The following is a 50,816-nucleotide window of genomic DNA, read 5'->3' as shown; positions in this document are numbered from 1 at the left end:
ATACGACCTGCAGGAGGATCCGATGGAGCTGAACAACCTGTACGGGCAGCCGGAATACGCCCAGCGGACGCGGGAGCTGAAAGAACGGCTGCGCGACCTGCGGACTCAATACCGGGATACGACGGGCCCTCCGGTTAATGTAAATAAAGGATCGTTGACAGAATAAGTCTGTGATTCTATAAAGGGCACCGAAAGTCCCTCGATTTCGATCTCACCGATTCTTGAACCGGATTTACTAGCAGGCGTTCGAGGAACCGGGATATCCTGTCGAAAAATCATTGCGGCTAATCTTTTTGTTCTGTCATTATTGTTCAGCGGTGTGCTAACAGTCTGTGGAGGACCAACAGTGATGCCTGTATAGGCAATGACGCAGGTAACTGACCCAAGAATTTGGGAATCCTTTCTATCAACCTGTGACAGGGTAAAATAGTGACACCGGTAAAACAGATAGCTGAAAACCTTGATAGTGGGATCGCTTTATCCAGCTGTGGAGCTGGAAAAGAACCTTTTAAAGTATGAATTCAGATTTTATATTCCGTTGATTTTTCAAACCCAGGGTCTTTTTCATTTTATTGAGTGCCTGGACGGGTTGAACAATCAGAGTTGACCGGAACTGCAGCGCCGGGGAATCCAAACACGGCGTAAAATAACATCAATTCGAAAACTGGTAAAAGGTTTTCGAGGCTCTTGCTTACAGGGAAAGGGAAGTACGAACATGAAAAAAGATTCAGATAGATGAAATCTACAGTAGACAGGCGGGATCGGATCCTCCAAAAGATCCGAAGTGAAGGTTCGGTACGCGTTGACGAACTGAGTGAGGAGTTTGAAGTGTCCAGCGTCACGATCCGGAATGACCTGGATTTTTTTGAGGAAAAGGGGCTTATTCACCGGACGTATGGGGGAGCGTTGTTGCTGAATAACGTTTATAACGATCCATCGATAGAGGAGAAGGAGAAGCTGAATATTGAAGAGAAACGCCGGATCGGGGAATACGCGGCGGGACTAATACAAGACAATGAATCGATCATCCTCGACTCCGGTTCCACTACCCGGGAGATCGCCCTCCGGATCAAAGGCAAACAGAACCTTACCGTCATGAGCAACGCCATCAATATTGCGATGGAGCTGATCGGTTCGGAGGATATGCAGGTAATGCTGACGGGGGGCGTTTTGCGGAACAAATCCTACTCGCTGGTGGGACCCGAAGCCGAGCGAACCATGCAGAACTATTACTTTGACAAGCTGTTCCTGGGGGCAGACGGACTGGACCTGGAGCACGGGCTTACCACTTCGAATCCCCTTGAAGCTCAATTAAATCGTATTATGGTGGAGCGCTCGAATACGGTAATCGCGGTTATGGATTCCACGAAGTTTGGCCGACACAGCTTTTCGTACATCTGCAATTTAGATCCTGTTGATACGGTTATTACCGATGTTAATATTTCGGAGGAGTTTGAGGACAAACTCAAAAAACAGGATCTGCTGGTAGTTAAAGTATAGCACAGTTGCTCCAGGCAATGAACTGCTCTTACAATCGATACCACCGCAGGGCGTTTGATCGATAAATTTTTTCAAGAACCGGTTGGGGCAGTGCCAATCCATTAAACGGTTCTTCAATTTGAGAAGAACGGAGCTGTTGGTCCGTTGCCAAGAATTTCCAGTGCATCTCCCATCGGTCTTTCAGCTCCCGGAGAATGGCCTCAGCATCCTGATCGGGGTCATCAATAATATCGGTCCCGTAGATGATGCGGTCCTGGTATTCCCGGAAAAAGCGAACGACCTGTTCGTGGTCACGGGCAGCGTGGTAGTAGAGATGTGAAAACCGTTCGGCCAGATCCACAGCCAAATTTGGGAAAGTGTCGAGCCGCCGGGCAACCTCATCAAGACTCCATTCCAGGCTGGCCAGGTGCAGGCCTACAAACCGGAGCTCGGGGTGCCGTTCCAGCAGGTGATCCCGAGATTCAATATGATCCCGGTAATCCGGGTAGTCGGGCTGCTTGTACATGTGATAGCGAGGGTGCCGGGAAAAGTAGTCGCGATCGCTTTTTACCGTCATCTCCTCAACCGGCAGCCAGCAGTTTTTGGGTTCGCCCTGGTGACCCAGTACCGGTATGTGTTGCTCCTCCAGAAATTCAAAAACCGGTACCAGTTCGGCGTCATCAGGCATAAGGAACGAACCATCAGGGCGTTGAATAGACATACCGATATTTTTCCAGAATTTGATTCCGCAGGCTCCCTCGCTCATTTTTTTTGTAATGCTGGAAATGGCCTGGTCTGCCCATTTCTTTTCAAATACCTCTTCTGTAGAAACCGTCGCGGCGTGCCAGAGGTCGGTTACAGAAGATGGACCGTACTTCAGGGCCAGTTGCCGCTGCTGCTCTATGGGGGGGAACTCGGGCACTTCGGTGTTGATGGTCAGCACCGAAAAATCGTACTCCCCGGCAAGTGCGAGCAGGTCTCCGCGGTCGGCGTTAAAGTGAATATGGGCGTCAATTTTTGGAAATGAACGGATCGACAGCATGAGGTGAGGGTTTATGCCTGGTTTAACATCTCAATTTTATTTTTTAACAGCTGCTCTACGTGAGCGATTGCCGGGGGAAAAACCTTGCGGAGATCGATCTCATCCGACTTTGGAAGCTCTTCCCGGAGCGTGTTCATAAAGCCGTTTTTTACTTCGGTGGCAAGGTTGATCTTGCGAATACCATTTTGCACAGCCTCCTGGATCTGCTTATCCGGGATGCCGGACCCCCCGTGAAGAACAAGGGCGGCAGGCGTCGCTTTATGTATGTTAGCCAGGAGATCGATATCCAGCTCGGGCTCCCTGTCATAAAATCCGTGGGCGGAGCCGATCGCCACAGCCAGGGCATCGATGCCGGTCGCCTCGACAAAGGTTTTCGCTTCCCCGGGCTGGGTGAAGGCGACCTCCTCTTTCGACTGCCCCAGCTTGGCGATATATCCCAGTTCCGCCTCTACATTGGCCCCGTACGGCCGGGCCATCTCCACCACCTGCCGGCTGAGCTTCCTGTTTTCTTCGATCGGCTGCTCGCTGGCATCGATCATGACGGAATCGTAGCCGGCATCCAGGGCGCGCTTGATCAGATCGATATCCTGGGCGTGGTCGAGATGCAGCCAGGCCTCCACGCCATATTGCTGTGTTGCGGCCCGCGCCAGGCTGGTGGTGACCTCCAGGCCCAGGTACTCGATGGTGCGTTTGGTCGTCTGCAGGATAATGGGCTGCTGCAGGCTCGCTGCAGCTCGAAGTATGGCCGACAACGTCTCAAAATTGTAAAAATTGACAGCCAACAGCGCTCTGTTCTTCTTGTGCAGTTCCTTGAATTTATCTTGTAATTTCATCGAATTTGGTTGTTGAAAATTTTTGGTTGGCAATGTGAAGTACCTCATCGATACTGGTAATGGCGGCAGTGCCTCCGGCCTGGGTCGTGGATACCGCTCCCGCCAGGTTGGCGAACGCCACCGACTGCTCGATGGAGTCTCCTTTCAAAAAGCGGTAGATGAAACCGGCATTAAAACTGTCTCCCGCCCCGACGGCATCTACGGGATCTTCATTAATATAAGCCGGGACGGTTTCGATGGTTCCCTCCTTCAAAAATGTCGCGCCACGAGTGCCCCGTTTGACGATTACAGCTGCGTTGGTAGCCGGGCGTAATTTTTCCAGCCCATCTTCAACCGAGGATGCCTTGGTATACTGCAGGAACTCCGCCTCGTTGGGAAGAAAAAAGTCGATCTGTTTCAAAAGTTGGGAAAGGTTGAGGTCCCATTTTTCATCGGGATCCCATTGGGGATCTATAGATACGGTCATGCCGCTGGATTTAGCCCGCTGAACAATATTAATCAAATCTCGCTTGATCCCCGGCTGCAAAAAAATGGAGGAGATATGCAGGTGGCGGGCTTCGCGAAAAGCTTCATCCGGGATATCGGCATCCGAAAACTGGGACATGGCCCCCGGATAGGTAACCATCGCGCGGGAGTTGTTGAACCGGATGATCGCCGTGAGCCCGGTTTTATGGCGATCTGAAATACGTATTCGATCTGTCTCAACCCCGAAATCTTGTAGCTGGGAGATCACCTGGGTGCCAAAACTATCACTCCCGACCAGCCCGCAAAAGCGGGTGGAGATACCGAGCCGCGCGATGTTGGCGGCAAAGATGGCAGAGGAGCTGCCGAGTGTGAGGTTCATATCCCCGGCGATTTTTTCCTTCTCCAGCTCCGGAAACGATTCGAGATCATCCAGGATAAGGTCCATGTTCAGTTCACCTGCGACCAACAGCTCAATACTTTGTCTCTTTGAAGTCATAATTCAAGAATATCTATCGTTACATTCGGCAAAATTTGGTTGACGTCTTCGGCTTTAAGCAGTCCCAGTTCGGGATGTATGCAGTTGGCGCTTCCGCATGCCGTGGCGTACCGGGCCCAGTAGCAAGGATCTTCTGTAGTCACCCATGCCCTGCACAGCCCGGCAACAAGACAGTCTCCCGCCCCGACGGTACTGGTGACGGTTGATTGGTCGAGGTCGTGGCGGGCGTGGTAGAGGTGGTCTTCCACGCAAAGGTATAATCCCTCGCTTCCGGCCGTAACGGCTGCAATGGTGCAATTTGCGGCGAGCCAGCGGACTATTTCTGCTGGATCTTCCTTTCCACTGAGTTCATGTCCTTCATGCTGATTGATGTGAACAGCTCTGGGCTGCTTCTTTAAAGCGTGGTCCAGTAGCGGCCCGGAGGCATCGACAAATACGGGAATGTCGGCCCTGTCTGAAATAGATGCCAGTTCGAGGTAAAGAGTATCGTCAAAACCGCGGGCGGCCGATCCGCTCAATACCACCGCTTCGGGAGATCGTTCTTCGATACAGTTCCGGAAATCGGCGGTAAACTGCTCTGTCTGCCCGGATGTCAGCTCGGGTCCCGCCCCGAGCAGCTCGGTTTCATTCCACGAGGTGGATGAGCGGTTGGTGATACAGATACGGGTCCAGCCGGGAACGCTGGGTCCGAGGGTGGGAACCTGGTTATTTCGGCACGATTCCTGTAGCCATCGGCCCGTCTCGCCGCCCCACACTCCAAGTACGGTTACCTCTTCACCCAGCTCGCGCAGCGCAAAAGCCACGTGGATCCCCTTGCCTCCGGGGAAAAAAGATTCTCCGGACGAGCGATTCGTCGTTCCGCGGTCAATATCATTGAATGACCAAAAGGAATCTACCGAGGGATTGGCACAGACGGCAAGGATCATAACAGATCGGGTCGTTAATGAACAGCAGGTTCGCTGTATATTCTGACACCCTCCACCACCCGGGAGATAGTACCCTCGGGAGAGGGATTATCGGGGTTGAGCGAGAGCTGAATAGACTTGTAAAACCCGATTATCTGGGATGGCAGTGTGCAGAGGATGGCCCAGAAATGATTGTCAAGCTGGTTCTCATCCCCGGGCTGAATCATGAAATCGATCGCATTCAGATCGCCGAATCGCCGATCTGCCACCGCCGCGGTGATTACATCAATATCGTGCCGCGCAATTTGCTGTACCAGGTCGCGTTCATACCTGCGCGTTTGCTCGTCGTTGGAAAGCAGGTAAACCAGCAGCGTTTCGTCGTTGATAATAGCTTTGGGACCGTGCCTGAACCCGAGAAAGGAATCAAACTTGCCAACGACACGGCCATTGGTCAATTCCTGTACTTTCAGGTGAGATTCCCGCGCTATTCCCAGCAGGGGACCACTGCCCAAAAATACGATACGCGAGAAATCGGTTTCCGCGATATTGAAAAGCCGTTCGGAGAAATCCCCGATAATTCGGTTTCCGGTGCGGGCAAGTGCCTGTATCTGGCGAGTAATCTCTTCGTCGGCGGCTTCGAACAGGGAGGGAATCAGCAGCGCCGCCAGCGCCATGCTCGTGAAACTGTTCGTCATCGCCAGGCTCTGATCTTCGGCCCCCTCCGGCAGCAGAAATACAAAGCTGTTGTCCCGGCTTTTCATCTGCGCCAGCTCCCCCTCGGGATTGCAGGTGATAAGTAAATGAAAGACTTGATCACACTTGCGATTTGCAATATCCACAACCGCCCTGCTTTCGGGACTGTTGCCCGAGCGACCGAATGAAATGAGCAGCAGCGGCTGAGAGGTGAGAATAAGCTCGTCAAAATCAGTAACCAGGTCGGTGGTGGGAACGGCCCGGGCGTTTCTTGAAAAGACCCGTTGCCAGGTCGAAGCGACCGAATCGCCGATAAAAGCAGAGGATCCAGCCCCCGTCAGTACGATATTCAGATCTTCATGGGCCAGAATACCCTCAAGGAAAGAAGCGATCTCTTTTTTTTGGGCCCGAAGATCGGTCCAGGTTTTTTCCCAGGTCTCCGGCTGACGAGCGATCTCGGCGGAGGTAAACCTGCCTGTTTCATCATCAAGTGGTGCCCTTTCAGGCAAAAATAGGTTACTCATGAAAAAGCTAATTCAGTTAGTCTAAAGTCTACATTGTTTGTTAATCACAGTATAAACCAAGTTCAACGAAATAACAAAACGAAAGATAAAATGTCCCATGTCAAGGCCATATAAATAATTTGTTGCATTTTATTCAATAGATGTTAGATTTATGGAAGAAATCGAAATGTGAAAATTGTCTTTCCCTTTCATGTTGAAATAACAATCACAAAACGTGTTTTTTCGTTTTGTTTCCTGAACAGATGGCAGCCGGGACTGAGTAAGGCTGTCCCGCTGAGAGAATCCTTTGTTGGGATGTTGACAGACCGTTTGGAGGAGTGATTTCCTGATTTGCCTTTCACTGGAAGCCTGATGCTAATATTTCCTTTGAATATGGCATAAAAGAGACCTATGATATGATCAAATGGAGAATCCGGCTACGGGGCTCGCAGGGTAGCCGATTCGGGATGATGTACAGCCCACGGAATCGTGGCCTAATATAACATTCGTTATCAAAACTAAAGATTATGCAGAAGACCATAACCAGCGGGGCAGAACACCCCTCTACTTTTTCCTGGACAGTGCCGTTAATATTACTTTTTGTTTTTGTGAGCTGTACCGGCGATTCTGAAGGGGACGGGGAACCGGATACCCGAAAACCAAATATTGTCTTTATTATGGCCGATGACCTTGGGTATGGCGATCTCGGCTCGTACGGACAGCAGCAGATCAAGACGCCGTACCTGGACCAGCTGGCAGCAGGGGGTATGCGTTTCACCCAGCATTATTCTGGCAGCACCGTATGTGCACCCTCGCGCTCAGTATTGATGACAGGATTGCACACCGGTCATACACCTATTCGGGGAAACCGCGAGCATAATCCGATTGGCCAGTTTCCGATTCCCGACAGCGTGGTTACCGTGGCGGAGCTGTTACAAGAAGCGGGCTACAAAACCGGTGCATTCGGCAAATGGGGACTGGGCTATCCGGGATCGGAAGGATCGCCCGGCAAGCAGGGGTTCGACTATTTTTACGGTTACAATGGGCAGCGCCGGGCCCATTTCTTTTATCCCGAGTTCCTCTTTCGGGAAGAAGCGGGCAAGGAACCGGTGCGCGTGCCCCTGAAAGGCAATGAAGTCAGGGATACCTCCCGGCCCGGCTTTGAGCATCCCGGCTCCGGACCGCCCGTCAAGCGGGGTACCTACAGCCAGGATGCGATCATGGAAGAGGCGCTCTCTTTTGTGGAGCGGCAGGCCGTGGAAGACCAGCCTTTTTTTGCGTACCTGCCCCTCAATATTCCCCATGCCTCCCTGACGGTGCCCGAGTCGGCCCTCGAGCCGTATCTTGACGAAGAGGGGAACAGCATCTTTAAAGAGGAACCATTTGAAGGCGGACATTATGCGGCTCAGCCGATGCCTCGCGCCACCTACGCCGCCATGATAACGCTCCTGGATGATTATGTGGGGCGCCTCATCCGGAAATTGCGGGAACAGGACATTGCGGAGCAAACCCTCGTGATTTTTACCAGTGACAACGGTCCCCATTCCGAAGGAGGCCACGACCCCGCTTTTTTTGACAGCAATGGACCGCTTCGAGGTATAAAACGGGATCTCTATGAAGGTGGAATCCGGGTCCCGATGATAGCGTGGTGGCCCGGACAGATTCAGGAAGGGGCGACCAGCGATCATATCTCTGCGTTTGAGGATTTTATGCCGACCTTTGCCGAACTGGCGGGCACACAGCTACCTTCCAGGACAGATGGCGTTTCAATGGTACCCACGTTACTGGATCAGCCCGGCCAAAAAGAACGGGCCTATTTATATTGGGAGTTCCCTGCACGGGGAGGGAAACAAGCGGTCAGAATGGGAAAATGGAAGGCCGTACGTCTGAATGTCAGCCGGGACCCCGAAAGTCCGATTGAGCTCTACAACCTGGAACGGGATCTGTCGGAAAAACACAACGTAGCGGAGCAGCATCCTGAAGTGATTGAAGAGATAAAACAAATTTTTGAAGAGGCCCGGACACCTTCTGAATACTTTACGCTATTTTGATGAAACATGAGGACTGCAGAATATCTCTGTAGTTACCGCTCTTTTGTCCTGCAGGTGAAGAACAGTGGTCTGACCAAACATGAAAAATTGTGGATTGTTGAATGGGACAGAGTGTATGTATCTGGCATGAAGTTATTGAAGGGATACCCAAGCCAGGAAATTAACAACAACAGTAAGATTAAATTTTGATTGTCATGGAAAACAGAATCAACAGGAAAGATTTCTTGAAAACGTCGGCGGTGACAGGTCTGGGGTTGTCGATGGCCCCCTTTTCAGTACTCAGGGGACAGGATGACCGGACGATATCACTGGGATTTATGGGGGTGGGTTCCCGTGGCACCAGTCACCTGCGAGGCATGTTGCAGCGGGACGATGTACAGGTCAATGCCATCCTGGATCCGAACGAGGAGAATCTAAACCGGGCGCTCAAGATGGTAGAGGAGGCCGGACAGGAGCGTCCTGATGGATATTCGAATAAAGAGGAGTATAACGACCTTTGCCAGCGAGACGACCTCGACGGAGTCATTATCGCTTCCCCGTGGGTGTATCATACCCGGCAGGCGGTAGCGGCCATGAAAAATGGGAAATATGCCGGGGTAGAAGTCCCGGCCGCCCTGACAATCGAAGACTGCTGGGAGCTGGTTCACACTTCGGAGCGAACCGGCATGCCCTGCATGATGCTGGAAAATGTGTGTTACCGCCGCGATGTGATGGCCGTGCTGAATATGGTGCGGGAGGGACTATTCGGAGAGATGATTCACGCCCGGTGTGGGTACCAGCACGATTTGACCCCTTTCATCTTTAATGAAGATCTGGAATTTGGGCCGGGAACCGGCAGCGTATCCAGCTGGAGGACCAAGCATTACACAAAACGTAATGGCGACCACTATCCTACCCACGGGATCGGCCCGGTGGCCCACTGGCTCGATATCAACCGCGGAAACCGGTTCGTGAAGCTAACCTCGCATGCAACCAAGTCGCGCGGACTGGAAAGCCACATAAAATATTACGGGGGAGAGGATCATCCGAATGCCGATGTGGAGTGGAAAACCGGTGATATTATCACAACGACCATTACTACGGCAGAGGGAGAGACCATTATCGTGACGCTGGATACCACGCTTCCGCGCCCCTATTCCCTTGGATTCAGGGCACAGGGTACGAACGGCTTGTGGGAGCTCGAACGCGATGCAGTACATATCCGGGGGCGGAGCGAAGCCCACAGGTGGGAGGAATTCGATAAATACCAGGATGAGTTTGATGCCGACCTCTGGAAACGGCTGGAGCAGGAGGCGGAGGGTTCTGGACACGGCGGGATGGATTACTTTGTAAGAAATGCCTTCGTAGAATCAATAAAACGGCAGGCCTCCACCCCGCAGGATGTTTATGATGCGGCGGCCTGGAGTGTAATACTTCCGCTCTCCGAAAATTCTATCGCTGCAGGCGGATCTCCCGTTGAGTTTCCCGACTTTACCAGCGGACAGTGGATTAACAACAAACGAATATTCGATCCCAACGGGGAATATTAATATCAGATCGGGCTATCTGTGAAGTAGTTCAGGGAAGGACTCCGATCCCCCTTGTTAGTAAAAATAAAAATGTCAATGCCAGTGCCACATGCAGTTCATGTGGCCAGAATCGTCCTATAGCTTTTCAAAATGGTTGGAAATTGCTACCATCAAGCGGTATCAATATATAGGTATGATTAGTAAATATTGCGGATGTAATTTTTCAATTGAGTAGCTATAGTTTGCCATATGCTACAAACGAAGCAGGCTTGTTACAACCTGTTGGGGGAGATCCCGATACAGACATGTTCCAGAAAATAATCTCAAACAACCAATTGTCTCTATGAAGCGTAAAAAAAACGTAGAATCATTGAATCCGAATGCCGATTTTTCTTTTTACGATGAGCGGGAGAAGGTGACGTATCACGAGCAGATTCCCACCCAGATCTTTGGTGATGCCGGGGAAGCATCTAAAATGGTGGCCATGGAAATTGCCGATTTGATTCGCACTCGCAACGAAAATGACGAAACTACCGTGCTGGGACTGGCAACCGGGTCAACCCCGACACAGGTGTATGACGAACTGGTACGACTGCACCGGGAGGAGGGGTTGAGTTTTGCCAATGTTGTTACATTCAACCTCGACGAATACTATCCCATGCAGCCCAATTCTCTGCAGAGCTACGTGCGTTTTATGAATGAGCACCTGTTTAATCATATCGATATTCCGGAAGACCAGGTGCACATACCGGACGGAACGATTCCCGAAGACCAGATCACTTCATATTGCCAGCAATACGAAGAGGAGATTGTGGAAGCCGGTGGAATCGATATTCAGCTGCTGGGGATCGGGCGTACCGGTCATATTGGCTTCAATGAGCCGGGATCGCGGCCCGACTCCCGCACCCGCCTGATTACGCTTGACAAGATCACCCGGCGCGATGCCGCCAGCGACTTCTTCGGGGAGGAATATGTACCCCGCCGCGCGATCACCATGGGAATCGGTACCATCCTGGATGCAGACAGAATTTTTCTGATGGCCTGGGGAGAAGGAAAAGCTCCCATTATCCGGGAAGCGGTGGAAGGACCCGTCAAGGAAAGTGTGCCGGCTACATACCTGCAGAACCATGACAATACAACGGTGGTCCTCGACCGCGCCTCCAGTGCCGAACTGACGCGTTCGAAAACTCCCTGGCTGCTCGGGGTATGCGACTGGGACGACAAGCTGATGCGCCGCGCCGTGGTATGGTTGTGCCAGCAGGTGGATAAACCGGTGTTGAAACTGACCGATGAGGATTACAATGAGCACGGCATGGGCGACCTGATAACCCAGTACGGTCCGGCCTACAATATCAATCTGAAGGTGTTCAACGAGCTTCAGCACACCATAACCGGCTGGCCGGGAGGCAAGCCCAACGCCGACGATACCAACCGCCCGGAGCGAAAATCTCCCTTCCCCAAACGGGCGCTTATTTTCAGTCCCCACCCCGATGATGATGTCATCTCCATGGGCGGTACGCTGATTCGTCTGGCCGAGCACGGCCACGAGGTGCATGTCGCCTACCAGGTGTCCGGAAATATTGCGGTATTCGACGACGATGTGATCCGTTTTGCCGATTTTGTCTCGGAATACCAGGAGCTGTTCGGGATGGATCAGGAGCCGGCCGAGTCGATGCTCTCGGAGATCAGGAACTTCCTGAACAACAAGGAGCCGGGGCAGGTAGACTCCGAAGAGGTCCAGCAAATAAAGGGACTGATACGTCGGGGAGAGGCCAAGGCGGCCGCCCGCTACTGCGGAGTGCCCGAAGATCATCTCCACTTTTTGGATATGCCGTTCTATGAGACGGGTCGTGTAAAGAAAAAGCCGCTCTCCCAGGATGATGTTGATATCGTTGTGGAGCTGCTGAGGGAGGTAAAACCGAACCAGATCTATGCTGCGGGCGACCTTTCCGATCCGCATGGAACCCACCGGGTATGCCTGAAGGCGATATTCCAGGCGCTTGAGGCGTGCCGGGGGGATGACTGGATCGACGACTGCTACGTATGGCTGTACCGCGGAGCCTGGCAGGAGTGGGATATCAACGATATTGAGATGGCCGTACCGCTGAGTCCGCAAGAGCTGGCCAAAAAGCGAAAGGCTATTTTCAAACACCAGTCGCAAAAAGATCGCCCGCTGTTTCCCGGGGCCGATGAACGGGAGTTTTGGCAGCGTTCGGAGTCGCGAAACCGAAATACCGCCAAACTTTATGACCAGCTGGGACTGGCCGAGTATGAGGCGATAGAGGCTTTTGTGCGGTATCAGCTGTAGGCCAATTCGGTGGCAGAAGCCGGATTTATCCCAACTTCCGGCAGCGATTATTTCCGGGTAGCTGGCCTGCATTGCTCCCCGAAAATATAAAAAGCCCCATTGTAGAACCACTATTTTTGGGAGGTGGGGTACTGATCTTATTCCCCTTTTAAACGGAAGCACAACTCCCAAAAGAGGAATTGAGGGTTTGCAAAACCCTCATAAAATCATTCCTGTCAGTAAAAACTTTGCAAAACGTCGGGTTTTATCGCTTTTTGAACAAAACAAACAAATCACAGTGTAAAGTAAAACGATCGAGATGAAAAAAGTGTCCTACTTTTGGGCTTTACTGATTATAATCGCGGGATGCAGCGAATCAAGTGATAACAGGCAGCAGGAGGATCTGCCCCGTATCGCTATTGCGGGCCTGGCCATTGAATCAAGCACCTTTTCTCCCGCCGTTACCCATGAAGAGGCGTTCCACGCCCGGAGAGGAGATGACGTGTTCTCCTTTTATCCCTTTTTGGCCCCCGACTCGCTGAATCGAAAACGCGCCCACTGGATTCCGACACTCAGGGGACATGCACTGCCGGGGGGCATAGTAACGAGGGAAGCGTACGAGTCGCTGGTAACAGAGACGCTTGACAGGCTCAGGGAGAACGGCCCTTATGACGGGCTGTTCTTCGATATTCACGGGGCGATGAGTGTGGTTGGTCTCGATGACCCGGAGGGAGATTTTATCACCAGGGTCCGGGAAGTTGTAGGGGAGGAAACCATTATTTCAACCTCGATGGACCTGCATGGGAATGTCTCCAGGCGGCTGGCCAGGAATACCGACCTTATTACCTGCTACAGGATGGCTCCGCATGAAGATGCGCTGGAGTCGAAAAAACGGGCGGTGGAAAATCTGCTGGAGAGGATCGAGAGTGGAAAAGGCAAGCCCGAATATAAAGCGTGGATTCCGGTGCCGATACTGCTGCCGGGTGAAAAAACAAGTACGAGAGTGGATCCCGCAAAAAGTTTATATGCGAAAGTCGCCCCGGCAGCCAACCAGGAAGGAGTAATCGATGCAGCTATCTGGGTGGGATACGCCTGGGCGGACGAACCTCGTAATCATGCCGCGGTCATGGTTACCGGGGATGACAGGGAAAAAGTGACAAGTACCGCTGAAGAACTCGCCACCAGTTTTTGGGAGGTGCGGGATGAATTTGAATTTATCGCTCCCACGGCATCCCTCCAGAAAAGCCTGGACAAGGCTATTGCCAGTGATAAGAGCCCCTTCTTCATCAGTGATATGGGAGATAATCCAACTGCCGGGGGCGCCGGGGATGTAACGTGGACGTTGAGAAGAATTTTGGAACGACCTGAGTTCAAGTCGGCAGACGGCCCTTCCCTGATATATGCCTCCTTACCGGGACCGAAACTGGTGGAGCAAGCCGTGCAGGTGGGCGTGGGGGGCGAAGTCAGCGCATATGCCGGGGCTCAGGTAGATGACCGGTTTTCTCCCCCGATACAACTTACCGGGACCGTAACGGCGATTGAACACGGCGACCGGGATGCTGAAACGGAAGTGGTGGTAAAAATTGGCAGCGTAAATGTGATCGTAACCAAGAAGCGGAAGCCGTATCATCATGAGGATGATTTTACGCGCCTCGGACTCAATCCCCGGGAAACCGATGTTGTGGTCGTCAAAATCGGGTACCTGGTTCCGGAGTTATACGAGATGCAGGAGGGTTGGATCATGGCATTGACACCCGGCGGGGTGGATCAGGACCTGGAACGGCTGAATTATGAGAGAATTCAAAGGCCGATGTTCCCACTGGACGAAGACATGGAGGATCCCAACCTGGAAGCTCGGTTGATACCTGCTTCGGATGAATTATAGACAGAATCAGGTTCAATCCGGCTACCGGCGGCTGTTGGTGTCATTTTTATTGCGTGTGGAACTCAATCAGCCGCTGCATGGGGCGCTGTATGAATTTCCCGGGCGTCAGGTCGTACGAGGTGAGAAGCCTTGAGATCATACCGCGGTAGGCATGCCCCAGGGACCCGATGAAGTGTATCTGATAATCTTCGGGCGATTCATATTTCAGAATAATACGCTCAATAAATTCCCTGAAGCCGGACTCCAGCATCGATTGTACATATGGATGTCCGCGATTCTCACCGAGAAATGAGCTAAAAGAGGCCACGTAACGACTGGATTGCTCGTTGTGATATATCCCTTCTACAATCAATTCCAGGTCCATTTCGTACTCCTGTTCAAGCGTTGTTTTGAGATCAGCGGGCAGCTCATCCCTGTAGTAGCGATTCAGCAGTTGCTGCCCGAAGAAACCGGCACTCCCTTCATCTCCCAGGATATAGCCGAGGGAGGGGATCTGCTGCACAATGCGGGTTCCGTCGTAACGGCAGGAATTCGATCCGGTCCCCAAAATGCTGACAATACCCGGTTGGTCGAAACAGCAGGCGCGTGCGGCTCCCAGAAGATCTTCATGAACCTCGGCCCGCACGCCCGGGAAAACCTGATTCAGGGCCTTCTCCATACCGGTAATTTTTTCCGGGGAATCGCAGCCGGATCCATAAAAGAGGATGCACTCGACCGCATGCTCCCTGAGACTGGGTCTTAAGCCGCTCCGAAGTACCGACTTGATGCTTTCCGTTGAATGGAAATAGGGATTCAGTCCCTCTGTCTTGTATCGCTGAACGGTTCCTCCCGCCAGGAGGGCCCAGTCCGTTTTTGTAGAACCACTATCTGCAATTAATACACTCATTGATTATTATTCATTTTTAATTCAAACCTGCATTCAAACAGCACGATTATGAGACTCAAATATAGAGGTACGGTTTTCTGTGTCGTACTTTTCGCATTTTTAATGACCGACAGTCACGCTCAATCGACCGAAAAAAAGCCGGATTTCGGAGCATACTACTACCACAAAAAGACGCTTTTTGAGCATCTTCCCAATGCGGAGAACGAGATTATATTTCTGGGAGACAGTATCACCGACGGAAACGAGTGGGCTGAGCTGTTCGGCAGCCCTAGGCTGAAAAATCGGGGAATCTCCGGCGATGTGACGGATGGCATCCTGTATCGTCTTTCGGAGGTTACTGAATCCAGTCCCGCCCAGGTGTTTATCATGATAGGCGTAAATGATCTGGCTCGCGGAATTCCGGTTGAAACGGTTATTTCCAACTATGAGAAAATTCTTGACCGAATTCGGCGTGAAACGCCCCGCACGGAAATCTATGTCCAAAGTATTTTGCCGGTAAATGACGAGTTTTCCCAGTTTTCTTCTCATACTGATAAAACCCCGCAAATTAAAGAGGCCAATAGCCGCCTGGCGGCGCTGGCCCGGGAAAAGGAAGCCATTTTTATCAACCTTTTTGATGATTTCAGCACAGGCGAAGACAAACTTAATCCCGATTATACCGAAGATGGCCTCCATTTAAATGGTCAGGGATATGTGGTTTGGAAATCGGTTGTTGATTCGCATCTGGATCTGTGATTTCGGATTACTCAATATTGCTTGGTCAGCGCTTCGAATGTATGCCAGCACTCGTACATCGCCCGGGGTACATGAAAACACCCTTTCCACTTGCTGCCCTTTAGCGTGGTATAGCGTTCGCCCCGGCGGTTCAGGTATCCGAACCATTCGCCCTGCTCTGCGTCGGAAAAACGGGACCAGCTGTACTCGTGGACCTGGTCATACCATTCCAGGCATTCTTCCCGACCGGTCAAAAGGTATCCCCTGGAAAGGGAAATAAGGGTTTCAAGATGAACCCACCACAGCTTCTGGGTCCACTCCAGTTGCAGGGGAGGGTGCCCCTCGGCGTCGAGAAAATAATAGATCCCGCCATATTTGTCATCCCATCCAAAATCGAGCAGCTGCAGCGTTCGGTCTGTAGCCCGTTCAATCAGCGACTGGTCCTTGCGGCGCCGGCCGATCTCCATGATAAACCACATCGCCTCGATGCCGTGTCCCGGGTTGACCAGGCGACCCTCGTAGCTGTCGGACCAGCTGCCGTCTTGCAGCACATGCTCGCGGATAATTTTTTTGTCCGAATCCCAGAATACCTCCATCACCTCGTGAATGCACCGGTCGAGTGTTTTTTCCACTTCCCCGGTGTCCAATGCTTCTTCCATCTCAAGGGTGAGCACACTCAGTATCATCGGCAGGGCAAATCCTTTGAGGGGACGGGTACCCGGGACCGATTTCTCATACTGCCCCTTGGGATTATCCTGCCTGCGGAGAATATTCTGGTAGGTTTGAACCGCAATTTCCCTGGCTTCCGTATCGCCCGAGGCCTTTCCGTAGGCCTGAAATCCCATCGCCGCAAAACAGTCCGAAAAAATATTGTAGGGTTGGATCAGGGGTTCTCCCCGGCGGGTGAGCGAGAAATACCAGTTCCCTTCGGTATCACGCCCGTGTTTTTTTAGAAACTCGTACCCGGTTCTGGCTATCTCCAGCCATCTTGGTCGCGATTCCACGCGGTTGTAGAGCATCGAAAATGTCCAGACCTGTCGTGCCTGCAGCCAGATGAATTTGTCGGTGTCGTAGACGGTTCCGTCCCGGTCGAGACAGCTGTAGTAGCCGCCATATTCTTCATCGATGGAATGATTTTCCCAGAAAGGGATCACGCTGTTTAGCAAGGTATCTTTGTAAAGCTGAGCTAATTCGGTAAATGTCTGTTTTGGCATAGTGTTGATATCCGGATTTCAAATTTATCAGAGGGTATATCCAGCGAACTGGCCCGCATTTCTCACCAGGAAATTGGTTTTTTAGCAAGGCGATTTGTCCTACAACGCAGCTGAAAGGCGAATTTCGCAGCCCATTACAGACTGTAATGATGATTTGGCAATAAAAAACGGTATAAGTTATTGTCATCCATAAAGTTACATGATTTTGTCCAAAATACTCGTGAGAAATCCGGGCTAGGGAGATTTTGCCACCAGCGTGCGGTAGGTCAGGTTTTCCAGCTTTTTGCCGTGGTCGGGCAGAAACAAGCTGACAAGGTATCCTGTAATTACGCACACCGGTATCCCGATCAAGGGATAGATATAAAAATGGATCGGCGTGTGGAATTTAACAAAATAGAGGGCGATCAGGCTGATTGCAGCCCCGGTCAGCGCTCCGGTGCCGTGGGTGCGCTGCGTAAAAATGCCGAGGATGAAGATGCCGGCAAGAGCACTGCTGAGCAGCCCGATGATCTCCTGGAAAAAGAAATAGAGAGACTGAATCGGGAAACTGGCCAGCAGGCAGGCTATGAGCGTTCCCAGTGCGCCGACGGCAACAGTGACCCAGCGTGCCAGTCGAAGCCGGGTCGACTCGCGAGAGGCCGGCACAAAACGCTGGTAAAAATCGACGGTGGCCACCGTGGCGATACTGTGCATGCTGCTGTCGAGGCTCGACATCGAGGCGGAAAAGATGCCGGCGATCAGCAACCCTGCAAATCCAACCGGCAGCTGTTGGCCGATAAAGAGCGGAAATACCTGGTCGTTCTGCATCCCGACGGAGAGAAATTCGGGATTAAGCTTGTAAAAGACGTAAAAGCAGGTGCCGAGCGCAAAGAAAAGAAAGCCGGTGGGAATGGAGATGATGCCGTTTGTCCAGATGCTGTCGGCTGCTGATTTTTCGTCTTCGGTGGTCAGATAGCGCTGGATGACCGCCTGGTCGGTGGTATAGGGACCAAACTGCAGGGCAAAGGAGCCCAGGAAGATCGACCAGGTAGCGAGGGCGGTAAAGCTGAAATCCAACTCCAGGAATTGAAGCTTTTCGTTCGCCACGGCGGTCGTGTATACCACATCTAGTCCCCCTACATAGTCGGTAATGAAGTAGAGGCTGTAAAGTATGCCGCTGATAAGAATGACCACCTGCAGCACGTCACTCCAAATGACCGCCTCAATGCCGCCGAGGGTCGTGTAGACGATAGCCAGCAGTCCCATCAGGACGATGGCGGCATAAATATTCATATCCAGGATGGCTGTGAGCGTCAATGCGGGCAGGAAGACGACGACACTCATTCTGCCGAGCTGAAACAGTATAAACGAGATGCTCCCGAAAAGGCGAACGCCCAGGTGGAACCGCTTTTCCAGGTATTCATAGGCCGAGGTCACATTCAGCCGTCGGAAAAAGGGCAGGTAGAAATAGATGACCACAGGGGCCATCAGGAAAATTGTAAAATAGGCGATAAATACGATCCAGTTGTCGGCAAATGAGAGGACCGGCGTCGAAATAAAGGTGATGGCGCTCAGCTGCGTGGCATAAATGCTGATGCCCGCAGCCCACCAGGGAATACGGTTGCCCGCCAGAAAATAGTCGTCGGTGGCGTTTTCTCGACGAGAAAAATAGATTCCCATGCCGACGAGAATAAGTCCATATAGTCCCAGCGCCGCGTAGTTTACCCATCCAAACGTCAGGGTTCGGGCCTCGATCTGCCCCCTCCATATGTTGGCGCTGCGGACCCCGGGGCGTATTTCACCGCTGGCAATGAGGATATCTTCATCCCATTGAACGGCCCGGGTGGTCACCGGTGCCGGGGTTGGCAGTTCTCCAATTTTATCATAGGTATCGGTAATGGTGTGGTAGGAAAGAATATCCCTGGAAAAGGGCTGCTCTTGCTGCAGGTTGGAGAGGAGCTGCCGGTTTAGCTGATCCACTTGCTGTTGAATGGCCCCTTTTTGAGAAGGGCGGCTGACCGTGGCCATCCGGTTATTGAGGCTGTCGATCCGGGCACTTATTTGCAGCCGTTCCACCAGGGCGTCTCCCGGGTCGCCCCCGAAAATGAGGATGTGGGCATCTCCCGTCGCTATGGCGGTTCCCCCCATGACGGAACGCCCGTTTCCATGAAGGTTGTGAGCTATCGGTTCCAGTGACTCCCACTCACTGGATTTAATATTAAAGCGATAGGTGTCGCTGAGCACCTCCATGGAGCCGTCTGGATTGACATTGCGGCCGCTGAACAGGAAAAAATAGGGCGTATCTCCCTTGTGCTGGCCTGCAGCCACCGGGAGCACACGGGCCGCACCGGGCCACGCGGGGAGAGATTCCCAGTTGAGATCTTCGCCCTGTTGCGAGAGATCGAGCTGCCAGAAACTTTTCGAGGCCCCCGGTGATGCCAGTGAATGCTGCCCTCCCGCAACGTAGACTCGGTCATTGAGGCGTGTGGCTCCCATAAATGCCAGCGGGCGGGGCAGGGGAGGGAGCTCCCGGATTTCGATCGACTCTTCCCCGGGATTCCACTTTAGCCGGTATACGTTCCGTTTGACTTCCGTTCCATCAGCGCCTCCGATGAGCAGCAGGCTCTCTCCGTCGCGAATTGTTGCGCCATACGCGAGCGGGTGGGGTAGTTTCAGCTCGGGATCGGACAGCCAGCGATACCCGGAAGTGTCTTTTTGCAGGATGTAGATCTGATCGTGAAACACCTTTGACCCGTTTTCCCATGGCGGAGCCCCGGGAAAATTTGCTCCTCCCGCCACAATCAGCGCATCCCCCGCACGGCCAGCAAAAGCGCCGGCAACGCCCGCCGGGTTGGGCAGGTCAGGCAGCCGGTTCCAGTTTACAATATCCTTGGAAAGTGGTTCCGCCGGCGGGGACTGCGCCTGCAACAGAAGAGGAGAAAGCCAGAGCAACAGCAAAATAGAGAGCGCCCGCCCGATACTCCCCGTAAAATGGGTCCGGGAAAACTGCATTGCGGGAGAACGTGATAACTGAATTGGATGCAGGATAAACATATAACCAAAGTCTTAAAATTCAGGCACCAAAAGTACCAGGATGTAACAATCGTATAGAGAATTCTTCTGTAAAACTTTGGCTTGGAAGGCTGACAACAGGTTAATAAAAGAATTGAAAAGCTCAAAAAAATATTTGCGTCTCCCCGTTTTTGCTGTGACGCCTTCGCTTCTATCGTAGCCAACCTGGGTTATTATACTGCAAGATTGCTCTCTTTAGGGTGGTTTTAGGAAAAAATATCAATATAGAGGTAATGAGTTTGAATTTTTGAGTAGATATCACTCCAAATCTTAATCATCATGGGGTATGAAACAGGCTTGGAAGATTAAATAAATAGAAATCACAACCAAACAACCTAAAATAAAACACAACTTATTACAATCTGATTAAATAAATGAGAAGGGATTCCGGAAAATAATCTCTAAATCGAAAATAAAGGAAGTTATGAAAACCAGGATACGTTCAGCACTAATGTTTTTGATGTGCCTCGCTTTTTCCATGCAGGTACATGACGCAACAGCCCAGGCTCAGCAGCATACCGTTACGGGTACGGTAGTAGAACAGGAGTCTGGAGAAACACTACCCGGTGTGAATGTAATTATAAAAGGAACTACCCAGGGTACGGCAACTGATGTGGACGGGATGTATGAGATTGAAATAGCCGAAGACGACACGCTGGTGTTTAGTTCCGTGGGTTTCCAGTCTCAGGAGATCCCTGTTATGGGGCGATCTGTCATTGATGTGGCTATGGTCGCAAGTACAGGTCAATTGGACGAGGTAGTCGTCATTGGCTACGGCGAGCAGTCGCGGGCCACCCTGACCACCTCGGTAGCCAAGATGGATACTTCGGTCTTAGAAAACGTGCCGTTTACCAATGTGGCATCAGCGCTGCAGGGCAGCGTGTCGGGACTGCGCGTGCAGAACACCACCGGCCAGCCCGGTGCTGCGCCACAGGTTGTACTGCGCGGCGGAACCTCTATCAGCAATCCCGATGGAGCCACGCCTCTTTATATTGTTGACGGGGTTAAAAGAAATAATCTCAACGATCTGAATTCCAACAATATTGAAAGTATCCAGGTACTCAAGGATGCCGCCTCTACAGCTATCTACGGTGCCAGGGCTTCCAACGGGGTTATTATCGTGGAGACAAAGTCCGGACAGCGCGGGAAGACCCAGGTGAACTACCAGACGAGCGTGCAGATGTCGAGACTGGGCGACTTTTATGACCTTGGCAACGCCCGCGAGTATATACGGTTTGCGCGGCTGGGGATGGCGGCTACCGGAGAGAAGCACCCGCAGTATACCAGTCGGTTGGATCTGCCAATCGGGTTTGGAATAGGCAACGACCTGACCAAAAATACGGCGTTTACGCCGCAGTACCTCACCCCCGAAAATGAGCACAAGCTGGACGAAGGCTGGCAAAGCATGCCGGATCCGCTGGATCCCTCAAAGACGATCATCTTTAACGATACCGACTGGCAGGACAAGCTTTTCAGAACGGGGCTGACCACCAATCACTATCTCTCCGCATCCGGGGGATCGGAAAACGCTACTTATCGAGTTGGCGTAGGCTTCCTGGACAGCGAAGGGGCGGCGATCGAAACCGGCTACCAGCGCCTGAGCCTGGATGCCAGCGGCGATGTCCAGGTCCGTGACAACCTGAATGTGCGCGGAAATGTCAATTTTACAAACTCAAGCGATGACCAGGTGTTCAATGTAAATCATATTTTCCAGCGGGCACTGGGTCTTCCTCCCACGGCCAAGTTCCGGTATGAAGACGGGACGTTGGCTCCCGGGCAAAACCGCACGATCGGGAACCCGGTGTATCATCTCAACCAGAGTCTCGCCGAAAACAACCTGAACCGGATAACGCTCGGGTTGAACGCCACCTGGGAAATTATTGACAACCTGACGTTTGAACCTTCAGCTTCGCTGTACGCTGTCCAGGGAATCGACAACTCATTCCAGAAAGCCTACTACTTTTCTGCAAATCAGCTGATCGACTCCCGAAATGCCTCGGCCTCTCACAGCATGTACTGGCAGAAGGAAGTTGATGGCGTGTTCACCTATACCGACACATTTGCGGGAGATCACAACTTTTCTGCGAAGGCCGGCTTTTCTTACTACGATCGAAAGAACTACAGCCTGTTTGCTGCGGGGCGTGGAGCCGCCACCGATAATATTCCCACGCTTAATGCCGCTTCCGAGGAAACCGCTGTTTCCAGCAGCACTTCCCACCAGGTGATCGCCGGATATTTCAGCAGGGTGAGCTACGACTACAAGCAGAAATACCTGTTGTCGGCCTCTGCCCGGTATGACGGCGCGTCAAACCTCGGCGACAACAATAAGTGGGGATTTTTCCCGGGCATCTCGGTGGGATGGAATGTGCATGAGGAAAATTTCTGGTCCGAAATGCCGGATCTCCTGTCCTCTCTCAAGCTGCGGGGAAGCTACGGGGTCAACGGAAATATCAGCGGCCTGTCAGATTTCCACGCGCAGGGACAGTACAGCGTAGGTTCAGAATACAACGGGCAGCCGATGGTAGCCAGCACCCGACTGCCCAATCAAAATCTCAAGTGGGAACGCTCCCGCACCGTTGATTTCGGGTTTGATCTGGGTCTTGTCAACGACCGTGTCAGCGTGCTGTTTGACTATTATCGCAGGGTGACGGATGACCTGCTCCAGGACCTGCGACTTCCCCACTATACCGGATTTCAAAGTATCCTCACCAATCTCGGTTCACTCGAAAACAAGGGAGTTGAATTTGAAGTACAGGCCGATATCATCCAGGAGCGGGCGGGCTTTAACTGGTCATTTGGAGCCAACGCCTCCTATAACCAGAACAAGATTCTGAAGCTTCCGGAAAATGACAACGAAAACAACCGCATCGGCGGAATTCTTGTCTACGATCCCGAGGTGGATGACTACGTCTACAAGGGCGGACTGCAGGAGGGAGGCCGCCTGGGCGATATGTACGCCTACAAGCAACTGGGTATATACGCCACGGATGAGGAGGCTGCCCAAGGTCCGACCGACATGCTGGTTGCCGGGTCCGACAAAACCAAGTTCGGCGGCGATGTGAAATGGCTGGACAAAGATGAAAACGGGATTATTGACACCCGTGACCAGGTTTACGCCGGCAATATCTATCCCAACTGGACCGGGGGATTCAGCAATACCTTTACCTACAATAATCTTTCACTTCTTGTGCGCACCGATTTTGCGCTCGGTCACACAATCTACCATGAAAGCCTGGCCCGGTTTAACGGCCAGTTCCAGGGCGATATCAATATCTCAAAAGAGGTTGTGGAGAAGTCGTGGCTGCCAGATCGCAGGGATACGGACGTACCCCGGTATTACTGGGCCGACCAGTTGGCACAAAACAACCTTTTCAGGGGAAATACCCGGTACTATGAGAAGGGGGATTACCTCTCACTGCGGGAAATAACGCTAAGCTATACCATCCCCAATGACTGGATCAGGGGATTGGGCCTGAAGAGGGTGCGGGCGTACGCTACGGGCAACAACCTGCACTACTTTACCTCTTACAAGGGTTTGCTCCCGGAAGAGGGCGGCCAGGACAGTGGTCGCTATCCCAACCCGCATAGCTTCATTTTCGGTATCGACCTGAGCTTGTAGACTGGAATAGTGAGAAGGGTTAATTCAATGAATTTTAAAGAAATCAGGATAACACAATGAAAAAGCTAACAACCATAGTGCTTTTGGGAGTCGGTCTTTTAACGGCCGTCTCATGTACGGAAGACCTGCAACTTTCGCCCACCAGTACCATAACGGCAAATTCGTTTTGGGAAAATGAGCAGGATGTACAGGGTGGATTAAACAGCATGTATCAATGGTTCCGTCCCCAGGCAGCTTCCAATCTGTATATCTGGGGTGGAGCACGGAGCGAAGAGATGTCGTACGGACTTCAGGCCTCGGAAGGGCTGGAGCGCTATTTTGAGAACACGATAGATGCCAACTTTGCCGGCCCGGACTGGCTGCGGCTGTATACCACCATCTACACCGCCAACCTGGCGCTCCATGAGATTCCGGATATCGCCTTCACCAGCGAGGATGACAAAAACAGAGCGCTGGCGCGGGCTCACACGATGCGGGCCTATGTGTACTTTATACTGGCGCGTACCTGGGGCAATGTGCCTTTGGTGACCGAGCCAATCGAAGGAATCCAGGGAGAGGGAAGCACCGGCAAACCGCAGGCCGACGTCAGTGAAATCTTTCAGCTGATCAAGCAGGACCTGGACACCGCACTTGACCTGTTCCCGGATGACAGCTTTCCAAGCTGTCGCTGCACCTGGTCGCGACCGGCCGCAAACGCCCTGAAAGGGAACGTGTACCTCTGGACGGCCAAGCGCATGGGCGGGGGAGAATCGGATCTTCAGACCGCACTTACCGCCCTGCAGGAAGTTCAGTCTGCCAATGTAGGCCTGCTGGATGATTTTAATGACATCTTCCGCTATGACAACAAGGGCAACCAGGAGATATTGATGGCTGTACACTTCGAGGACCTGGAGTCAGGCAGCATGTATAACAACCTCATGTATGTTCGAAATGACCAGATCCCGCAAAATGTGACCCAGGAATCCGACAGCCTGCTGGGACTGGGCGGCGGACTCAACCGCTGGGGACCTTCGGAGACACTCAGAAACCAGTTTACGGATGATGACAGTCGAAAAGATGCTTCGTTCGTGGAGGTGGAGGAAGTGGCCGGAAACGATACGACCCTCTATGCTACCGCTGTGCGAAAGTTCAGGGGATTTGTCAATGAAAGCGGTCGCAACTTCATGGATGATGTGATCTTGTACCGTTATGCCGACGTCCTGCTGATGATTGCAGAGGCCAAGAACGCCCTTGGGCAGGATCCTTCAACCGAAATCAACCAGGTACGCCAGCGTGCTTACGGCGACGATTATACTGACCACGTATTCTCAAACGGGTCGCAGCAGGCCAACGACGAAGCCATTTTACAAGAGCGGCTGCGTGAACTCGCGTTTGAAGGCAAGCGCTGGTGGGATCTGGTGCGGTTTGGCAAAGCATTTGAACTGGTGCCTTCTCTGCAAAACAGGCAGGGACAAGATCACCTGCTGCTGTGGCCCATACCGCAAAGTACACTCAGCCTGAATGGCGAACTCGAACAAAATCCCGGCTACACGCAAGACTAGTTTTGTTCCCTGAAAGGGATACTATCCCATATCCCTTTTCCCTGACCCGAAATCTGAGCCTTTCTCTCCCGCCAGCCTCTGGCAGGGGAGGGGCCGGATTCGGGAATTAACTAAAACCTGTTACCGGCAAAAAAGGATACCGATTCTTTTAATCAATGGGGCAACCTCCCAAGCTCCCTCTTCCAGTGGAGATTTTTTTGAGTAGGTATATCAGCCAAAGTGGTAATGAACTATTGGTGAACGTAAAAAAGTACTTCCCTGGAAGAAGGAGAAAAGGAGAAATGATCCGCTTATAATTTGGGACCGGTCCTTAACCGGTAAACGCATTAACGGTGATTTTTCGCTAATTTTGATGTTTGAAAGCTCATGTTGAATCAGGCGGGTTCTATAGGTTTATTAAGAAAGGCTTCGAAAAACCGCTGTCTTCAAAGATCTCCAAGACTGACAAGTCATCAAAAATTACTGTCTTTTTAAAAATAAATTTAACTGGGCCGAAAAATGAGAATATCTGTATTTGGAAAGTAAAAACGGTCGTGAAATGATGTGTCATATGAAACAAGGAATTACTTTTACCCTTTTACTACTCGTACTATTTGCAGGTTGTAGAAGCAACCAGGAGACAACAAGGCAGGATGAGGTTCCTGCAATACAAATATCGACCAGCCAAACCGTTCGGCCGGTGCTGATCGGCAAGGAGGCCAACCCTGTGCTCAGGATAGCAGTGGATGTTCGTTCGGAAGGTCAGGTAGAGCAGTTTGAGATCTCCACCGGTGGCACTACGGATCTGGATGATATTGATGAAATTGCACTCTTTTACACGGGAGAGGACTCGGTTTTTAATACAAAAAATTCGCTGGATGTGGCCGGATCGCCCAAAAAAAATATTGCACTCAGGGCCGAGCAACAGCTGCCTCGTGGAGTCCACTACTTCTGGGTTTCCTATAAAGTCAATCCTGAAGCAGACCTGCTGCACAGGGTAGATGCCGGATTGGACAGGGCGCTGCTGGCCGGAGGGCAGACTGTCAATCCCGTGAGCAGATCGGGGGAAGGAGCATTAAGACTGGGATTTGCACTGCGACAGCGCGGTCAAAACGGGGTGCATACCTACCGTATCCCCGGGCTGGTAACAACCAACAGCGGTACGCTCATTGCGGCCTATGATATCCGGTACGATAACTCCAGCGATCTGCAGGGTGATATCGATGTGGGCATAAGCAGGAGTTTTGACAAGGGACAAACCTGGCAGCCGATGCAGATTATTATGGATCGGGGAGAGTGGGGCGGTCGTCCGGAAGAGGAAAACGGCGTCGGCGATCCTTCGATTCTGGTTGACAGGGAAACCGGTACCATATGGGTAGCCGGGCTCTGGACACACGGTATGCCGGGACAGCGTGCCTGGGATGCTTCCGGCCCTGGGTTGAGCCCGGAAGCGACCGGTCAGTTCCTGCTGGTCAAAAGTGAAGATGACGGGGAGACCTGGTCGGAGCCGATCAATATTACGAGGCAGATAAAGAAGCCGGAATGGCAGCTGCTGCTCCAGGGTCCCGGCCGCGGTATCACGATGAGCGATGGAACGCTGGTATTTCCTGCCCAGTTCAGGGATGCGGACGGCATGCCCTACTCCACGATCATCTACAGTAAAGATCACGGGAAGACTTGGAATATCGGTACAGGAGCGAAATCCAATACCACCGAAGCACAGGTCGCTGAGCTGAGTGACGGCTCGCTGATGCTGAACATGCGCGATAATCGCGGGGGATCGCGGTCCGTATATACGACGGAGGATCTCGGCCGAACGTGGACCAGGCATCCCACGTCCCGCTCCGCCCTGAAAGAGCCGGTCTGTATGGCCAGTCTCATCCACTTTCCGCACCTGGAGGGGGTAACCGGCAAGCACTGCCTCCTTTTTTCCAATCCCGACAGCAGGGAAGCCCGTAAAAATATGACTATTAAAATGAGCCGGGATGATGGAATGAGCTGGCCTGAAAACAGACAGGTGTTGCTGAATGGAAACAGGGGCTTTGGGTACTCCTGCCTGACGGCCGTCGACGAACAGACCGTGGGAATATTGTACGAAGGGGTTCGCGAGCTCTATTTTCAAAAAGTCAGAATTTCAGAACTTTCAGATGGATGACAACGGGTGTGTCGCACACAGGTTCGAAGGCACGTTCGTAAAACGAAATTTTCAGAAACAGGGATTGTACAATGAAACGATTCGATTTTTTACAGTTAACCACGCTCCTCGCGGGAGCAGGTTACCTGCCGTTCCTCGGAAATGAGGTAAATAAGCGTCCTGGTATTGAGCAGCAAAGAGGATATAACATACCGCTTATTGACCTGGCCGGCGAAACCGACCGGCAGGTTATCGTTGACCGGGAGGAGGGGCAATATTTGGGCCACCCGACAACCGTATTGCTGGACGACCGGAAAACCATACTGGCGGTCTACCCGAAAGGTCACGGCAACGGGCCGATAGTGATGAAAAAAAGTATTGACGGCGGATTATCCTGGAGCGATCGCCTTTCCGTGCCGAAAAACTGGTCGACATCCAGGGAAGTGCCCACTATCTACCCGGTAGTTGATTCGGAGGGAAATAAGCGCCTGATTATGTTTTCAGGACTCTACCCCATAAGGATGGCAGTTTCTGGGGATGAGGGCGACACCTGGTCGCCACTCGAACCGATCGGTGATTTTGGCGGTATTGTTGCGATGTCAGATCTTATCCGGTTAAAAGATGGGTCACACATGGCTTTTTTCCATGATGACGGCCGTTTTATTGACGGGGAAGGCGAGCCGGGGCAGTTTTACGTATACAAGACGCGCTCAATGGATGGAGGCCTGAGCTGGACGGACCCGGTAGTCGTCGCTACCCATCCGGAGGCTGATTTGTGCGAGCCGGGCCTGCTCCGCTCTCCAGACGGTAACCAGATTGCCATGCTCCTGCGGGAGAACAGCCGCCGGTTTAATTCATTTGTCATCTTTTCCGACGACGAGGGAACAACATGGAGCGATCCGGTGGAGCTTCCCGGCGCGTTGACCGGCGACCGTCACCAGGCGGTATATACCCATGACGGCCGTTTGTTCATCTCATTTCGGGATATGACGCACGTTTCGCCAACCAGGGGCGACTGGGTGGGATGGGTCGGCCGGTATGAGGACATCCTCAATCCCCGTCGCGAGGGACAGTACCGGGTGCGGCTTATGGATAATAAGCATGACTGGGACTGCGCATATCCTGCACTGGAACTTTTGCCGGACGGAACCATTGTGGCTACGACATATGGTCACTGGGAAAAGGAGAAAGAACCCTATATCGTGAGCGTACGCTTTAAAATGCACGAACTGGACAGTAAATTTCAACAGTTGGATTAAACTGGCTGTCTCACCAATACTTTTTATATCTGCTGGATCTTGATAGTACCGGTAAAGTAAACACAGGTACTGGTATTAAATTGACGGAACCTTTGCAAAACCTGCTATTTTATTGGAAGGTTAGTTGTACCGCCGACCGTATTGACTTTTTAAACGGGGTACAACTCCCTCAGAACGAGGCAAGGAGTTGAGGATTTTGCAAAGTCTTCTTGAAAACAGAATCTTAATCAAATAGACAAGAAATCATTTAAATGAAAACCGAGAAAATTAAAGGTTTGGTAGCAGCCCCCTTTACTCCCATGAATAGCAACGGGAGTATCAATGTGGACGTGATACCGGAACTGTTTGAGTTATATAAACACAATAATATAACAGGGGTATTTATCAACGGCTCCACGGGTGAAGGCCTTGAATTGACCGTTGATGAGAGAAAAGCACTTGCAGAGGCATGGGATAAAGTCGTCTCAAAAGATTTTAAACTGTTGGTGCATGTAGGGCATTCGTCGCTTGAAGAGGCAAAGACACTGGCGAGACACGCCGCAAATTGCAGTTCAGTGGCTGGAATCTCCACAGTGGGTCCCTTTTATAGAAAACCGGATTCGGTAGAACGGCTGGTGGACTTTTGCAGGGAGGTGGCGGCAGCTGCGCCCCAAACGCCGTTTTATTACTATCACATCCCATCGCTGACCGGCGTGGACCTGCCGATGTATGAGTTCCTGGAGCGGGCAGCTGAAGAAATTCCCACCCTGGCGGGAATCAAATACAGCCACAACGATTTTGTTGACTACAGCCGTTGTCTTCAATACCAGGATGGCCGTTTTGACCTGATATTTGGCAGTGATGAACTGCTCAGTTGTGGCCTGATGTTGGGGGCCGAGGGATTTATTGGCAGTACCTATAATCTATTCCCGCTGCTGTACCACCAGATCTTTAAGGCTTTTAGTGCAGGTGATATTATAGAGGTGCGAAAGCTGCAGAACAGGTCGATGAATTATGTACGCATAATAGACCGATATGGATATGCCGCGGCAGCCAAGCGGCTGATGAAGCGTCTGGGTGTAAACTGCGGACCGGCGCGACTGCCTCTGCATACGCCTACCGAGCAGCAAATGGAGGAGCTTGAACAGGTGCTGCGGCGGCAGGATTTCTTTTCCTATGCCCTGCAAAAGGTAAACGCGTAATCTTCCCTATTTTAGATATTACCCGGTTTGTTTATGGTAAGGTATCTCAGCCTGTTTCTTTTATTCTTCCTCTTGCTCCCGGTGTTCTCATCAGGACAATCCACAAACGGGGAGGATCCGCCCTTGATTCCCACCCCACAAAGAATGGAGTGCAAAACCAATGATAGCCGAATTACGGATTTTTGGGTCGATCCCGCAGCGGATTTTGCACCCCAGACAAGGCATCTGAAAAAGTTGTTGGCAGCCAGGGGGCTGAGTGAAGTAGGCAACAGCTCAGGTGCAGATCTTTCGATATCTGTTCAACAGGGTGTTGTTGAGAATCCCCACGGCTTCAGGGGAGCATACAGCGTCGAGATAAGAGGCGAAAATCATATGCGGATTGTCGCCCCCGACCCGTCCGGGGCATTCTATGCATTTCAAACGGTTCGCCAGCTTATCCGCAACAAAGGTGATCGTTCGTTTCTGAGTCGCTGTGATATCCACGACTGGCCCGCGTTCAAAAAACGGGGCTATATGGTTGATGTGGGACGCAATTTTCAATCCGTGGAACAGCTCAAACAGCAAATCGATGTAATGGCAAATTACAAGATGAATATTCTGCACCTCCATCTCACCGACAATCCCGGCTGGAGGCTGGAGAGCAAGATATACCCGGAGCTGCAGTCGGCAAGAGCTACCAGCCGAAAACCCGGCAAATACTATTCGCAGCAGGATTTTATAGAGCTGGTGGAGTACAGCGCTGAACGGAACATTACGGTAGTACCCGAGCTGGATATTCCCGGGCTCCGGCTGAAATAAAACTCAACAAGGGGTGGAATAAAATTTTATTTAAAGTTCCCCACGGTGGAACCTCATGGAAATGGATGTTCACGTTTGTTCCCGTGAGTATTGAGAACGAAAGCATACGTGAAGTAAAAGAGCTTCGTTTTTCAGTACAGCCGGGGAAATAACCGTACCCTGTATTTCGAGTTTTTTAACTTTCCGCAATGCTGAAAGGCTGCTGGTCTTCATTTCTCACGGAATAAAAATACGGGTTACGATGGAGGCAGGGAGGGGATGGAATCGATCACGCCGAAGTTTTCCAGCCCCATCCACACGAGAAACAGGACGTAAAGGATAATGAGCCAGAAGGATTCATGTCGGCTGAGGATCATGTCGGTTCTCAAAAAGCTGAACAGCACCAGGGTGGCAATAGTAAGAGCCCCCATCAGCGGGGCGGCTATGGAAAAGTTGAGCGTGGCAGCCCCTGCGATTAGAATCCCCATCGGGATGCAGACCAACAGGTCGAAAATATTGCTGCCCAGCACATTGGCCATCGATGTTATCGCGTCCCCTTTCCGCGCCTTGCGAACGCTCACAAACAGGTCGGGAATACTGGTACCGGCCGCCACCACCGATATCCCCCACAGGAAAGAGGGCGTTCCCAAAATTTCACCAAAACGGATCGCCGCCCGTACCAGCAGTTCAACTCCGCCCAAAATTACAAGCAGGCTGAGAAAAAGCCACCCCCACTGTTTGAGTGGATTGATCTCTTCAACTTCCCACGCTCGTTCATAATCCATCGTATCCTGGTACTGGATAAAGATGTAAAATCCGTACAGGATAACCGGAAAGAGGGCCAGGGTACGATTCATTTCCCCGAGAATGACGGAATCGCCGGTGGGAATGGGGAAATATATGGCCGCAAATGAAAAAGTGATCATCAGTACCGCCACTGATATGATGTAAAACTGCGCTTCTTTGTAGACCAGATCCCTGTTGGATTCAAGTGGATTTTGGGCGGCGAAACCGGAAAATGCGGGAATAATCAGGATGTTGAAGATCGCGGAACCGACGATCGCCGAGACCCCCAGCTCAAACTCCCCGTGGATCAGGGAGGAGAGAACAACCGTGGAGAGCTCGGGAAAGCTGGAACCGATCGCCACCACAACGGCTCCCTGTACAATGGCGGGAAGCTCATAATATTCCGACAATTTTTCCGCCGACTGCTCCAGCCAGTCACTTCCCTTCCATAAAATTGTCGTGGCAATAATCGATATAACGACCCAGAACAACAGGGAGAGGATCATGATGGTTGTACTGTTTGGGATTGGATTTAATTCAGCGTGTGGCGTACCGGGAATCCGCAATTTGGCCTGCTTCCGATATCTGTTTCTGAGTAGATGGCAATCTACGGCTAGTCGGGATTAAAGTACGTCACTTCAAAAAAATCATACACCATGCAAGAGCGTCATTATTATTTTGCCAAGGTATCAGTTCTTTTCGTTTTTTACCAAGATGTTTATACGTCGATGGATTTTACAACCGGCACCTGCGTATCTGCAGCCCCGAATTTATGCAAGAATTAAGTTAACGTCAGCCCGGTTTTCAGTGTTATGCTGTGCCTTTCAAGTCTTCGGTATTGGTGTTGCGCTAGTGACCGGGAGGAAGCGAAAAGAAAGATGATGAAGAAGCCCGGCCAAAAAAGTGACTATTCTTCAAATCGAGGTCTTCCTTTTGTTTTGATCCAAAAGGAACTTAAAAATCAAGAAGAATTTAACTCCTCGGGGCGGATCACACCGTCCGCTGTTCAGATGAGTCGCCCGCTCCTTGTCAGACAGAAATTCTTCCGCCCGGGGCATGATGCTACAAGTATGAAATAATATCAAAGATTTAATCTTCTTTTATGCTGTTCCAGGTATAATGCGGGTTAACAAGATTTTTCATAAAATAGTTGTGTAGGTCAACTATTGACCTTTATATTGGCCGATCTTGTAATTCTCACTAGTCCCGACTCTCATGGCACCAGACCAGATTTTATATTGTAACACAACCGGCTGCAGAACCGCTTACCTGGTAAAAGAGATACTGCGAACCCTGATCAGGCGGTTTGAAGAGGAAGAGATTGAATTGACAGTAGAGCAGTATTTCATATTGAATATTTTGGACAAGGAAGACGGGCTGATTCTTCAGGAAGTCGCAGAAATCGTTGACAGGGACAAATCAGCGGTACTCCGGCATATCGATGGACTTGAGTCAAACCACTTTATTACCCGTGTTACCGACTCCGGGGACAAGCGAAGGAAGTTGCTGCTCGTAACCAAACCCGGCCTGCAGGTCCTTGAACGGGCCCGCGCCATTGACCAGAAGTTGGACAAGGAGATGGCCGGCCAAATTAAAAATATGGAGATCGAAGCATTTGAAGAGGCTCTGTCAAGCATGTACCAATACCTGGTATCCGGAAATGATTGACAAGGTCAACGTTCAAACTATTTATCCAATAATAATCACTTCCACTTCACAAAAAATGAACTACAGATATAAAAAATTAATCAGGTCGATTTTTGCTCTTTTTGTAATCCCGATATTGGTTTCCTGTGGAAATTCCGGGCAGCCGGGACCGCAACAGGGCGGGGCGGTCGAGGGATACCCGGTGCTGGAGTTGGAGCCCCGATCCATTGAGCTCACCAGCAGCTATCCGGCCACGCTGGAGGGAAGGCAAACCGTTGAAATACGTCCCCGGGTGGCCGGGTATATAACTGAGATGCATGTGGATGAAGGGGACTGGGTAAACCAGGGTGAATTACTTTTCTCACTGAACAGCGAAGAGTATGAGCAGGAGGTCCGCTCGGCCACGGCAAACGTACAGGCGGCAGAAGCAAGCGTGCGAACCGCCGAAGACGAGGTTGAACGTCTCCGGAACCTGGTTGAAAAGGATATTGTCAGCAAGTACCAGCTGCAGTCTGCCCGGAACCAGCTCACCTCCAACCAGGCCGCGCTGGCGCAGGCGGAGGCCCGCTTGACAAATGCCCGTGTCAACCTGGAATATACCAGGGTAAAAAGTCCTGTCGACGGCATTATCGGAACCATCCCATACAGGATCGGGAGTCTGGTGAGCAGCAATATCAGTCGCCCGCTCACGGTCGTGTCGGATATTTCTGAAGTCTATGCCTATTTCTCCATGAGTGAGCGGGAACTGCTGGAGATGGCCCGTGAGGTCTCTGGCGATGAAGAGGGACGAACCATCCAGCAACAGGTACGGGAGATGCCGGATGTGAACCTGATATTGGCTGACAACTCCACATACGGGCACCAGGGCACCCTGAAGCTGGCCAGCGGGCTGATCGACAAGGAGACGGGCTCCGCTTCTTTCCGGGCTGCGTTTCCCAATCCGAGGGAAGTTCTCAGGAGCGGCGGATCAGCCAGCGTGCAGATCCCGTTCCTGCATGAGTCGGCGATTGTTATTCCCAAGAGGGCTACCTATGAAATTCAGAACAAACGTTTTGTCTTTGCGGTAACCGACAGCAATACGGTTGAAAGCACCCCGGTGTCGGTGCTCCCGATCTCTACCCCGCAGCTTTTTGTCGTGGATGAAGGGCTCTCCGCAGGGGATAAAATCGTATCCTCCGGAACCGGTCAACTAAGCGATGAAGCAGCCATTCAGCCCCGGCCCGTTAATGCTGACAGCCTGTATCAGTCACTTACAATTCGGGATCAGCAGTAAATCGGGGACGTTCCGGGAATTAGAATATTTTTAAGACGACAAGCCTATAACAATGATAAAACGCTTTATTGAACGACCGGTACTTTCTACGGTCATTTCCATTATTATCGTGATCCTCGGGTTTTTGGGATACAATGCGCTGCCGGTATCTCTTTATCCTGAAATCGCTCCGCCCACCATCCAGGTGACGGCTACCTATCCCGGTGCCAATGCGGAAACGGTACTCAACAGTGTGGTGGCTCCGCTTGAAGAACAGATAAACGGGGTTGAGGGGATGACCTACATGAGTTCAACCGCCAGCAACAACGGCCGGGCCCAGATACAGGTATTTTTTGATCTGGGGACCGACCCCGATATTGCGGCGGTAAACGTGCAGAACCGGGTGGCACAGGCTTCGAACATGCTACCTCAGGAGGTGACGCAGACCGGCGTTACTACCCAGAAACAGCAGACCAGCCGACTCCTCATATTCACCTTGTACAGCCCCGACGGAACCCACGACGGGACCTTCATCGAAAACTATGCACGCATCAACCTGATACCGAGGCTGCAGCGGGTCAATGGCGTTGGGACGGCGGATGCCTTCGGGGCCAACACCTATTCGATGCGCATCTGGATGAAGCCCGACGTGATGGCCTCGTACGACCTGGTACCCAATGATGTGATCAGGGCCCTCAATGAGCAGAGTTTTGTAGCCGCTCCCGGAGCTATCGGGGAAAACAGTGGCCAGGCGTTCCAGTATACCATGAAATACAAAGGCCGGTTTTCCACGGCAGAAGAGTATGAAGATATCATCATACGGGAGGGGGGGCAGAATGCCGAGATGCTCAGGCTGGGAGAGGTAGCTGACGTCGAGCTTGGGGCACAGACCTACAGCGTGCACAGTACCGCCAACGGAGGGCCCAGCGTGGGCATGTTTGTTTCCAAGACGGCAGGAGCCAATGCGCAGGAGGTTGTCGAAAATGTCAAGGCTGAAATTGAACAGGCCTCTGAATCTTTCCCGGAAGGGATGGAGTATACTACCGTTTTTGATGCAAACAGTTTCCTGACGGCCTCAATCAACAAGGTGTTTGTCACTTTTTTAGAGGCGTTCCTGCTCGTTTTTATCGTGGTATTTGTCTTCCTGCAGGACTGGCGATCAACGCTCATTCCGGCCATTGCCGTACCGGTTTCCATCACCGGTACCTTCTTTTTCCTGAACCTGTTTGGGTACAGCGTAAACCTGTTGACCCTGTTTGCGCTGGTGCTGGCCATCGGTATCGTGGTGGATGACGCCATAATTGTGGTTGAAATCATTCACGCAAAACTCGAGGAGGGAGCCGAATCGGGGATGAAGGCGGCCGTCGACGGAATGGATGAAATTGCCGGGGCTATCGTATCCATTACGCTGGTGATGTCGGCCATATTTGTGCCGGTTACATTTATCACCGGCTCTACCGGGGTGTTTTTCCAGCAGTTTGGAATCACGCTCGCCACGGCGATTATCATTTCCGCCGTCAACGCGCTGACACTGAGTCCGGCCTTGTGCGCGCTGGTACTCAAGCCGGAACACAAACATATCGGGGAGAACAAGACTTTTGTCGATCGTTTTGCCATCGCTTTTAACGCCGCTTTTGAGGCCGGGAAATACCGGTATAAGCAGGTTCTGGGCTTTTTTACGCGCAACTCATGGGCGGCGGTGGCCACCGTTGGAGGGGCGATCGCCCTGTTTGCCGTCCTGTTTCAGACTACGCCTACCGGGTTTGTGCCGGATGAAGACCAGGGAACGTTTTTTGCCAATGTCAGTCTGCCTCCGTCTTCTTCCCTGGAGCGCACACGGGAGGTCTTGGCAAGGGTCGACGGTATCCTCGCTGAAATGGAAGTGGTGGATTCGCGCCTGGCAATATCCGGATTCGGAATTATCAGCGGCTCCGGAAGCCAGTATGGATTTATTGTGGGGAAACTGAAGCACTGGGAGGAACGCGACCAGAGTGTGAATGACGTCATCACCGAACTCCAGCAGAGAACCTCGCATATCAATGAAGCGGATATCGCATTCTTTTCGCCCCCGGTTATCTCCGGGTTTGGGAATACGAGCGGCTTTACGGTTAATGTGCAGGATATGACAAGCGGTGAACTGGCAGAACTGGAACAGGCCACTCAAAAAGTGCAGGAGGCCCTGTTTCAACGCCCTGAAATACAGTATGCCAACTCCTATTTTCAAACAGATTATCCGCAATATATGGTCAATGTGGATGTCGCGAAGGCCCAGCGCGCCGGATTTACTGTACAATCAATTATGGATGTCATGCAGGCCTATTACGGGGGGCTGTATGTGTCCAACTTCACCCGTTTCGGAAAGCTCTACCGGGTATACGTGCAAGCGGAGCCCGAAGCCCGCGGATCCAGGGAAAGTCTTCAAAATATATCGGTTCGCAACGCGCAGGGCGCAATGGCCCCAATCAGCTCATTTGTAGACCTGGAGCGGGTTTATGGTCCCCAAAACGTGTCGCGGTTTAACCTTTTTACATCGGTAGAACTTACCGGGGCCACCAACCCGGGGTACAGTTCCGGGGATGCCATCAATGCCATTGAAGAGGTATTCGACGAGCAGATTTCCGGGGAGTACGGGTACGAGTTCTCCGGCCTGACGCGGGAAGAAAATCAGTCCAGCGGACAAGAACTGATTATTTTTGCACTCTGCCTCATATTCGTCTATTTCCTGCTCAGCGCCCAGTATGAAAGTTACCTTGTGCCCTGGGCGGTTATCCTGCCGCTACCGATCGGACTGGCGGGCTCATTTATCTTTGCCAATATTTTTGGGATCGCCAACAATATTTACCTGCAGATTTCCGCCATCATGTTGATGGGACTGCTGGCCAAAAATGCGATCCTTGTGGTCGAGTTTGCACTTCAGCGCCGCCGGAACCAAGGGATGAGCATCGTAAAAGCTGCCATTGACGGGGCCGAGGCGCGGCTGCGTCCCATTTTGATGACCTCTTTTGCCTTTATTGCAGGACTTTTGCCACTGGCGCTGGCTACCGGCATCAATGCCAACGCCAACCAGTCGATCGGGATAGGTACGGCCGGCGGCATGTTCATCGGTACCTTCATCGGCCTGCTCGTTGTTCCGGTGCTTTTTATCATATTTCAAAAGCTCCAGGAGAGAATTTCAGGTCCACCGGAGATCGTGCGTAAACGCCGAGAACAAATTATGAGCCCCTGATCATCATCAAAAACAGAGATTCAGCAATTACCATTATGTCTTTTAAGTCATTATTGAAATCTGTAGCGATCGTCAGTTTTGCTCTTTCACTGTCGTCCTGTATTGCAACAAAATCGTACGAAAAGCCCGAGCTGGACACCCAGGCGCTCTACCCCTTTGAACAGGTGGAATTGGATAGTACTACGCTGGCCGATATGCCGTGGCAAGAGGTGTTTGAGGATCCACAGCTTCAAAACCTGATCGAGGAGGCTCTCCAAAATAACCTGCAGCTTCAGGAGGCCATCCAGCAGATACGGGTGGCTGAGGCTGACTTTTACCAGGGCCGAATGAATATGCTGCCAAGTATCAGCGCCGGGGGAAGCGTATCCTACAATGAGCAATCCGACAACAGCTTGAACTTCGGGGGAAATGCGGGCAATGCCGCCATCCCCGCCAGCGAAATGTATTCTCTTTCGCTGAGTTCGAGCTGGGAGCTCGACGTGTGGGGCAAGTTGACCAGCGCAAAAAAAGCAAGTTTGTCGGCACTTCTGCAGACGGAAGCCACGCGCCGGGCGATACAAACGAGGCTTATCGCACAGGTTGCGAACGCTTATTACCGGCTCCTGGCACTGGACAAACAGCTTGAAATTACCCGTCAGACAATCAACTACCGCCGTCAGGATGTGCAAACCGTACGAAGCCTTAAGGAGAGCGGGGTCGTGACCGGCGTATCCCTGCAGCAGAGTATCGCCAACCAGTATGCCGCAGAGGTGACAGTACCGGAGCTACAGCAGCTGATAACTGAACAGGAGAATACCCTGAGTATTTTACTGGGGCGCCCCCCGGGAAAGATTGAACGCAGCAACCTGGCCGCTCAGTCGCCGCTTGACTCGCTGGATGCGGGGTTTCCCGGCCAGCTGCTCCGCAATCGCCCGGATATCATTGCGGCGGAGCACGCTTTCAGAAGTGCATTTGAATTGACCAACAGGGCACGCGCGCAGTTCTATCCCTCATTTCGGCTGACGGCCGAAGGCGGGTACCAAAGTCTGCAGACAGAAGATCTTTTTCAGCCGGGCTCAATGTTCTATAATCTTGCAGCCGGACTTACGCAGCCGCTGTTTAACAACGGGCGCAACAAAGCCGATCTTCAGCGTTCAAAGGCCCGCCAGGAGCAGGCCCTGCTTCAGTTGCGTAGTACCATACTAAATGCCGGAAGTGAAGTGTCGAGCACGATGAGCCAGTTCAGAAATGCGGAACGGAAACTTGCGTTGAACCGGCAACAACTGGAGGCCCTTGAAAATGCCGTGGACTACTCCCGGGAACTGTTACAGTATGGTGACGCCAACTATACGGAGGTACTCACGGCGCAGCAAAATTATCTGTCGGCCCAGCTTAGTCATGTCAATAACAAGCTTGAGCAGCTTACAGCCGGAGTCAGTCTATATCGCGCGCTGGGAGGGGGCTGGAATGCGGAGGATACGCTCCACCAGGAACAACCACACAACCCAAATAGGTAACAGCCCGGAGCATGCTGCCGGGTCAGGGTCAGCAAACAGGTAAGGTGAACATTTTTTTCTGTTTCGTCTGCCGGTCGTTATGGTTGATCCATGACGGGACTCAACTGGTCATAACCGCGGGATTTGTGAATTGTGAGCAATGCGGTAGGTTAACCACCTATCGTTCCCCATAGAAAAGCCGCACTTTGAACGGTGCGGCTTTTATTGCCTGGGACTTCTACAGAACCTGCTATATTGTTGGGAGGAAATTGTACTACCGACCTCGGTGATCTTTTAACGGGGGTACAACTCCCTCAGAACGAGGAATTGAGGGGTTTGCAAAGCCCTCTGCCTGATGAGGACCCATACCGGTGACCGCGTGCCAATTTAACCCGGATTATTCACAGCCCGCTGCTACGGTATCCAAATTTGAGCCATAGATGATTTTAGATATGTCAAATAATATCAATGACTTACATATATATTTTTAATATAATCGTAAATAATTCGGGTTAAGTTTGTCTTTCGGGCTGAGCTGCTGCCGGACTAAGATCTATCTCCTTATCGCGATTTCAGGAATCAATTGCGCCATATTTTGAACGACGTGACCGGGATTTTTTTATTAGATAGTAGTATTGACTATTTTGGGAACCGCTAAATCACCGCTTGAATTCAGCAATCAATATATGGAAGATTGATACATAGATAATTTTATTGGCCCGTATGGCGAATGAAACATGGGTTCTCCTTTTTTCTGCGAGTAAATTTTCCATCTCAGGGTCATAACGGCTATATATTGATTCCACTGGTTACAGGAAGAAAAATTTGAGGCGGTTTCGTGCAGCTCAATTCCTTGTTTACAATTTTCGTGTCGGGTATCTGTTGCCTGGTTTTCTGGGGCTCCACTTCTGTTACAGCACACGCGCAGGTCCGCGCTGACAGCACGGTCATCCCGGTTGATACACTTCGGCAGGATACACTGGGCGTGTTGTATCCGCCGCCGCCCGTATCCTACCCCTATCCCGACAGAATTCCCAACCTGTTTTATATACAACTGCCCGAAGAGCAGATCACCGTCGAGCGGGATTCAGCCGGTAACTATGTAAGTCAGCGCAGGCTCTTCGATATCGAGACCGGCCTGCCTTATGTGATGGACCAGCAGGAGTACGCAGGCCGCAACAGGGCGTACAGCAAAACGCAAAACTGGCAGTCGCTGGTGCAGGAGTTTGAGTCGCAGCAGACATCCGAACGGGGACTCCTGGATTTCAGTATGGATATCCCGGGAGGAGATGAATCGGCCTTCACTACTATTTTTGGGAAGCCGGAGGTCAACCTGAAAGTGAACGGTACTGCCAATATGAACCTTGGGGCTTCTATACAGCAGACGGAAAATCCCCATATCCCTGAAGATCAACAGACCCAGATCGACCCGACGTTTGATCAAAGCCTGAAGCTAAACATCCAGGGCACTATCGGGGACAAACTCTCCATCCAAACCGACTGGGACACCGAACGGGAGTTTGATTTTATGAACCGGCTGAACATCGTGTACCAGGGGTATGAAGATGAAATTATCCAGCGCCTGGAGATGGGGAATGTATCCATGGAGACCGGGAATACGCTGATCCGGGGCGGCAGCTCGCTTTTCGGGGTCAAGTCGGTAGCCCAGCTTGGAGCGCTGGAAGTCACGTCGGTACTTTCTCAGCAGGAGGGCCAGGGCAATACCCAGACGATCACCGGAGGGGCGCAGGAGCAGGAGATATCGATACGACCGGCCAATTACGAAGACGACACCCACTTTTTCCTCGATTTTTACACCCGCCAGCAATTTGAACAGAATATGTCGAATCCCCAGCAACTGGGGCAGGCGCTGCAGCTTTCGGAGGTGAAAGTATGGATGTTACGGGAATCCTCGCAGTCGTCGGAGGGAGAGCGCCAGGCGATAGCGATGGTGGACCTCGGGGTGGTGCAGAATGCGGATGGAACCTACGCGCCCCCCGACGACGAATCAGACCGCTTTGCGCAGGACTCGCTGGACCAGTACCGCGATCCGGCGGCAGGCGTATCGGCGGCAGATTTCGGGGTAGAGCCCACTGAATTTGTGGAGGGCTATTTTATCCCGTTGCAGGAGGGGTCCGACTATGAACTGAACCGCCCACTGGGGTTTATCTCTTTAAAACGCAATTTGGGATCACGACAGGCCCTGGCCATTTCGTTTAAATATCTCGATCCTGAGACGGGGCAGACCGTGTCGGTTGGGGATATCAGCCAGGGGGGAGGAAACCGTATTTTCCTGAAGCTGATTCGTCCCCAGAATGCGACAACAACAAATGCGGCGTGGGACCTGATGATGAAGAATATCTATTCGCTCGGGGTCAGCAATGTAACCCAGGACGGCTTGGAGGTAGACATCAGCTATACGGAGCAAAATCTACCGCAAAACACACTGCCCGAGCGGAACACTATTATGTTGCGCGACCTGGGACTCGATCGCGTGGATGCCCAGGGAGCGGTCAATCCCGATAACCAGATCGACTTCAGTACGGGTACGCTGGATCCGGTTTCCGGGAGTATTATTTTCCCCTACCTGGAGCCGTTCGGCTCCCGCATTGAAACGGTGCTCTCCCAAACATCGCTGGCCGAAAGTGAGATCGACCGGCTGGCATTTAGCGAGTTGTACACCGAGAAGAGGGTAAATGCCAGTCAAAATTCAAAAAACAACTTTTACAGGATCAGCGGGACCTCCAAAGGAAGCGTTTCCGACAGCTACTCCCTGGGATTTTCCCTGGTCGAGGGATCCGTCAATGTGTACGCCAACGGCCAGGAACTGCAGGAGGGAACCGACTACACCGTTGATTATTCGATCGGTAACATCACCATCCTGAATGAACGCTACCTGGCCAGGGGGCAGGAGATAAGAATTGAATATGAAAATAACCAGTTTACACAAATCGAGCGTAAGACGTTCACAGGCGTGCGTGCCGAATATGACATAAACAGCGACATTACGCTTGGAAGCACCTATTTCAGGCTGAAAGAACGGCCGCTGCAGGATAAAATTCGTATCGGGGATGCCCCTATCAACAACTCGGTGATCGGTTTTGACGCCAACGCCCGCTTCGACATGCCGTGGATGACCCGGGCCATCGACCGGGTGCCCCTGCTGCAGACCAGAACGGCCTCCAGCTTTTCACTGAGTGGAGAGTTTGCCCAGCTTCGGCCGGATGTGGTACAGACCAACGCGGTCAGTGACGCCATTGATGACAATGAGCTGTTCCAGGATGAAGAAAACGGGCTGGTGTTCGTGGATGATTTTGAAGGCACGGATATCAGCCTCAGCTTCATGCGTCCCTCGCGCTGGAACCTGGCGGCCGCACCTGCTGCGATACCGGGATACGCCCCCGATGACCCCTACTTTGGAGAGAATCCACCGGTGTCACCCAATGTGACGCTAAACGAAAAAATTGCCCGTTCGGACCTGCGTGCCCAGTTCGGATGGTATACGATTCCCCAAAATATTGAGGATATCCTGGGATCGGTGGAGCGCACCCCGGAATCGCAGCAGGTGCAGGTGACGGATGTTTTTCCCAACCGCGATGTCCTGAGCGAAGAAAACTTCATCAGTACGCTGGATGTGTACTACGACCCGACTGAGCGGGGGCCCTATAATTACAACAGCGATATAAAGAATGTGACCGAAAACGAACCGGAGCGAATGTGGGGGGGCATGACCACCACGCTGCCCTCCGGCCAGGAAGATCTTACGCAAAACAATATCGAATTCCTGGAGTTCTGGGTACAGTCTCTGTTGCCCGGCGGGCGGGATCCAAACGCGCCCGATCTCGACGACTACGAAGGCACGATCTATATTGATATCGGCGTGGTCTCGGAAGATGTGGTTCCCAACTTCAAATCCAACAGCGAGGATGGACTGGCCAAACGGCCGGATGACCTGCAGGAGGATATTCTGGGAGGCCAGGCCCGTTCCTATATCCCGATACCGCAACCCGCCCCGGAAGGGCAGTTTTCCAATGAAAACAGGGAGCTGGAGGATGTTGGGCTGGACGGGGCTCCCAACACGCAGGGCATTCAACGAAAAAACGAGCAACAGCTGTTCAGCGGCTACCTGGAGGAGATGAGAGCCCTGTACGGGGCTAATTCCCCTGAATACCAGCAGATTCGCCAGGATCCCTCAAACGACGATTACGTCTACTACGGGCAGGATGAGGTGGCAGACGAGCCGCTGCACGCCCGCTTTCACCGGATGTATGGTTATCATGAAGGCAATACCCCGCTCAACAGCGAGGATGACAAGCGTGCGGTCACCAATCGCCCGGATGCAGAGGGACTGATTACCCCCTCCATCGTGGAGCAGAATAACGCCTATTTTCAATATGAGATTCAGTGGAATCCGGCCGATTTTGACGAGCTGGAGGTCGGAAATCCGGAAAACTATATCGTGGACAAGGTGCCTGGCTCCAACCAGCAAAACCGTTGGTACCAGGTGCGAATTCCCCTGAAAGATTATATCCGAAAAGTGGGAGATATAGAAAACTTTCAGAATATATCCTATATCCGAGTCTGGTTTTCAGGTTATGAGAAGCCGTTTACAGTGCGGTTTGCCACTTTTGAGCTGGTTGGCAGCCAGTGGAGGCCCGCCGACAACGTGGACCAGGAGGAAAATACACAGGGCGAGCTGCGAATTTCATCGGTCAATATCGAGGAAAACAGCCGTCGCCGTCCGGTCCCCTACCGGATCCCCAATGGGGCGATCCGTTCAAAAAACAGGAGTCAGCAGCGGCAGACGGTAGCCAACGAGCAGTCCATTGTGTTGCAAGCCGAGAATCTGGGACCCGAAGAGGTGAAGATGGTCAAACGGGTGTATCCCGGGGGACTCAACATGATAAACTATTCAAATCTTAGGATGTTTGTGCATGGGGAAGGGTATGAAAACCGGGAAGATGCCGAGCTTGTCATGCGTTTTGGAACGGACCTGGTGAACAACTATTACGAGTATCGACAGCCGATTACACCCACCGGCGACTCATTTCCATTCTCGGAAAAGCCGCTCTCGGAACTGACCGACGCCGAGCGGGAACAGGAGGCGGAGGCGGTTTGGCTGAGTGATCAGAATAGCGTAAATATTGTGCTGCGCGCATTCAACGAGCTGAAGCAGATCCGGGATCAACAGGGAATAGACCCGACTACCGTTTTCGAACGCCCGGACTTGCTCCGGGATGCGCCGCCCGGGGCCGAGGTAGCTATCAAGGGGAATCCCTCGCTAGACAGGGTCGGGGAGATCGGGATGGGTATCCGTAACCCGTTCGATCCGGAAAATCCGGACAGGGGCACCCCCTCGCTGGATGCGGAAGTATGGCTGAATGAGCTGCGTGTATCCGGCTTCGACAACCGCAGGGGGTGGGCCGCCAACGCCAAGGCGGAGCTGCAGCTGGCAGATCTCGCCACCGTAAACGCCAACGTCAACCGGGAGACCGACGGTTTTGGATCGCTCAACTCCAGGCTCGGGCAGCGGCGCGTTTCTGATGTACTGGCGTACGATCTCAATTCCACCTTCAATCTACATAAATTTATTCCCGAGCGCTTTGGGTGGAGCATACCGCTCACGCTTTCTACCCGCCGGTCCACAAGTACGCCCCGGTTTTTGCCCAACCAGGGTGATATTCGCCTGTCGGAGTTTGAGCAGGCGGTTGAAAACAGGAATGACATTGGTGACGAGCAAAAACAGTCGATTATAGACCAGAAAATTCGCGAGAGCCAGAGCGTGATGGAAAGCTACTCGTTTAATCTTTCAAATGTGACCAAGCGTGAATCAGCATCTAAGCTGGCCCAATATACGCTTGACAAGACCAATCTCAACTTTGTGTATAATACGACCGACCGGCGCAACCCAGAGTATCGCTTTCAGAACAACTGGAACTACAACGGTTCGATCCGGTATAACCTGAATTTCAGCCAGACAAAACTGGTTCAGCCGTTCGGTTTTCTTCAGGAGGTACCGCTGTTCCAGGCCCTTTCCGGGTTACGCCTGGGATACACGCCCTCTTCCATCAATGCTTCCGCGGGCATAGATCGCACTTATGATGAACGTAAACGCCGGGTGCTCGAGGGGCAACAGGAGATTCCGCTGCAGCAGAGTCACAATTTTTCCTATAACACCAATTTTGGATTGGGATATAACCTGACCCCTTCAATACGAACCTCGTTTCAGTCTCGAACCGTGTTTGACTTGTCATCCGCCGGAACGACCCCGCGCATCAGTAGCAATCCTGCTGACAGCAGTGTTTTTGACGTGAGACCTACCTTTGATGTTTTTGAGGACTTGGTTTTTGATACGCTAAAATCTCGCCGCAGCAACTATGAAGAGGCCTATACAGCGGCCTGGCAGCCGAGGCTGAATGCGATAAAGGCGTTGAGCTGGGTCAACTATTCAGCAAACTACAACGGGGGATACCAGTGGAGAAACAGCCCTCAGGGTTCGAACCTTGGATCGACACTGACCAACAACCTGAGCGTAACGCAAAACCTGGACCTGGATCTTCGCAGCCTGCTGGGTCGGATGGGATGGTTCCAGGCGCTACAGCAGCAGAATGGGCCTCCAAGGCAGCAGCAGCCGGATGCTGAAGACGGAGAGAATGAACTGCCGCTCGGGGTAATTCTTAAGAAAGGTGCACGGGCACTCCTGAGCTTCCAGTCCCTTGACATCTCGTTCAACAACACCAAGCGGTCTCAACAGGCCGGGTACAGCGGGGAGTCGCAAATTTACTACATGCTTAACAGCGACGGCGAGCGTTTTTCACCTCCCTTTTCATACAGGACCGGCTGGACCGACCGTATCGGGTCCGACCAGCTGGTAAGCAATCCCGGTGGCGGCCAGTCTATCCAGATTCCTTCAAACAAAAACTACACCGATGATATCACCGTAGGCACCCGTCTGACACCGTTCGAAAACTTTACCATCGATCTGACCTGGAGTACCAAGTGGGATGTGACCAGCACCCGAACGTTGACGTTGCAGCCCAACGAATCTTCCACCTCGGTTCGCAGCAGAAATGGAAATATCAATTCCAGCGTATGGGCGTTTGGAGAAGGGTACGGTGCATTGTTCCGGGAGCAGCTGGAGCGCGCCTTCGAGGATATCAACAACCAAAATAACATTATTGCCGACAGCACCGGGAACTCGGACGGCAGTACCGTATTGGGCAAGATTTCGCTGCAGGAGGATTTTCGGCGAGCTTACCTTGGCATGGGAACCGGCGCCGTTGGGGATCGCGGTTTTACCCCGTTTCCCAAGCCGGGCTGGCGCGTAGTGTGGTCCGGGTTTGAAAATATTATTCCGGTCGTGGGTGAGGCGATGTCAAGAGCCACGCTGAACCACAGCTACAGCGGGCAGTACCGGCTTGGATGGGCCCTCAATTCAGATGAAGGGGCGCTGCAGCCGCTCTCACTCGGAGTCTACTCTATCCGGGGATACCTTCCGGAATTTGAGCCGACCTCAATCACGGTGGAGAAGACGTTCAGTCCCCTGATTGGATTCAATATCACATGGAATTCAAACCTTAGAACCAACCTGCAGTACGACTGGAGCAAAATTACCAGCCTGGCCCTTTCCAACACCACTGTTACCGAACGGTTCTCGAGAGGGTTTCAATTTTCATTCAGCTATACGGTGCGCAACTTTAAAATTCCGTTTCTCTCCCGGTTGGAAAATGCCGTTGATTTTACCCTGAACACCAGTTACCTGGAAGATACCGAGCAAAAGCTGGTACTGAACTCCGACCTGGACAATGCGCTGCAGGCCGACTATAACAATATTGTCAAAGACACCGACAGTTACGATTTCCAGCCGGGCCCCATTACCGGGCAATCCCGGATAAATGGCTCGGCGATCATCGGCTACCAATTTTCACAGACTATCCAGGCGAATTTCGAATACACATACAGCCGCCTGATTCCAAAATCAACCGGGGTTTATGCGCGTACCGACCACGACATCCGGTTTAATGTTGTGGTGTCAATCCGGTCAAACTAAGAGCGGTTTTGCCGCAAAGATTTATTTTTGCAGCGACTCTGAACTGCATCTTTAATGATTGGCAAGCAGAAACTGAACTTAACCCGATAAAGCGATAATGGAGGCGCCCCATTGAAATGATTGGCGGTGCTAATCGGTTATCACCATAGACAATGGAAAACATAAATTTCAGATCGTATTCAATGGACGAATTACAGCGAGAAGTATCGACACTTGGTGAGCTTAAAGAAAGTGGGTGGGAATCGGTTTCCGTAAAGGAGGAGATCCGGAGGAATCTCATTGCGAAGATAAAAGAGGGGGAGACGTTGTTTCCCGGCATCATCGGGTATGAGAAGTCGGTGATTCCCCAGATTCAGCACGCCCTCATGGCCAAGCACGATCTCATTTTGCTGGGACTTCGTGGGCAGGCAAAAACCAGGATTTTGCGGATGCTTGTCAACTTCCTGGATGAGTATATGCCGATCGTCAAGGGTTCAGAGATTAATGACGATCCGTTCAACCCGGTCTCCAAATATGCCCGTGAGCGTATTGAGGTGGAGGGTGATGCCACGCCGATCGCGTGGGTCCACCGCAGCAACCGGTACGGGGAGAAGCTGGCCACGCCCGACACTACGGTCGCTGACCTGATCGGGGATATCGACCCGATCAAAGCCGCGACCAAAAAGCTGACGCTGGCCGATGAGAATGTGATCAACTTCGGACTGATACCGAGAACCAACCGCGGTATTTTTGCCATTAACGAGCTTTCCGACCTGCAGCCGCGCATACAGGTGGCGCTGCTGAATATTATGCAGGAGCGGGATATCCAGATTCGGGGTTTTAACGTGCGCATTCCGCTGGATGTGGGGATGGTATTTTCCGCCAATCCGGAAGATTATACCAGCCGGGGCAACATCATTACCCCGTTGAAAGACCGTATTGATTCACAGGTTTTGACCCACTACCCGCGCGAACTGGAAACCGGCATGAAAATCACCGAGCAGGAAGCGTGGCGATCGCGCAACGGCAATGTAGCGGTACAAATTCCCGAAATTATCAAGGAGATACTCGAACAGGTCGCCTTCGAAGCGCGTGAATCCGAATATATCGACCAGAAAAGCGGTGTTTCCACGCGGATGACGATTACGGCGATGGAGCAGTTGGTTTCATCGGCCGAGCGGAGAGCCCTCATAAACGGGGAGACTCAGACTCAGGCCCGCATCACCGACCTGTACCATATTGTACCGGCACTGACCGGCAAGATGGAGCTTGTCTACGAGGGAGAACAGGAGGGGGCGATCAACGTTGCCAAGCATATTATCGGCAAGGCGATCAAGAAGACGTTTGCCCGTCATTTCCCCGACCCGCAGCAACAGAAGAAAAAGGATGAGGATGAAAAGAATGTGTATAAGCAGATCCTGGACTGGTTTGCTTCCGGCAACGAGCTGGAGCTGGCGGACGACCTGAGAGCGGAAAAATATGAGGAAGCATTGAAAGGGGTCGACGGGCTGCCGGAATTTATCAGTAAATATGGCGGAAAGGCGCCGGGCAACGACTCATTTGTGCTGATGGATTTGACGATAGAGGCTCTGCATCAAAATTCCATGCTGGGCAAAGAGGATCTCGATGATCACCGTTCCTATTCCGATATGCTGGGCAGTATGCTGGGATCGATGGGGGACTTTGATGATTTCGAGGATTTCGACAGCTAGCCTGCATTTCTCACGATAATGTAGGCAAAAATTATGTACCCTGATAGCATGCAGTATCTAATATTATATGTGTTACCGAACTTTTTATTTGACAGGGTGTAAAGCGCCGGGAGATTTGCCCTTCAGCTGCGTCAAAGGGAAAATTACGTGCTTAAGGTACAACGGTACGTCTGTACGGCCATTACCCCTTTGACTTGCTGAAGAACAAATTTCCTGGTAAGGTAAATTCAGGCTAGAACTTCGTTTCGAAAGCAAGCGTAACGCGTTTACCGGTTTAAAAGTAACTCTGCTTCCATAAACAGGAGTTTGCATGGATTGCCAAGGAAGCCGTGAAGGCCCATTTACAGCTAAACTAAAAGAATTCCTCCCTGGAGAAGGAGGAATTCCCCGTTTTAATAAATTAGGAGGATGCCTTGGAACAAGGCGCTAACCGGTAAATGCGTTACGTGTAACTGTGGATAGTGACTTATCCATCTCCTTTTTTCCGTAGCCGGTGAAACTGGTGATCGATGGTCTACTGATTGGCTACCGATTCATCAATGCGAAAGGTTTTTGACGCCAGAACAGTCCCCGAAGAGTCCAGGATATCGACACTCCACTGGCCGGTCCAGTTCTCCAGAATGAATTTTGAGCTCCACGTTCGCCATTGGGATCCGTTGACCGGAAGCTCAACGCGGGCTTTTTCCTGGTCTTCGTAGTACCAGACATGCGTGATGGTAGTTGAATTTTCAGCGCCGTTAACCTGGGTGAAGCAGTAAACCCGCTCCACGGTATTTGAAAAAACCGAATCCGCATCCACAATATTTCTGTTCTCCACTCCAGTCCCGAACTGGATGCTCTCTACCGATAAATTTTGTCCCTCAACCAACAGTGCAGTACAAAAGACGACAAGAAATGTTAAGACAGTTTTTTTCATAGTTTGACCCCGATAAAACGTTTTTTATGATTTGAATTTTACAAGAAACTGCTGGAACCCCTTACTCCATTGAATCCCCTTGCTGTTGAAGAATGTAGCCAGGGAACGTTCGATTTTTGAAATCGTAACAGGTTATCAGCACTCTCTTGTTTATGTAAAATGATTTTTCAGCGATTTTGTTTCCAAAACCACCTTGATGATCAACAGTCAGCGCAAACTTAACCTTTAGAAAGCATTCCTAAAACCGAATTCCTGGTAAAAATTCATTAATTTTAATGCTGGGGCCAATATTTTGGATGCTTTTTATTATAAACTGCGGTTTTAAATTCGTTCAGGCTTTAATCCTGCACAAAAACCCTTGATGAGGAATTCGAAGGTTCCTGGCAGCCGTGAATGGCAGGATTATTCCCGGTATGTCTCAATAACGGCTTATCCATATAAAAATGAGAATGAGCAAATTAGCCAGGGTACCCGCCTTGGCATCCTGCCAGTACATGAAAATAAGTACTTGTGAGATGGCAACAGCCAGTAGCGTAATGATCCACCACCACTCTGTTTTCAGCAGATATGCCACTCCCGAGGAAAGCATAAGGATACAGGTGAACAACCAGAGTAGTCCTGAGGATTGGGATATGGGCAGGGTCAGCTGTTCGATCTCCGCAAGCTGAAACGCCTTGACAAATCCCATCAGGTGAATGAGTCCGTGCAGAAAAAGTATTACCAAAAATATGATTCGCATGATGGAAAAAGTTAGTTCCGGGATTGTGTTTGACCCTCCATGCTTTCGAGCAGGGAAAATCCCAAAGAGCTGATGCGTCCTGCGTGTTTGTGTCCTGATGAAATATTGGATAAGACCACTGCTCCTTTTTTGCCATCCGGATGGAGAACCAGCATTGATCGATAACCGCCGGTACCGCCACTGTGCCAGTACAACTGCTTTGTATCCTGGTTGCGGATGAACCAGCCCAGCGCCATATCCCGATCTTTATCTACAGTGAAGGTTTTTTGTTGCTGCAGCTGTAGGGACTCGTTACTGGAATTAATGTTGGCCTGGATAAACCTAGCCAGATCCTCAGCTGTAGAGACGATAGCCCCGGCGCCCGGGATGGCGCCCAGGTCCCAGTTGGAGGTCGGGTTCCCTCTTTTGTTGAGTCCGGTTACCAGCCTGTCTTTAATCAATTCTCGTCGTGTTGTGGAGTGCTGCATTCCCAGCGGATTGAACACTCTTTGCTGAAGCATTTCTTCATAGGACTGATCCTCAATTTGCGTCA

General features: G+C 51.7%; 32 protein-coding genes. 20 read left to right on the top strand and 12 right to left on the bottom strand.

Going from position 1 to position 50,816, the window contains the following annotated elements:
• The first annotated feature begins 7 nt into the window (after positions 1-7).
• The gene (locus ACG2E4_RS14750) at positions 8-166 is read left to right on the top strand and encodes a hypothetical protein (RefSeq protein ID WP_395277016.1); all 159 of its coding nucleotides are present in this window, start codon (positions 8-10) and stop codon (positions 164-166) included.
• Between the two features lie 569 nt (positions 167-735).
• Entirely contained in the window at positions 736-1,500 is a 765-nt protein-coding gene (agaR, locus tag ACG2E4_RS14745) for a transcriptional repressor AgaR (RefSeq protein ID WP_395260853.1), read from the top strand.
• A 28-nt stretch (positions 1,501-1,528) separates the two neighbouring features.
• Here the strand turns inward: agaR and ACG2E4_RS14740 are convergent, their stop codons facing one another.
• From ACG2E4_RS14740 to ACG2E4_RS14720, 5 genes are read right to left on the bottom strand one after another with little or no spacing between them, the layout of a single operon-like run.
• Entirely contained in the window at positions 1,529-2,521 is a 993-nt protein-coding gene (locus tag ACG2E4_RS14740) for an amidohydrolase family protein (protein WP_395277015.1), read from the bottom strand.
• A gap of 11 nt (positions 2,522-2,532) precedes the next feature.
• Positions 2,533-3,354, bottom strand: a complete 822-nt coding sequence (locus ACG2E4_RS14735) for a ketose-bisphosphate aldolase (RefSeq protein ID WP_395277014.1) — start codon at positions 3,352-3,354, stop codon at positions 2,533-2,535.
• A complete protein-coding gene (locus tag ACG2E4_RS14730; protein ID WP_395277013.1) occupies positions 3,338-4,315 on the bottom strand; it encodes a carbohydrate kinase family protein in 978 nt (325 codons plus the stop codon). Before ACG2E4_RS14730 ends, ACG2E4_RS14735 begins: the two co-directional genes overlap by 17 nt.
• On the bottom strand, positions 4,312-5,241 hold the full coding sequence (locus ACG2E4_RS14725; protein ID WP_395277012.1) for a 1-phosphofructokinase family hexose kinase: 930 nt from the start codon (positions 5,239-5,241) through the stop codon (positions 4,312-4,314). Before ACG2E4_RS14725 ends, ACG2E4_RS14730 begins: the two co-directional genes overlap by 4 nt.
• 14 nt (positions 5,242-5,255) lie before the next feature.
• Positions 5,256-6,437, bottom strand: a complete 1,182-nt coding sequence (locus ACG2E4_RS14720; RefSeq protein ID WP_395277011.1) for an SIS domain-containing protein — start codon at positions 6,435-6,437, stop codon at positions 5,256-5,258.
• A gap of 506 nt (positions 6,438-6,943) precedes the next feature.
• On the opposite strand from ACG2E4_RS14720, the gene ACG2E4_RS14715 reads away from it, so the two are divergent.
• From ACG2E4_RS14715 to ACG2E4_RS14700, 4 genes are all read left to right on the top strand, one after another.
• The gene (locus ACG2E4_RS14715; RefSeq protein WP_395277010.1) at positions 6,944-8,467 is read left to right on the top strand and encodes an arylsulfatase; all 1,524 of its coding nucleotides are present in this window, start codon (positions 6,944-6,946) and stop codon (positions 8,465-8,467) included.
• A gap of 194 nt (positions 8,468-8,661) precedes the next feature.
• Complete coding sequence (locus ACG2E4_RS14710; protein ID WP_395277009.1) at positions 8,662-9,996, top strand: Gfo/Idh/MocA family protein; 1,335 nt, start codon at positions 8,662-8,664, stop codon at positions 9,994-9,996.
• Positions 9,997-10,318: 322 nt separating this feature from the next.
• A complete protein-coding gene (gene nagB / locus ACG2E4_RS14705; protein WP_395260865.1) occupies positions 10,319-12,283 on the top strand; it encodes a glucosamine-6-phosphate deaminase in 1,965 nt (654 codons plus the stop codon).
• 298 nt (positions 12,284-12,581) lie between these two features.
• Complete coding sequence (locus ACG2E4_RS14700) at positions 12,582-14,147, top strand: M81 family metallopeptidase (protein WP_395277008.1); 1,566 nt, start codon at positions 12,582-12,584, stop codon at positions 14,145-14,147.
• Between the two features lie 46 nt (positions 14,148-14,193).
• On the opposite strand, the gene ACG2E4_RS14695 is transcribed toward ACG2E4_RS14700, so the two are convergent.
• Entirely contained in the window at positions 14,194-15,033 is an 840-nt protein-coding gene (locus tag ACG2E4_RS14695; protein WP_395260869.1) for a hypothetical protein, read from the bottom strand.
• 48 nt (positions 15,034-15,081) lie between these two features.
• On the opposite strand from ACG2E4_RS14695, the gene ACG2E4_RS14690 reads away from it, so the two are divergent.
• Positions 15,082-15,768 (top strand): GDSL-type esterase/lipase family protein, encoded by a 687-nt coding sequence (locus ACG2E4_RS14690; RefSeq protein WP_395260871.1) that lies wholly within the window; start codon positions 15,082-15,084, stop codon positions 15,766-15,768.
• An 11-nt stretch (positions 15,769-15,779) separates the two neighbouring features.
• On the opposite strand, the gene ACG2E4_RS14685 is transcribed toward ACG2E4_RS14690, so the two are convergent.
• Both ACG2E4_RS14685 and ACG2E4_RS14680 read right to left on the bottom strand, forming a co-directional pair.
• Positions 15,780-16,961 carry an AGE family epimerase/isomerase gene (locus ACG2E4_RS14685; RefSeq protein WP_395260873.1) on the bottom strand — a complete coding sequence of 394 codons (1,182 nt, stop codon included), beginning with the start codon at positions 16,959-16,961 and terminating at the stop codon, positions 15,780-15,782.
• A gap of 234 nt (positions 16,962-17,195) precedes the next feature.
• Complete coding sequence (locus ACG2E4_RS14680) at positions 17,196-19,952, bottom strand: sodium/solute symporter (protein WP_395277007.1); 2,757 nt, start codon at positions 19,950-19,952, stop codon at positions 17,196-17,198.
• A 484-nt stretch (positions 19,953-20,436) separates the two neighbouring features.
• On the opposite strand from ACG2E4_RS14680, the gene ACG2E4_RS14675 reads away from it, so the two are divergent.
• From ACG2E4_RS14675 to ACG2E4_RS14650, 6 genes are all read left to right on the top strand, one after another.
• On the top strand, positions 20,437-23,631 hold the full coding sequence (locus ACG2E4_RS14675) for a SusC/RagA family TonB-linked outer membrane protein (RefSeq protein ID WP_395277006.1): 3,195 nt from the start codon (positions 20,437-20,439) through the stop codon (positions 23,629-23,631).
• A gap of 56 nt (positions 23,632-23,687) precedes the next feature.
• Complete coding sequence (locus ACG2E4_RS14670; RefSeq protein WP_395277005.1) at positions 23,688-25,172, top strand: RagB/SusD family nutrient uptake outer membrane protein; 1,485 nt, start codon at positions 23,688-23,690, stop codon at positions 25,170-25,172.
• 550 nt (positions 25,173-25,722) lie between these two features.
• On the top strand, positions 25,723-27,306 hold the full coding sequence (locus ACG2E4_RS14665; RefSeq protein ID WP_395277004.1) for an exo-alpha-sialidase: 1,584 nt from the start codon (positions 25,723-25,725) through the stop codon (positions 27,304-27,306).
• 71 nt (positions 27,307-27,377) lie between these two features.
• Positions 27,378-28,544, top strand: coding sequence for a sialidase family protein (locus ACG2E4_RS14660; protein WP_395277003.1), 1,167 nt, complete (start codon positions 27,378-27,380; stop codon positions 28,542-28,544).
• A gap of 251 nt (positions 28,545-28,795) precedes the next feature.
• A complete protein-coding gene (locus tag ACG2E4_RS14655) occupies positions 28,796-29,725 on the top strand; it encodes a dihydrodipicolinate synthase family protein (protein WP_395277002.1) in 930 nt (309 codons plus the stop codon).
• A 33-nt stretch (positions 29,726-29,758) separates the two neighbouring features.
• Positions 29,759-30,523 carry a family 20 glycosylhydrolase gene (locus ACG2E4_RS14650; RefSeq protein WP_395277001.1) on the top strand — a complete coding sequence of 255 codons (765 nt, stop codon included), beginning with the start codon at positions 29,759-29,761 and terminating at the stop codon, positions 30,521-30,523.
• Between the two features lie 236 nt (positions 30,524-30,759).
• Here ACG2E4_RS14650 and ACG2E4_RS14645 read toward each other — a convergent pair whose 3' ends face one another.
• Positions 30,760-31,794: a sodium:calcium antiporter gene (locus ACG2E4_RS14645; RefSeq protein ID WP_395277000.1), complete on the bottom strand. Its 1,035-nt coding sequence runs from the start codon at positions 31,792-31,794 to the stop codon at positions 30,760-30,762.
• A 372-nt stretch (positions 31,795-32,166) separates the two neighbouring features.
• On the opposite strand from ACG2E4_RS14645, the gene ACG2E4_RS14640 reads away from it, so the two are divergent.
• The 7 genes from ACG2E4_RS14640 to ACG2E4_RS14610 all read left to right on the top strand — a co-directional run bounded on the left by ACG2E4_RS14640 (position 32,167) and on the right by ACG2E4_RS14610 (position 48,629).
• Positions 32,167-32,367, top strand: a complete 201-nt coding sequence (locus tag ACG2E4_RS14640; RefSeq protein ID WP_395276999.1) for a hypothetical protein — start codon at positions 32,167-32,169, stop codon at positions 32,365-32,367.
• Between the two features lie 136 nt (positions 32,368-32,503).
• Positions 32,504-32,956, top strand: a complete 453-nt coding sequence (locus ACG2E4_RS14635; protein ID WP_395276998.1) for a MarR family winged helix-turn-helix transcriptional regulator — start codon at positions 32,504-32,506, stop codon at positions 32,954-32,956.
• 55 nt (positions 32,957-33,011) lie between these two features.
• Positions 33,012-34,208 (top strand): efflux RND transporter periplasmic adaptor subunit, encoded by a 1,197-nt coding sequence (locus ACG2E4_RS14630; protein WP_395260888.1) that lies wholly within the window; start codon positions 33,012-33,014, stop codon positions 34,206-34,208.
• 52 nt (positions 34,209-34,260) lie between these two features.
• Complete coding sequence (locus ACG2E4_RS14625; protein WP_395276997.1) at positions 34,261-37,413, top strand: efflux RND transporter permease subunit; 3,153 nt, start codon at positions 34,261-34,263, stop codon at positions 37,411-37,413.
• Positions 37,414-37,448: 35 nt separating this feature from the next.
• Positions 37,449-38,909, top strand: a complete 1,461-nt coding sequence (locus tag ACG2E4_RS14620; protein ID WP_395276996.1) for an efflux transporter outer membrane subunit — start codon at positions 37,449-37,451, stop codon at positions 38,907-38,909.
• 832 nt (positions 38,910-39,741) lie between these two features.
• Positions 39,742-46,938 (top strand): cell surface protein SprA, encoded by a 7,197-nt coding sequence (sprA, locus tag ACG2E4_RS14615; RefSeq protein ID WP_395276995.1) that lies wholly within the window; start codon positions 39,742-39,744, stop codon positions 46,936-46,938.
• Between the two features lie 182 nt (positions 46,939-47,120).
• A complete protein-coding gene (locus tag ACG2E4_RS14610) occupies positions 47,121-48,629 on the top strand; it encodes a sigma 54-interacting transcriptional regulator (protein WP_395260894.1) in 1,509 nt (502 codons plus the stop codon).
• 514 nt (positions 48,630-49,143) lie between these two features.
• On the opposite strand, the gene ACG2E4_RS14605 is transcribed toward ACG2E4_RS14610, so the two are convergent.
• The 3 genes from ACG2E4_RS14605 to ACG2E4_RS14595 all read right to left on the bottom strand — a co-directional run.
• Positions 49,144-49,545, bottom strand: coding sequence for a DUF2914 domain-containing protein (locus ACG2E4_RS14605; RefSeq protein WP_395260896.1), 402 nt, complete (start codon positions 49,543-49,545; stop codon positions 49,144-49,146).
• A 418-nt stretch (positions 49,546-49,963) separates the two neighbouring features.
• A complete protein-coding gene (locus tag ACG2E4_RS14600) occupies positions 49,964-50,284 on the bottom strand; it encodes a hypothetical protein (protein WP_395260898.1) in 321 nt (106 codons plus the stop codon).
• Positions 50,285-50,295: 11 nt separating this feature from the next.
• Positions 50,296-50,816 (bottom strand): serine hydrolase domain-containing protein (locus ACG2E4_RS14595; protein WP_395276994.1); only part of this gene is annotated, 521 nt, incomplete at its 5' end.

The sequence above is a fragment of the Halalkalibaculum sp. DA384 genome (assembly GCF_043951955.1).
In the GTDB taxonomy this organism is placed as follows: domain Bacteria; phylum Bacteroidota; class Rhodothermia; order Balneolales; family Balneolaceae; genus JAMQKA01.
The sequence above is the reverse complement of the archived record's forward strand: the minus strand, read 5'-3'. Positions and strand labels throughout refer to the sequence as shown.

What these genes read in the sequence shown, in the direction of transcription:
- agaR (WP_395260853.1), top strand. Translation starts at nt 736, where the DNA reads ATGAAATCTACAGTAGACAGGCGGGATCGGATCCTCCAAAAGATCCGA.
- ACG2E4_RS14740 (WP_395277015.1), bottom strand. Translation starts at nt 2,521, where the DNA reads ATGCTGTCGATCCGTTCATTTCCAAAAATTGACGCCCATATTCACTTT.
- ACG2E4_RS14735 (WP_395277014.1), bottom strand. Translation starts at nt 3,354, where the DNA reads ATGAAATTACAAGATAAATTCAAGGAACTGCACAAGAAGAACAGAGCG.
- ACG2E4_RS14730 (WP_395277013.1), bottom strand. Translation starts at nt 4,315, where the DNA reads ATGACTTCAAAGAGACAAAGTATTGAGCTGTTGGTCGCAGGTGAACTG.
- ACG2E4_RS14725 (WP_395277012.1), bottom strand. Translation starts at nt 5,241, where the DNA reads ATGATCCTTGCCGTCTGTGCCAATCCCTCGGTAGATTCCTTTTGGTCA.
- ACG2E4_RS14720 (WP_395277011.1), bottom strand. Translation starts at nt 6,437, where the DNA reads ATGAGTAACCTATTTTTGCCTGAAAGGGCACCACTTGATGATGAAACA.
- ACG2E4_RS14715 (WP_395277010.1), top strand. Translation starts at nt 6,944, where the DNA reads ATGCAGAAGACCATAACCAGCGGGGCAGAACACCCCTCTACTTTTTCC.
- ACG2E4_RS14710 (WP_395277009.1), top strand. Translation starts at nt 8,662, where the DNA reads ATGGAAAACAGAATCAACAGGAAAGATTTCTTGAAAACGTCGGCGGTG.
- nagB (WP_395260865.1), top strand. Translation starts at nt 10,319, where the DNA reads ATGAAGCGTAAAAAAAACGTAGAATCATTGAATCCGAATGCCGATTTT.
- ACG2E4_RS14700 (WP_395277008.1), top strand. Translation starts at nt 12,582, where the DNA reads ATGAAAAAAGTGTCCTACTTTTGGGCTTTACTGATTATAATCGCGGGA.
- ACG2E4_RS14695 (WP_395260869.1), bottom strand. Translation starts at nt 15,033, where the DNA reads ATGAGTGTATTAATTGCAGATAGTGGTTCTACAAAAACGGACTGGGCC.
- ACG2E4_RS14690 (WP_395260871.1), top strand. Translation starts at nt 15,082, where the DNA reads ATGAGACTCAAATATAGAGGTACGGTTTTCTGTGTCGTACTTTTCGCA.
- ACG2E4_RS14685 (WP_395260873.1), bottom strand. Translation starts at nt 16,961, where the DNA reads ATGCCAAAACAGACATTTACCGAATTAGCTCAGCTTTACAAAGATACC.
- ACG2E4_RS14680 (WP_395277007.1), bottom strand. Translation starts at nt 19,952, where the DNA reads ATGCAGTTTTCCCGGACCCATTTTACGGGGAGTATCGGGCGGGCGCTC.
- ACG2E4_RS14675 (WP_395277006.1), top strand. Translation starts at nt 20,437, where the DNA reads ATGAAAACCAGGATACGTTCAGCACTAATGTTTTTGATGTGCCTCGCT.
- ACG2E4_RS14670 (WP_395277005.1), top strand. Translation starts at nt 23,688, where the DNA reads ATGAAAAAGCTAACAACCATAGTGCTTTTGGGAGTCGGTCTTTTAACG.
- ACG2E4_RS14665 (WP_395277004.1), top strand. Translation starts at nt 25,723, where the DNA reads ATGAAACAAGGAATTACTTTTACCCTTTTACTACTCGTACTATTTGCA.
- ACG2E4_RS14660 (WP_395277003.1), top strand. Translation starts at nt 27,378, where the DNA reads ATGAAACGATTCGATTTTTTACAGTTAACCACGCTCCTCGCGGGAGCA.
- ACG2E4_RS14655 (WP_395277002.1), top strand. Translation starts at nt 28,796, where the DNA reads ATGAAAACCGAGAAAATTAAAGGTTTGGTAGCAGCCCCCTTTACTCCC.
- ACG2E4_RS14650 (WP_395277001.1), top strand. Translation starts at nt 29,759, where the DNA reads ATGGTAAGGTATCTCAGCCTGTTTCTTTTATTCTTCCTCTTGCTCCCG.
- ACG2E4_RS14645 (WP_395277000.1), bottom strand. Translation starts at nt 31,794, where the DNA reads ATGATCCTCTCCCTGTTGTTCTGGGTCGTTATATCGATTATTGCCACG.
- ACG2E4_RS14640 (WP_395276999.1), top strand. Translation starts at nt 32,167, where the DNA reads ATGATGAAGAAGCCCGGCCAAAAAAGTGACTATTCTTCAAATCGAGGT.
- ACG2E4_RS14635 (WP_395276998.1), top strand. Translation starts at nt 32,504, where the DNA reads ATGGCACCAGACCAGATTTTATATTGTAACACAACCGGCTGCAGAACC.
- ACG2E4_RS14630 (WP_395260888.1), top strand. Translation starts at nt 33,012, where the DNA reads ATGAACTACAGATATAAAAAATTAATCAGGTCGATTTTTGCTCTTTTT.
- ACG2E4_RS14625 (WP_395276997.1), top strand. Translation starts at nt 34,261, where the DNA reads ATGATAAAACGCTTTATTGAACGACCGGTACTTTCTACGGTCATTTCC.
- ACG2E4_RS14620 (WP_395276996.1), top strand. Translation starts at nt 37,449, where the DNA reads ATGTCTTTTAAGTCATTATTGAAATCTGTAGCGATCGTCAGTTTTGCT.
- ACG2E4_RS14610 (WP_395260894.1), top strand. Translation starts at nt 47,121, where the DNA reads ATGGACGAATTACAGCGAGAAGTATCGACACTTGGTGAGCTTAAAGAA.
- ACG2E4_RS14605 (WP_395260896.1), bottom strand. Translation starts at nt 49,545, where the DNA reads ATGAAAAAAACTGTCTTAACATTTCTTGTCGTCTTTTGTACTGCACTG.
- ACG2E4_RS14600 (WP_395260898.1), bottom strand. Translation starts at nt 50,284, where the DNA reads ATGCGAATCATATTTTTGGTAATACTTTTTCTGCACGGACTCATTCAC.